This window comes from Frankia sp. AiPa1 (assembly GCF_023243075.1).
In the GTDB taxonomy this organism is placed as follows: domain Bacteria; phylum Actinomycetota; class Actinomycetes; order Frankiales; family Frankiaceae; genus Frankia.
In genome coordinates, this window is record NZ_JALKFZ020000179.1 from 1 (window position 1) to 56,901 (window position 56,901).

Genomic DNA, 56,901 nt, shown 5'->3' on the forward strand with positions numbered 1-56,901 from the left:
CCGAGGTCGAGCTCAAGGAGAAGAAGCACCGCATCGAGGACGCCGTCTCCAACGCCAAGGCCGCCGTCGAGGAAGGCATCGTCGCCGGCGGTGGCGTCGCGCTCCTGCAGGCCGCCACCAGCGCCTTCGAGAAGCTCGACCTCTCCGGCGACGAGGCCACCGGCGCTCTGATCGTGGAGCGGGCTCTTGCTGCCCCACTGCGCCAGATCGCGAGCAACGCCGGATTCGAGGGCGGGGTGGTGGTCGAGAGGGTGCGCGGCCTGCCGGCCGGCCAGGGCCTGAACGCGGCCACCGGCGAGTACGTCGACATGGTCGCCGCCGGGATCATCGACCCCGCGAAGGTCACCCGTTCGGCGCTGCGGAACGCCGCGTCGATCGCCGGCCTCTTCCTCACCATCGACGTCGTCGTCGCGGACAGGCCGACGCCGGGGGCGGCCGGGGGCGGGGGCGACCCGGGCGGCATGGCCGGCATGGGCTTCTGAGCCGGATGACTTCTGAGCCGCACGGACTTCTGAGCCGGCGCAGTCGTCCCGGCCGCCGGACTTCGCGCCAGCTTCACTCCTCCGGTCTGGCGGCGGTGTCGCCGTGTCTCGCGCCGACACCGTCGCGTGGCCAGTCGCCGGAGGACAACACGGGTCCGCTCGCCGGCACGGTGGGTGCCGGCGAACCCCGCGCCGTGCCGGTCGGTCCACTCGCCGGCGCCAACCAGAAGGTGGGTCTCGTGCCCCTGCGCTTTGGCTTCCTCAGTACCTATCCACCGACTCAGTGCGGTCTCGCGACCTTCACGGCCGCTATGTTCGAGGAACTGAACAGTTCGGCACCCGGCGCGTCCAGCGGGGTGGTGCGCCTCGTGGACGCGACTGAGGTGGCCGGCGTAGCGCACGGCGCCGCTGGTGCCGCTGGTGCCGCTGGTGCCGCGCACGATTTCGCCGGTGCCGCGTCCGCGCCGCTGGCCCGGTCGCCCGGCCGACCTGGTCCGCCCGGCCGATCGGTCGTGGTCGGAGATCTCGTTGCCGGGACACCGGGCGGTCCGCGTGAGGCCGCGCGCCTGCTGAACGGTTTCGACGTCGCCGTGGTGCAGCACGAGTACGGCGTGTACGGAGGCCCGGACGGCGACGAGGTGCTCGCGGTGCTCGATGCCCTCGACGTCCCGGTGATCGTCGTCCTGCACACCGTGCCGCAGGAACCAACGCCGCATCAGCGGCACATCCTGGAGTCCATGGCCGCGTCCGCGGATGCGGTGGTCGTGATGACCGAGACCGCACAGGTCCGGCTCGTCGAGGGTTTCCGGGTCCACCCACGCCGGGTGTTCGTCATTCCGCACGGCGCGACGGGTGGCCGCCGGGGGCCCACGGACCGCGGCGGCAGGCCGACCGTCCTGTCCTGGGGGCTGCTCGGACCGGGGAAGGGCATCGAGTGGGGCATCACCGCGATGGCGCGGCTCGCCGACCTCGACCCTGCCCCGCACTACATCGTCGCGGGCCAGACCCATCCGAAGGTCCTCGCCCGGGAGGGCGAGGCCTACCGGGAGCGGCTGGCCGCGCGAGCCCGCGATCTCGGCCTGACCGACTCGGTCAGCTTCGTCGACCGCTACCTCGACCCGGTGTCACTGGCGGAGCTCGTGCGCCGGGCCGATGTCGTGCTGCTTCCCTACGACTCGGTTGACCAGGTGACATCCGGCGTGCTCATCGAGGCGTTCGCCGCGCTGCGGCCGATTGTCGCCACCCGGTTCCCGCACGCGGTCGAGCTACTCGGCGACGGCAGCGGCCTGCTCGTGCCACACCGGGACCCGGACGCGATCGCGGCCGCGGTGCGCCGCATCACGACGGACGAGACGGTGCGCGCCGATCTGGCGGCCGCCGTCGACGCCAAGGCCCCTGACCTGCTGTGGCCGGCGGTCGCCGCCCAGTATCGGCAGATGGCCGCCGGGCTGGTCGCCCGCCGTGGGAGCCGGCCGTCGGCCGCGCCCGTGTCGGCGGCCCGGTGAACGCCGCGCCCGCGGTCTCGTTCGACCACCTGTTCCGGCTCACCGACGACATCGGCCTGTTCGAGCACGCCCTCGGTTCGGTGCCGCGCCGGGAGCACGGCTACTGCGTGGACGACGTCGCGCGCGGGCTGGTCGTCCTCGCCCGCGAGCCGTCACCCGGGCTCGACCTCGTACGGCTGTTCGAGCTCTACCTCGACTTCGTGCTGGCGGCGCAGGCGGCGGACGGCACCGTCCGCAACCGACGCGACAGCGACGGACGGTGGATGGACGATCCCGGTCTCGGTGACTGCTGGGGCCGGGCCCTGTGGGGGCTGGGCACGGCGGCCGCCACCGGGCCGACCCGCCGGTTGCGGGCCCGGGCCCGGGACGGCTTCCTCGCCAGCGCGGGGGGCCGCTCGCCCTGGCCGCGGGCGATGACGTTCGCCGCGCTCGGCGCCGGGGAGGTGCTGCTTGCCCATCCGAACGACGAACCGGCGCGCGCGCTGCTCACCGCGGCCGTCGCGATGATCGGACCGGTCGGCGCCGACCCGGGTTGGCCGTGGCCGGAGCCCACTCTGCGGTACGCCAACGGCGCCGTGCCGGAAGCACTGATCCTCGCCGGCATGTGCCTGCCCGACAAGGCGCTGCTCGCGGACGGACTGCGGCTGTTGGCCTGGCTACTCCAGGTGGAGACCCGTGGCGGGAGCCTGTCGCTGACCCCTGTCGCCGGCCGCCAGCCGGGGGCGGATCGCGGGCCCGCTTTCGACCAGCAGCCCATCGAGGCCGCGGCTATCGCGGACGCCTGCGCCCGCGCCCACGCGGCCACCGGACGCAGAAGATGGCTGGCCGGCCTCGGCCGCGCCCGCGGCTGGTTCCTGGGGGATAACGACGGCGCGACGCCGTTGCTCAACCCGGACACCGGCGGCTGCTACGACGGGCTCGAGCGTGCTGGCCGCAATCTCAACCAGGGCGCCGAATCGGCGCTCGCCCTGCTCTCCACCGCTCAGCACGCCCGCCGCCTCCTGGCCGCGACCCCGTGACCGCCGCGACGCGCCGTGACCGCCGTGACGCCGTGACGCCGTGACTGGGAGCACCCGGAGGCCCACGGGTGCCCGGACGACCGAGAACGAGCTGGTCACGCGGCATCCGCTGCTACTTACGCCGGACAGCGGCCGGGTCATCGCGCGGCTCTTCCTGCCCGGGGAGGAAGGCAGCCAGCCGCACTCCCGCGCCGCTGGCATCGTGGACCGTGTGCTTGCCCTGCCCGAGCCGGAGGTCGACAGCCTGGTCGCCGACCTGCTCGAACGGTTCGAGCCCCGCCACCGGGACTACCGGGGCATTCTGGCGCGGCACGCCGCGGTGGTGGCTTCGCGGGTTCCGGCGCCCGCGGAGCTCTCCCCGGCGCGGGCTCTGCTGCTCGGCGCGTGTTTCACCGCCGAGTACGCGGTGGAGGGGGCGGCGGTCACCAACCCCTCGGCGGTGCCGCACCCCGACCAGTCCGGGCTGCCGTCCGGAGCCCTGCGGCTGGCGTTGAGCCTGCGTGCCGTCGGAGAGGGCCATCTGTCGTCGATCGGCTTCGCCGTCGGTGTGATCGGCCCAGGCCCGACGGTGCGCCTGGAACCGCGGACCGGACCGCTCACCACCGGCGTCACCGCATCCGTCGAGTGGGACGCCACCCGCCTGCGCGCCGTGCTCACCGAACACGGACTCGACGACGAGGTCACCCGGGCCGTCCTGGGGGGACTGGACTCGCCGTCACCCGAGGGCGAGTCCGAGAGCGAACCCGACCCCGATCTCTCCCGCGCCTTCGCCGCGGTTCCCCCCGACCTGCTCCGTCGCCCCCAGGCACCCGGGATCCTCGCCGGCATCCGTTCGATCGCCGGATCGCTGCGGCGGGTCGCCTTCCCTCCGGACAGCACTCTGACGCAGCGGGTGTTGTGGCCCACCGTCGCCAGCGAGAGCAACGGCATGGAGGATGCCCGATTCGTCCGGTTCACCGCACCGGACGGGACGGTCGACTACCGGGCCACCTACACAGCCTTCGACGGCACGGACATCTCCCCGCGCCTGCTCACCAGCCCCGACCTGCGGGTCTTCACCACCGCACCGCTTGCGGGCCGGGCCGCCCGGAACAAGGGCATGGCACTGTTCCCACGACTGATCGATGGTCGCCACCTCGCGCTGTGCCGTTCCGACGGTGAGTCGACCGGTCTGACAGCCTCCGGGGACGGCCAGGTGTGGGAGCCCGCGCGTCCACTCCACGGGCCGCGGGTCGCCTTCGAGCTGCTCCAGGTGGGCAACTGCGGCTCCCCGGTGGAGACGCCGGCGGGCTGGCTCGTGCTCACCCACGGCGTCGGGCCGATGCGGACGTACACCATCGGCGCGATCCTGCTCGCTCTCGACGATCCGGGACGGGTGATCGCGGCGCTGCCCGAACCGCTGCTCGCCCCGGCCGGGCAGGAGAACGCGGGCTACGTCCCCAATGTCGTCTACTCGTGCGGAAACGTGATCCACAGCGGACTGCTGTGGCTGCCGTACGGGATCGGCGACAGCCGGATCGGGATGGCCAGCGTGCCCGTCGACCGTCTCCTCGCGCGCATGGTTCCGCACCCGGTGTGACCCTCGAGCGGGCTCAGGAGACGGGACGACCCAGAACGCCCGCGTAGACGGCGAGGTAGTCGGCGACCATCCGCGCGCTGGAGAACCGCCGTCGCGCCGTCGCCCCGCAGGCGGCGCGGTCCAGTGCCGCGGCGCGATCCACCGCGGCCGCCGCGGCCACCGGTCCATCCACCAGGAAGCCGGTCACCCCCTCGTCGACCACCTCCGGCATGGCTCCGCGCGGGTGGGTGACGACCGGGGTACCGCAGGCCATCGCCTCGACGACCGCCAATCCGAACGGCTCGTCGAACGCGATCGGATGCAGCAGCACGGCCGCTGATCCCAGCACCTCCGCCCGTGCGGCCGGCCCCACAGCGCCCAGATAGCGGACCCGGTCCCCGTCGACGTGCGGAAGCACCTGCTCGGCGAAGTAACGCTCGTCCTGGACGATTCCGCAGATCACCAGGCGCCGACCCGCGCGTCGGGCGATGTCGACGGCGACCGCGGTGCCCTTGTCGGGATGGATCCGGCCGAGCACGACAAGGTCGTCTCCGCCCGCCGCCGAGAACGGGAGCGTGTCCAGGTCGACGCCGTGGTACACGGTCGCGACATAGTCCAACTCCGGACTGCGATCGGCGTCGGAGATCGACACGTACGCGGAGGCCGCCCGCGCATAGGCGGGCACAATCCGCGGATCGGAGAAACCATGCACCGTCGTGACCATCGGAGCCCGGAAACTCGGCGCGAAGGCGAGCGGCAGCCAGTCGAGATGGTTGTGCACGATGTCGAACTCACCCGAGCGGGCCAACACGTGGGCCACGTGCAGGGCCTCCCACACCCGGCCGTCGAGGGACGGGGCCTCGGCGTACCCCCGCGGGCACACGCCGTCCAGCCGGCCGGCCGTCACCGAATCGAGCGTCGCGAACAACGTGACGTCCACCCCGTGCCCGAGCAGGCCCTCCGTGAGAAGGCCGGCGATCTGCTCCCAGGGGCCGTAGTGCCGGGGCGGGGTACGCCAGGCGACCGGCGCGAGCATCGCCACCCTCACAGCACGACCCGTTCCGCGGGGCCCGCTCTGGCGATCACCGAGAAGATGCCGGCCGGGCGACGACGTCGCCCTCCCCCACCCCGCCCGCCGCCTCCGGCGGCAGTGTCTCCGGCCTGCCCACCGGGGCTACGCGAAGCCGGATGGGCGCGCCGCCATCGTCGTCAAAGCGCGCGAAATCGACATCGTCGAGAACAGCAATCATCTGGCCCGCCGTCATGACGGCCGCCTAACCCCGGCGATGAAGACCGCCGGATGACCACGACCGGCGACGACATCGATCGAGTGTCGACATTCGCGAAATACCGGCCTGCTGGCCAGGGTAGCACAGTTCCTGTACGCACCGTGTCGGCATTTATCCGGGCGCGGTGTCGAACCGGAGACCTTCCGCTTTTCAGGTCCAACTGACCGCTATTTCGGCGTCTGTAAAAATAGATCTGATCGGCGCTGTTGCGTTCCGGGGAGGCGGGGCAGGCCAGCGGCCTCGGTGATCGGCGGCCAGACGGCGGCGGCGAGTTCGGTGAATGCGACTGCCAGCCTCAGCTGTGGGTTGGTGTTGACGGCGAGTTCGTAGTGGCCGCAGCGGATGTTCTGGGACGGACACGACGTCGACGCATCACCCGATCATGGCCGATCGGACGCCCCGCGATGGCCGACTTCGTCAATGCAACAGTGCCTGCTCAGCCGTGATCCGGTCGCAGATCCGGTTCCTGCTGTGGCGCTGCCTGCGCGGAGCATCAAGATCCTCCCGGAGGGTTCGGTCGATCTCCGCCGGCTCGGGGGCTGGCTCCCGGACCCCGTCGCCGCGCGTGGCGGCCATGCGGCCTGCCCTGGGGCGGAGGCGGAGGCCACTTGACCGGAGGCATCCTCCGATTTACTCTCGGTTGCGATCGGAGGCATCCTCCGTTTCATCTGTTCAGGGGGCGAGAAGGAGGTAGGCAATGGGGACGGCCTACTACAGCCACGGCGCAGCCAGGCGCGCGGAGGCCGAGCATCGATCCCCCGGGAGAGGTCAGGAAAGACCCGTCACAGAACGGGTGGGCGACTGCCGGATGAACTCTCCTTTGAAGTGGGGGCGATGGCGACCGACGCGGGCCTCACTTCGTATCACGCCATGGTTGCGCGCGGCGGGGCGAAGAAGGGTATGCGGGTCGGGATCATCGGCCTTGGTGGCCTCGGATACATCGGCGCGCGCATCGCCGTATTCAAGGGGGCCGAGGTCTACGCGGCCGAGCTGAACCCGGAAACCCGCGCGCGGGCCGCCGAGATCGGGCTGACCGGCGTGGCCGAGTCCATCACCGAGTTCGCGGACAAGGACCTGCAACTGATCGTGGACTACCGGATCACGCCGGAGGGCATCCCGGAGGGACTGGACCGGCTTCGCAAAGGCGGAGTCACGAGTCGCCTCATCGCCCTGTACGAGGACTGAGGCGGGCACGGCGCGCGTGCTGCTCGCCGCGATGACGCGCAGCGCACGACTGCCACCCTCGGGACGCTTCGCCGCCATGGGCGGCCTGCACGCCGGGCCGGTGGCCGCCCTCGCTGGCGCACCGGTCCTCGTCCGGCCGGGCGATCCGGTTCGGCCGGCCGGCCGGTTCTGGTCTGCCACTGGCCGGGCGCTTCCGGCAGGCGCCTGCACCATCCGCGCTCACGAGCGGGGCAGCCACGCCAAATTTAACCGGAGGGTGCCTCCGATTTACCGTTGAGGTACTTCGGAGATAGCCTCCGTTTTCGATCGGCCACCTTACGGGAAGAGTGCGGGAGAGCGTATGAGCGCCAAGGAGCAGCAGGGCCGCAAGCCCCGCGCCGACGTCCAGCGCAATCGCGCGACCCTCCTGGACGCGGCCCAGCGCCACTTCCTGCGGGACGGGGTCGGCACGTCACTGGAGGCGGTCGCCAAGGAGGCGGGCGTCGGGCCGGGAACGCTGTACCGGCACTTCCCCACCCGTGAGGCCCTGCTGTCGGCCGTACTCCAGTCCCGCACCGAGGAACTGGTGACCCGCCGGGCGGACATCGCCGGCATCGACGACGCCAGCACGGCGCTGACGCAGTGGCTGCGGGCGATGGAGGACTACCTCAGCGCCTACAACGGACTGCCGGAACCCCTCATGGCGGCGACCCGGGCGCAGGACCCGGACAATCCGCTCACCGTCCCCTGTGACGAGCTCATCGCCACGACCGGCGAGTACGTGCGAGCCGCACAGCGCACAGGGTACGTACGCCCATCGGTGACGGGCTACCACCTGTTCCTCGCGGCCTGCTCGGTCGCCTGGATCAAGGGCACCGGCGCCACCGGAGAATCGGTCGACCGGCTGCGGGCGCTCGTCGCCCACGGATACCGCGAGCCGGACGACCGCACCTAGCGGTCGGCAACTCGCCCAGGACCGGGCCGCCGAAGGGCCCCGGCGCCCCACGGGATCCGGCAAGGCCCGGCAATCCCGCCGCACCGTCATCACATCCGTGACACAACCCTCGAAGGGACAAATCATGAAAATAACTGTTATCGGAGCTGGAGCCATCGGTGGAAATCTGCCCGAGCGCTTCGCCGCCCTCCCCGACAACCCCACCCTGGACGACGTCGTCGGGATGAACCGCGCCGCCCACCGCTGACACCCCCATGACCCGCTCACAGATGCTCCTGGCCATGCAGTTCACCAGCGGCTACGGATCCGAGCCCGGGGCATGGCGGCTGCCCGGGGCGAACCTGTCCAGCTACACGGACATGGACCAGTTCGTGCGCTACGCACAGGCCGCCGAGCGCGGCAAGATCCAGCTGCTGTTCATCGCGGACACCCCGGTCCTGGACGTGGACCTGGAGACCGCGCACCCGCACCACCCCATCGACCCGATCATCGTCCTCACCGCCATCGCGCGGGAGACCGAGCGGATCGGCCTGGTCGCCACCGGCTCCACCACCTTCAACGAGCCCTTCAACCTCGCCCGCCAGTACAAGGCCCTCGACGTGATCAGCCGCGGTCGGGCCGGCTGGAACGCGGTCGCCACCTCCCACCCGGCGGCCGCGGCGAACTTCGGCTCGCAGCTTCCACCCCGCGCGGAGAAGTACGAGCGCGCCCACGAGTTCGTCCAGATCGTGCAGGCGCTGTGGGGCAGCTGGGAGAAGGACGCCTGGGTCCTCGACGTCGAGGGCAAGCGGTTCGCCGACATGGGCAAGATCCAGCCGGTCAACCTGCAGGGCCGCCACGTCGCCTCCCGTGGCCCGCTGCCCATCCCGCCGTCCGAGCAGGGGCAGCCGGTCATCTTCCAGGCGGGCGGCGGCAGTTACGGCCTGGAGCTGGCGGGCCGGTACGCCGACGGCGTGTACGCCAACCCGATGACGATCGACGACGCCATCGCCCAGCGGGGCGCCCTGCGGGACACCGCCAAGCGGGCCGGGCGCGACCCGGACGAGGTGAAGATGTTCGCCGGCTTCATGCCGACCATCGCCTCCTCCCGCGACGCCGCCCTGGAGCGGCGCCGCTTCCTGGACGAGTCCGTCGACCTGCGCCAGCGCGTCCGCTACCTCGGCGCGATGATCGGTCTGCCGCTGAGCCACGAGCAGCTCGACAAGCCGCTGACCACGCGCCAGTTGGCCGATGCTGTACCCAGCCCGCACGATGCTCGCTCAGCCCGCGCCCTTGAGGTGGCGCGAGAGGGCTGGACTCTGCGGGATGTCCTGGCGCACGGCGTCATCGACTACCACCCGGTCGTCGCCGGCACCGCCACCGACGTGGCCGACCACATGCAGGAATGGTTCGAGGCCGGGGCCTGCGACGGCTTCTCGCTGGCCATCGACGGTTACCACGACGGCGTCGACGCCTTCGTCGACCAGGTCGTCCCCCTCCTGCAGGAACGCGGCCTCTTCCACCACGACTACGAGGGCCCGACCCTGCGCGACCACCTCGGAGCCCGCGACCAGTACGGACTCGACCCCCGCGTCACAGAAACGGCCCGCTGATGACCAACACCCACCTCCCCAGCACCGTGTCCCTGCAGGCTCCCAACTCCTGGCGATCATCCGCCGCACCAGACGCCTCGGCCTCAACATCCTCGGCCTCCACCAGGCTGGACCTGCCGCCACGTTCGCCCGGCCGGGCCGGGGCAAGTTCGACGACGTCTCGGTTGGTGAGCGTCCGGTAGTCGGCCTGCCAGGTGGCCGGTCAGTCACGGTGGAGGCGGACAGGCCGGCACCCGAGCCGAGGAACTGTTCGAGTGCGGGCACGAAATCGCCCGAGGACAGCCGCCGGGCGCCCTCCCGGACGATCTGTGGTCGGTAGGGGTACAGGTGTCCGATCGGATGATCACCGTGTCGGCGAGGCCGAGGTAGTCGTCGTCGGCCGGTCCGCCTCCGACCTCCTCGCTGATCACGGTCTGCGATCCGAGCGTCGGTGCGGCGGGACCACTCATGGGACGCAGCGTAGAAGCGACTCGACCGACCACGAAGGGGCCTAGTTCCGCTCAGTGGAAGAATCACCCGCGTGGCGGGGAACACGAGCGGCCCGGGCGCGACCGTCGTCGGACGGATCATGGCGATCCTCGGGACGTCGACGCCGCACCACACCCGGCTGCCACTGTCGGAGGTCGCGCGGCGGGCGGAACTGCCGCTCACGACGATCCATCGCCTCGTCGGCGAGTCCAGCGGATTTTCATCGACCATCATGGACCGTCTCTCCACCGTCCACCGCCAGCACCGCTCCGGTGATGAACGATGCTCGGGGCGAGAGGAGGAAGGATATCGGTTCGGCGACCTCGACCGGGGCGCCTAGTCGGCCCCGTGCGGTCAGAGTCGCGATGAAGTCGAGCGCGTCGGCGGAGTCGGAGACGTCGCCGCGGAGCATCGGCGTATCGGTGGGGCCAGGGCAGACGCAGTTCACGCGGATGCCCGAGGACGCGAGCTCGTGGGCGGCGGCCCGCGACCAGTGGATGAGCGCGGCCTTGGAGGCGGCGTACGCGGCGAAGTCGCGATAGGCACGCAGGCCCGTCGCGGAGGCGACCGTGACAACGGACGGGCGGTCTCCCTCCGCGAGCAGGGGAAGGAACTGGGCGATCGCGTCGGCGGGAGCCGCCGCGTTGAGTGTGAGGAGCGCGCGGCGAGTCTCGGGAGAGGTGTCCGCGATGCTCCCGCGGTGGGAGGCTCCAGCCGTGATGACGAGGCCGTCAAGTGCCGACCAGCGCGCCCGGACCCGATCCACGAGGGCCGCCACCGACCTTTCGTCGAGGAGATCGACGTTGTCCCCGTCAGGGGTCGTCTGGAGATCCGCGGAGTGCACGATGGCTCCGTGACCGCGGCAGAGCTCGGCGGTCGCGGCGCCTATGCCCGAGGCCGCTCCGATAACGAGGATCCGACGTCCGGCCAGCTCGCCGCGAGCATTATCGATCATGATGCCCTCCATCGCGGGGTTTCATCAGGCGAAACACTTAGGTCCACATGCGTTACCTTGGGCGCAGGCTTAGGCCCATGAGACGTGGACCACACACGTTCTGACCTCGGAGAGGAGACGAGGTGTCCGACGTTGGCCCGAAAAGCTCGTCACTGTCAGTGAGCCATGTGCGATCTGTCGACCGCGCTCTGGAGATCCTCACGTGCTTCAGCAGTGCCCACCCACGCCTGACGCTGACCGAGTTGGCGCAGGGAGTGGGGCTGTCGAAGGCGACTACTCTTCGTATCGCCGGTTCGCTGCTCGCCTACGGCGTCCTACGGCGTGACGAGGACGGCAGCTACCGGCTCGGCACCCGCCTGCTCGAGCTCGCGCCGGTCGCCGCGAAGGGTTCGCCCGTGGCGTCGGTGACCGAGCGGATCGTGGCGCGGCTGGCCGAGCGCACCGGCGAGACCGTCCTGGCCGCGGAGATCGACTGGCGCGACCGCAGCCTGGTGATCATCCAGCGCCGGGACGCCGAGCACGTGCTGGGCGTCCTGTCGCCGGTCGGCCGCAGGTCCCTGATCGCCAATGGCTGCATCGGGAAGGCCGCCCTGGCGAGTCTGCCGCGTGACCAGGTGGTGGAGCTGATGCCCGCGCTGCGGCTGCCGCGGCGCACCGACCGGAGCATCACCGACACCGACGCCTTCCTGGCCGAGATCGACCGGGCCAGGGAGCGCGGCTATTCCGTGGAGAGCGGTGAGTTCGCCACCGGTGTCGCGGGGGCGAGTGTGGTGGTGCTGGACAAGGGGCGGGCCGCCGGCGCCGTCGCCGTCATCGCCCCGGTGTCGCGGTGCGGGTCGCGGCGGCTCACCGCCATCGGTGAGCTGGTGCGCGAGTGCGTCAGCCACGTCGCCGCCGGCCGATGATGGTGGACACGGCGACCGCGACGATCAGTACGCCGCCGTAGAAGACGTTGGAGATCCAGGCGGCCAGCCCCAGCTCCTGGAGACCGATGACGCCGGTGGCGAGGAAGTACGTGCCGATCCAGGTGCCGATCGGATTGAAGCTGCCCGGGCGGACAACGGCCGTGCCGATGAACACTGCGGCGTAGGTGGGCAGGAGGTAGGTGCCCGAGGAGTTGGGGTCGAACCCGCCTACGCCGGTGACCAGCAGCACCCCTCCCCCGGCGCTGAGCAGCCCCGCGAGGACGAAGGCCCCGAAACGGATGCGGTTGACCTGGACTCCCGCCAGCCGTCCGACTTCGCGGTTGGCGTGAACGAAGCGCATGTGGCGGCCGAGGGGCGTCAACGCGGTGACGTAGGCGACGATGAGGACGAGGGCGATGCCGTAGTAAAACGAGATAGGCAGCCCGAATACGTCGGTGAGCGCGATTGCGGAGACGTGCGGGTCCAAGCCGCTGACGCTGTTGAGGTCGGTGCTCCACAAGGCGAGCCCGAGGAGCAGCGTGGACATGCCGAGGGTGACCACGATGGGGTTCACCCCGAGGTACACGATCAGCGCACCGTTGACGACACCAACGAGAACGCCGGCGGCCAGGGCCGCGAGGCAGGCCACCGCGATGGGCACATGGTGCTGGACGGCCAGTACTGGCAGCAGTGTGGCGGCCAGGCCGAGCACTGAGGCGATGGACAGGTCCACGAACTCGCCGACCATGATCGTACACAGCACGGCCATCGCGAGGAACAGCAACGGCGCCTGCGACCCGAAGATCGTCTTGAAGGTGCCTGACGTGGCGAACTTCGATGGCTCCAGAACCGCGAAGACCAGTGCGAGCAGGATCCAGAGGCCGACCATGGTCCACCGCTCGGTGAACCGGAGCACAGCTGCCGGCGCGCCGAGGCTCAGTTGCTTGGTCTCAGTTGCCATGGCGGGTGGCCCCCTCGAGTGTCGCTTCGGAGTAGATGCCGTCGAGTAAGGCCTCGACGGTGTGGCCGGCGGTCAGCTCGCGTCCACGGCCGCCGTGGACGAGGAGGATCCGGTCGCACAGCTCGATGAGTTCGGCCGGGTCGCTCGCGATGACCAGGACGGGTGTTCCGGTCGCCGCCTGGCGACGGATGGCGGAGTGGATGTCCCGCCGGGCGCCGACGTCGACGGCTTGGGTGGGCTCGTGGAGGACCAGGAGCCGCGGGCTGCCCAGCATGGCCCGTCCGACCAGGACCTTCTGCTGATTACCGCCGCTGAGCGTGCGCACCAGGGCGTCGGGGCGGGGCGGTCGGACGTCCAGTCCCTCGATCACCGCCCGCGTGTCCGCGTGCTGCCCGGCCCCGACCAGCGGCCGGATACCGCCACGGCGCAGCCGGGACAGCGCGATGTTGTCCTCGATCGACAACTCCAGTGCCAGGCCGCGGCGGGCTCGTTCGGCCGGGACGACGTGGATGCCCGCGTCTATGGACTTGCGAGGCGTCAGTCGGCGCAGGTCCAGCACGGTCTCGCCGAGGCGGAGCTCTCCCCGGCTGCCCGGGGTGCCGGTCAGTAAGGCGGGCACCTCCTCGTGACCTGAACCGGCCAGACCGGTGATACCGACGATCTCCCCGGCCGCCAGCGACACCGACAGGTCGGTGAGCAGTCCGCCGCCCACCTCCCGCAGCTGCAGCTCAGCGTGGCCTCCGGCCTTCGCGCTCGGGTGGGCGGCGGCCGTGTCCAGCGCGTGCCCGAGGATGAGCCGGGTCAGGTCAGGGGCGGTGAGCCCGGCCGTCGATGCGCCTGAGGCGACGACGCGGCCGCTGCGAAGCACGGTGACGCGGTCGGCGAGCGTCAGCACCTCGTCGAGGTTGTGGCTGACGAGCAGTACGGCCGTGCCTTGTTCCGTGAGCGCCCGAGTGAGGTTGTGGAAGTGGCCGAGCGAGTCCGGTGGCAGCGCCCGCGTGGACTCGTCGAAAATGGCCAACCCTCCCCCGCTGGGCAGGTTGCGCACGCTGCGGGCGATCGCGACGCTGACCTGGTCGGCGATCGGAAGGTCACCGACCAGGGCGTCGAGCGCGACCTGCTCGCCGACGCGCTCCAGCGCGTCGCGGGCCTGCTGAGTGGCGCGCCGCCGATTGATGAGGCGGGTGACCCTGTGCCGTGGCCATGAACCGACGCAGATGTTGTCGACGACGGAGTCGCCCGGGTTGAGCCCGAGGTCCTGGTGGACGACTGAGACTCCGAGGCTACGGAGATCCGCCGCGCGGGCGGGCAGTGCCAGGTGCCGGCCGTCGACCATCACCTTTCCCCCGGCGTCGGCGCCCTGGTAGCCAGTGAGGATCTTGACGATGGTGGACTTGCCGGAGCCGTTCTGCCCGACGAGCGCGTGGACCTCGCCGGGTGCGACGTCGAAGGCGGCGTCGTGGAGCACCCGGCTGAACCCGTGCGTCTTGGACAGCCCGGTGATGCTGAGGCGGTGCGGGCTCAATTGCCCAGTCCCCACAGCCGGGTGAACATCTGCTTGTAGGCGGTGCTGCCGTACCAGTCACCGGAGGTCTGTGCCTGGTTGGTGAGGTCCAGGCTCCCGATGTTGGCGGCGGTGAACAGCCGCAGCGGCACCTGGTAGGTGATGGGCGCGGCCCCGGTCAGCAGGCGCAGCAGTTGGTCGGACATCGCCCAGCCCTGGTAGGCGAAGTTCGTGCCGACGTCGGCGCGCAGGAACGTCCCCGACTTCAGCGTCTGGAGCTGCGCGAGGAGGCCGCCGGTGGAGGCGCCCTTGACCGCGTTGAGCTTCCCGGTCTGCTGGACGCCCTGCTGGGTCGGTGCGGCAAACGCGTCGAACTCCGAGACGACGTAGTCGGTCGTGGGGTTGGCGATCAGCGCGGCGCTGGTGGAGGAGGGCATCAGCGAGTAGTTGGCGGACTGGATCTTGTTGACCGTGACGGTGCAGGAGGAGCAGGCGCTCTTGAGGGCCGGAATGAAGCCGTTCTGTACGTAGGCGATCGGCGGCGGCGCATCGGTGACCTCGTTGATCAGTACCCCGGCCTTGCCGTGGCTGTCCGCGGCGATCCACTGGGCGAGGACCTGCAGTGCCTGCATCGGGTTGCCCGGGACGTAGGCGAGCGAGGCGTCGCCCGGCGAGTCACCGTCCGGGTTGGGCTCGTCGGCGATCACGACCGGGATGTGCGCCGCCTTGAGCTGCCGGATGCCCTCCGCCACGAACCCGGCAACGATCGAGTCGAAGACGACACCCGCCGCCTGGCCGTTGATGGCGCTGGTGACGCAGCCCGCGATCGTGGAGGGGTTGGCGTCTCCGCTGCAGGCGTGGACGCCGATGTGGGCGGTGCCGAGCGCCTCGGACAGGCTGGTCTGCACGAGTTGCGTGGTGGTGATCTGCGAGCTCAGCGGGATGTACCAGACGGTCTTGCCGGCCAGGCTGGAGACGCCGGTGACGGCGGGGCCCGGCTCCTTGTAGGCGCTGTCCGCTGCCGGGGCCATGGCCTTGGTGAGGGAGGCGGACAGCGTCGGGGCGGAGGTGGGGGACGCTCCTTCGGAGCCCGCGTCGGAGCTACAGCCTGCTAACACGAGCCCGAAGGCGATGAAGGCTCCGGCGAGCCGGATGGCGGACGAACGTAACATGATGATGCCCTTCGGGGGGTTGGTGTCGGGGTGCGATGCGTTGCGGGTGTCGGGGCGATCAGGCGCTGCGGACCAGGTACTCCCAGGCGCGGGAGAGCTGGTCGGGGCCGTAGCACCGGTCGCGCTTGGCCAGGGCCTCGGGCTCGTCGGACCAGGTGAAGTCGGCGCCCAGCAGTCCGAGCTGCATCCGGCACGCCTTCTCCAGGAAGATCGCCGTCATGACCGCGGTCGGGACGTCGGGCCCGACGGTCACCAGCCCGTGCTGCCGGAGCAGAACGGCGTTGCGGTCGCCGAGCACGCCCGCGAGCGACGCGCCGAGGGCGGAGTCACGGACGAGGTCGCCGGTCTCCGTGAAGACAGGCAGGTCAGGGGGCCAGAACAGGGTGCCTTCGTGCCCGATCGGCCGTGGCGTCTGCCCGGTCGCCGCGAGGGCGACCGCGGACTCGGCGTGGCTGTGGACGACGGCTCCGACATCGGGTCGCACGGCCATGATCTCGGTGTGGATCGGGTACTCCAGGTGGACCTTGCCGTCACCGTCGATCCGCCGCCCCGACCGGTCGATGCGGATGACGCGGTCGGCGGTGATCTCCTTCAGGCCGAAGCCTGCCGCCTTCATCCACACTCCGTCACCCACCGGGTCGCGCTGCGACAGGTGCCCCCAGATCATGTCGGCGTTCCCGTTCGCCGCGAGGATGCGGCAGCCGAGCGCGACCTCCACCGCCGGGGCCGTCACGGCCGGTCCTCAGTGAGGAAGTCACCGACGATCCGGTTGAACTGCTCGGGCTGTTCGTACATCGGCCAGTGACCCGCGCCAGTGATCATGTCGAAACGGGCGTTGGGCATGATCTCGCTGGCCCGGCGGCCGACCTCGGGAGGGGTGGTGGGGTTGTTGTCGGTCCACACGATGAGCGCCTGGTTCTCGATCCGCGCGAGCGCCGCCTCGTCGAACATGTGCGCCCGGTTCTCCGTGCTCGGCTGCTCGGCGACCAGCTTGGCCTGCGCCTTCTCGCTGCCGGGGAGGGTGTAGTAGCGGTACCGGCACTCGACCAGCTCGTCGGTCACGGACGCGGGGTCTGCCATGAGCCACTCCAGGCGGGCGCGGACGCTCTCGCGCGTGGGCGTCGCGGTGGCCTTGGCCGTGACGGCCTGGACCCGGGCGTGCACCTGCTCACTCTCGGCGGCCCGGTCGGCCGTGGACAGCAGGACTCCGGCGCCGGTGACCGACACCAGCCGGGCCACGCGGTCGGGGTGGTGCAGGGCGGTGTAGAAGGCGGTCCAGCCGCCGAGCGACTGACCGACCAGATGAGCCCGGTCGGCCCCAATGGCGTCGAGGAAGCCGATGAGGTGCTCGGTGAAGATCGGAGCGTGGTAGGTGACGTCCTCGGGGCGGGCGGTGAGACCGTGGCCGAGAGCATCGATCGCGTAGACGCGCAGGCCCCGGTCGGCGAGCGGGCCGAGGTTGCGCAGGAATGCCTCGGCGTGCCCGGTGAGGCCGCCCATGAGGATCACGGGCTCTCCCGCACCCGCCTCGATCGATCGGGTACGCCAGCCGGCGGCGTCGCGGAAGCGGATCTCGGCGCCGAGTGCGTCGGTCCAGAAGGTCACGGGTGTGCTCCAAGGAAGTCGAGGATGGCGGTGTTGACGGTGTCCGGCCGTTCGAACTGCGGCCATTGCTTCGCGCCTGGCACGGTCACGACCTGGGCGCGGGCCGCCTGTGCGGCGGACCGCACGACGGCCGGCGGGGTGTGCCCGTGCTCACCACGCACGAACAGCGCGGGAACGGTGAGCTCGCCGAGCCGCTGGGGGGTGAGCAGCCAGGGCGAGTGATCGGCCGCCCGCACCGACCGGTGCACCGCGCGTGCCTCGTCCGGCGCGTACAGGCGGGCTCGCACCAGCACCAGTTCCGGATCGAGCGCTTCGGGATCGGCCAGCAGCCCCCGCAGCCGCGTCGCGACGGCCGCCGCGGTGGGCTGCTCGTAGGCCTGCCCTCCGGACCGGTAGGCGGCGCGGACCCTGGTGTCGGACAGGCGTTCGGCCTCGTCCTGGAGCCCGGCGGGCTCGATCAGGACCAGTCCGGCCACCCGATCGGGCGTCGCCAGCGCGAGCAGCGCCGCCGCCCAGCCGCCGAGGGACTGCCCGACCAGGTGGACCCGGTCGAGGTGCAGCCGGTCCAGGACCGCCGTCGCGTGCGCGGTGAGCGTGTCGATGGTGTAGCGGCCGTCCGCCGGACGTTCCGTCAGACCGTGGCCGAGCAGGTCCAGGGCGATCGCCCGGTACCCGCCCGCGGCGACCGCGGCCAGGTTGCGGGCGAAGGTCTCCAGGTGACCGCCCCTGCCGTGCAGGAAGACCACCGGTGGCCCCTCGCCGATGAGCACGGCCCGGGTGCCGACCCCGGCCACTGGGATGACACGCAGCTCGGCGCCCAGCAGATCCGTCCAGAGGCTCACAGGTGAGCCGCGAGGAAGTCGAGCGAGCGCTGCCAGGTGAGCTCGGCCGCCTCCCGGTGGTGGCTGGGGTGGGTGTCGTCGTGGTACGCGTGGCCGGCGCCCTCGTACACGAGGACCTCGGCGTCCTGGCCGCTCTCGCCGAGCGCCTCGGTCAGCCTCTTCACCTGGTCGAGCGGGATGACCTCGTCGCTACCGCCGAAATGCGCCTGCACCGCGCAGCGGACCGTGTGCGCGGTCTCGATGCGCGAGCGGGTGCGGCCGGTCGGGCTGTAGGCGGGCGGGAGCTCGGGCAGGCCGTAGAGCGCGACCACACCCGACAACCGGTCGGTCCGCGTCGCCCAGGACAGCACGAGCCCGCCGCCGAGACAGAAGCCGATGGCGACCGCCCGCGAGGCGTCGACATCGCCGCGCCCGGCCAGGTAGTCCAGGCCCGCCTCCAGGTCGGGGATGGCCTGCTCGTCGGCGGCGGCCAGGAACGCCTTCGCCCGGCGCTCCTCCGGCGTCGTGTAGTCCTGGGGCGGGCGGCCGCCGATCCTGCTGTACAGATCGACGGTCAGGCAGGCGTACCCGGCGGCGGCGATCCGTTCGGTCACGTCCTGCCGGTGCTGGGTGACGCCGAGGTTCTCGTGCGCCATGATCACCACCCGCGGCGGCGGGCCGTCGGACGTCGCCGGAACGGCCAGATACCCGCGGATCTCATCACCGCCGCTGGGGAAGGTCACCCACATGGTCGCCTCCTCGGGCGTCGGGAGTGCGTACATGGCGCTGTGCGGAACCCCGAGGCTGACCATGAGGTTGCGCAGAGCGACCGGATTCATGCCGCCAGCCAGCAGCCAGGCGGCGTCCCTGGCCAGCACGGCCCGCCGCTCCCGATTGGTGAGCGGATAGTCGAGCAGCGCCTCGGCCAGGTCCTCGCGCAGCTCCGCGCGGCGGTGCTCCAGGTCCCAGGCCAGGCGGTTGAGGCCGACGAGGTTCATGGCGCCACCTCGAAGGCGGCGATGCCGATGCCGACGGTCCAGGCAGGCATCGGCCGGTAGGCGTAGGTGCGGGCAGGCCCGCACCCGGCCGCACCTACGGCGATCAGCCAGGTCCGCAGCTCCAGCGCGCCGTTGCCGGCCTCGTGCTCGATCCAGCGGTCGCTCCAGTCGAGCGTCTCCGCCACCCCGCCCCGTTCCAGGAGGGACAGGAACGCCTCGTCGAAGGCCGGATTGATGTCGCCGAAGCGCGGCAGCCCGACCCAGTGCGACAGGCCGCCGGTCGCGATGACCCCGATACGGGCCTCCCCCGGTGTCTCCCGCAGGGCCTGGCCGAGTCGCAGGCAGCGGCGCAGCGTCGGCAGCGGCGGGGTGTTGCAGTTGACGAACAGCGGCACCACCCCGGCGGCGGCGGCGGCCGGCAGCTTGGTGCAGGGCACCGTGAAGCTGTGGTCCAGGCGCATCGTGTGCGACCGGGCGGTCTCGAACCCGGCCTCAGTCAGGCCATGGAGCAGCTCGGCGGCGAGCCCCGGGCGGCCCTTGATCCGGCCACCAGGGTTGCCGAATTCGCCCCAGCCCTCGAAGTCGTCGGCGACGCCGAGACAGAAGGCCGGGTAGTTGTCCAGCCCGAACGTCTCGTAGTGGTCGGTGGCGACCACGACGACGCCGTCGAGTTCGGCGGAGGCGATCTCGGCGTCCAGACGGCGCCAGGCGTCGTGCAGGACGCCGGAGTCGGCCGGGGCGGTGTGCGGGTCCTTGACGATCGCGCCGACGTGCGAGGTCGCCGCGGCGAGGACGACACGAACCATCAGGCGTCCAACAGACGCAGGTCGTCGAGGTCGTCGGCGCCGCGCCGGACCACGTCGGTGGCGTGCAGCGTGCCGCACGAGGGGCAGGCGTAGCGGCGCAGCTCCAGCTCATCGCTCAGCCGGGTCGCGTGGCTCACCTCGTGCACGTCGTGGCTGACCTGGCGTCCGGCGTACTGCCGCCATGGCTCGTTCGCGGGGGCCAGAATGGTCCCGCAGGCGCAGCCGATCCAGTGGCCGCCGCCCGCTCCCAGGACTGAGAGCCGGTCGCCGAGCGGGTGCAGGCGGACGGCGTCGTCCGGGGCCGCCGGCAGGGCTCGTCGCGTGGGCCAGGTCAGCCGGTCCGCTCGGAGTTCGGCCCTGCGCCGCTCGGTCTCCTCGGCGGCCACCCGGCCGTCGACGAGGACCGCGCCGTACAGGCGGGCCGCGGCGTCCGCGGTGATCGCGCCGAGGTCGAGGTCGGTCTGGAGGTCGGTGACCGGCCGGTCGAGCGGGTCGCCCCAGCCACCGCCCGCCTGCGGCACGGTCGCGAGGATGTCGTGCTCACCGAGCCCGTACTGGCCCTGGCGTCCCCGCATGACGGGCCGCTCGCCCGAGAGGGTCTCCAGGTCCGGAAGTTCACCGGCCGCCAGCCGTGCCTTGACATCGCTGCCGTGCAGGACGGTGCGGGTGTTCTGTGCCCCCGGGTAGCCTCCGAAGATCCCGGTGGAGTTCGGCGCCTCCCAGCCGTGCGCGGAGTTGAGCGCCGTGACGTCGCGTCCCCGGTGGATCGCGTAGACCGCCCCCATGCTCATGCCACCGCGGTGTCGCCCGGCCCCACCGGAGTCGGGCACGAGGCCGCGCCACAGGTACAGCAGCGGCGAGTCCATCTCGACGGCCTCCACGTTGGAGATCCGCTGCCGCTCGATGTTGTGCTGCCCCTGGGTCCAGGCGCCGTCGCGGTGGCTGTAGGCCGCGCCGCCGGTTGCCAGGCAGTCCATGATCACGTAGGTCTGGCGGGCCCCGTCCTCGCCGGCGCCGGTGAGGACGAACTTGTCCGGGCCGCCGGCAGGGGTGGCCTGTGCCTCTGGCAGCAGCTCCTCGGAGCAGGCGGCGAGCTTGGACAGGCACTCGACCGCCGTCATCTCGACCATCCACCCGGCCTCCAGCGCGCCACCGCTCACGGCCGCCGGACGGGCCGCGTTGCAGATCAGACCCTCGGGACACTCGACCTCGACGACCTGGAACAATCCCTCGTTCCACGGGGCGTCGAAGGCGAGCGTCGGCAGCAGCGCCGCCGCGATGCCGGCCATCATTCCCGAGCGTGCGCAGTTGATGTAGCCCTTGGCCTGCGGCGACGACGCCGAGAAGTCGAAGTGCAGGGTGTCGCCGCGCTTGGTGAGGACGAGGTCGACCTCGTAGACCTCACCGAGCCCTCCGTCGTTGTCGAGGAAGGCCCGGGAGTGGAGGCGGGCGTCGGGCAGTTTGGCCAACCGGTTGCGCAGCCGACGCTCCGACAACTCGATCAGGTTGGCCATGACCGTGCGGACGGTCTGCGCGCCGTACTTCTCGGCCAGTCCCGTCATGGCCTTGATCGCGGTGTTGTTGGCGCCGACGAGCGCCCGCAGGTCGAGGTTGACCGTCGAGGGCATCCGGGTGTGGGCGAGGACGACGTTCCACACGTCGCCGCGGACCTTCCCGGACTCGATCAGCTTCACGGGCGGCAGCTGGAGCCCCTCCTGGAAGGAGTCGGTGGCGTCGATGCAGAAGCTGCCGGGCGTCATTCCGCCGACATCCACCATGTGGCACATCGCACCAGTCCAGGCCAGCAGCTCACCTTCGAAGAAGATCGGCGCGATGAGCCCGACGTCCTGGGCGTGCACCGTGCCCTTCCAGGGGTCGTTGACGAGGAACATGTCGCCGGGGTGGATGCCGGGATCCTCCGTGCAGTCCTCGATGACCGACTGGGTGATGGCGGCCATCGACGACGCGTGCGAGAGGATTGTGCGGCCCATCGCGGCCACGGAGCCGTCGGGCAGGTAAAGCCCGACGTTGTAGTCGCTGGCCTCCACCACGTGGGTCGAGCCGGAGATCGCCGCGAGCGTCGCACCCTGCTCGTCGGTGATGGCCAGCAGCCGGTGGCGGATGACCTCGAAGGTCACGGGATCGATGGTGGTCACGCGTTCCCCCTGCAGTCGATGATGAGGTTGTTGCCGTCGTCGACCAGCAGCGACTGGGCGGGGCCGAGGACGACGGTGGTACCGGGGAACTCGAGGATCGCCGGGCCGTGCAGCTCCGCTCCGGGTCCGAACTCCTCACCCCTGAACACGCCGGTCGACACCCGGCCGGTCTCGGGGAAGTGCACGAACCGCTCGCCGATGCGTGCCGTCCGCAGGTCGGTCGTTCCGGCCGCTGCGGTCTCGGAGACCTCGGTGACGCTGACGCGGCCCTCCACGCGCAGGGTGTGCAGCTCGACGCCGGCGCCCAGCAGCGCGGTACCCGCGCCGTAGACCCGCTCGTAGACGGCCTTGAACTCGGCGACGACGCCGCGGAGCACCTCGGTGGTGACCTCACCGTCGGGGACCACGACGGGCAGCTCGTGCGACTGGCGGCGGAACTTGAGGTAGGCGATACGCACGAACCGGGCGCGCGGATCATCGTCCAGATCGGCCCCGCACTTGTCGACGAGGTCGTTGAGGGCGGCGTCGATCCGCGCGGCGTCGAGGTGCTCGGCGGGATCGGGCGCGCCTGGAGGCGTGCGCTGCACGTCGGTCATCTGCACGGCGCGGTACCGGTCGGAGATGACCGTGCCGTAGGCAGAGTGGACGGTGGCCGTGGGCGGTACCACCAGCGTGTCGATACCGGCCGCCTCGGTGTAGGCGTAGGCGTGGGTCGGGCCGGCGCCGCCGTAGGCGTACACCACGAAGTCGCGGGGGTCGTGCCCCTGCTCGACGGTGACCTTGCGCAGCAGGTCGGCCATCTGGTTGTCGGCGACCCGCCGGATCCCCGCGGCGGCCTCCTCCACCGACAGCCCGAGGGGTCCGGCGACGTGCTCGCGGATGGCCTTCTCCGCCAGCGCCGGGTCCAGCGGCATCTGGCCGCCGAGGAAGTACGCCGGGTCGATGATCCCGAGGACCACGTCGGCGTCGGTCACGGTCGGGCGGTCGCCCCCTCGCCCGTAGCAGGCGGGCCCGGGGACGGAACCGGCGCTCTCCGGGCCGACCACGAGCACGCCGGACTCGTCGACCGAGGCGATCGACCCGCCGCCCGCCCCGATCGCGGTCACCTTGATGCGGGGCATCGCCAGGTGCAGATCACCGACCTCGCTGACCCGCTCGACCAGCGGCGCCCCCTCGATGATCAGTCCGACGTCGAAGCTCGTACCACCCATGTCCGAGGTGATCACGTTGCGGTGCCCGAGCCGTTCGGCCAACGCGAGCGAGGCCAGCACTCCCCCGGCCGGGCCGGAGGTCAGCATCGACGCCGAACGCTGCGCGGCGTCCTGGGCCCGCATGACACCGCCGCCGGAGTCCATGATCGAGAACTCGCCCTGGAAACCCGACGCGCGCAGCCGGTCCTCCAGCCCCTCGACGTAGTTGCGGATGACCGGGCCGAGGTAGCTGTTCACCACGGTCGTGGCGGTCCGCTCGTACTCGCCGATGACCGGGGCGATCTTGTGGGAGAGCGTCAGGTAAGCCTCGGGCCACTCCTCGGTGATGATCCGGGCGGCCTCGGCCTCGTGCGCGCCATTGACGAACGACCACAGGAACGACACGGCCAGCGCGCGCACGCCGGACGCACGCAACCGGCGTACGGCGGCGCGGATCTCGTCCTCGTTCAGGGCGACGATCTCGGCGCCCGCCGCGTCGGTCCGCTCGGTGATTCCCTCGATCCACTCACGCGGCACGATCTGGTCGGGATTGCGACGCCGACTGTAGTGACCGGTGGCGGCGCCCATTCCCACCCAGGACGTCATCGACCGCTGAATAGCCATGGTGTCGGTGAATCCGCGGGTCGTCAACAGCGCGGTCGGCGCGCCCTTACGTTCGATCAACGCATTCGTGGCCGCCGTCGTGCCGTGCGCGAAATAGCGGACGGACGCGCAGAACTCCACGAGACCCATCCGATACGAGTCGGCGGCCAGTTCAAGCGCGGAGACCACTCCGACAGCACGGTCCTGCGGCGTTGTCGGCGACTTGAACAGGCGGGGAGGACTTCCCTCCTCCAGCACCACCAGGTCAGTAAACGTCCCACCGACATCAGTGCCGACAAAGAACCGTCTGATCATACAGACCCCAAATTCCGGGCGGCCGTACCGTTACGACCACATTGCGGTCCTGGAAATGTGCGCCAGGTCGCACCGGCGCTACAAGCCGTCGTTTCACAGCGCGAAATCGGGTCGACCACCCGTTTTACAGAGCGAAACTCGGCCTTACATCGGGAGACGGACGGTCATACGGCCGCCCACAGCTCCCCGCCCGCTCCTGAGGTGAGCCCGTTTCTCGGACACCTGCCCAGTACTCCAACCCGACTTTTGTGATCAACTGGGCCGCGGTGGGCTGGCGGTGGGTGGCCACGCTGGTGCGGTCGGACGCGGTGCGGGCATGAGAGAGCCACCGGGATCATCGGGAGTCTGTGCGGACAACCGAAGATCAGCCGGTGGCTCGGCGCCCCGCGCGTGGACCCCGCTGGATGGCGCCAGCGATTCGAGGCGTTACGACCCGGATCGGAGGTCACTTCGCGCGCGTGGAGTCCCGCGGGCGGGCCGGCAGGTTCCTGTGGGGCATGATGAGTCAGGGCAGCGAATGGTCAGGGACAGCGGGGATCTCGGCCAGGAGCCCTGCGTCACACCTGGGTCCTGGCGGTCTCGGCGGTGGCGACGAGGTCGAGAGCGACGTCGGTGATCATATCCTCCTGGCCGCCGACCATGCCGCGGCGGCCGACCTCGACGAGGATCGAGCGGGTATCGAGACCGTAGCGCCTCGCGGCCGTCTCGGCGTGCCGCAGGAACGACGAGTAGACACCTGCGTAGCCGAGGGTGAGTGTCTCCCGGTCGACGCGCACGACCCGGTCCTGCAACGGGCGCACGACGTCGTCCGCGCCGTCCATCAGGCCGAACAGCTCGCAGCCGTGCTTCCAGCCCATCACGTCCGCGACGGCGATGAACGCCTCCAGCGGGCAGTTGCCGGCGCCGGCGCCCTGGCCGGCGAGCGACGCGTCGATCCGGACCGCGCCGCACTCGGCGGCGACGACCGAGTTCGCCACACCCAGTCCGAGGTTGTGGTGGGCGTGGATGCCTGTCTCGGTCGCGGGGTCGAGCACGTCGCGGTAGGCCCGGAACCGGGCCCTGACATCGTCCATCGTCAGGCGGCCGCCGGAGTCGGTGACGTAGACGCAGTGCGCGCCATAGGACTCCATGAGCTTCGCCTGCCGGGCGAGCTCGGCCGGCGAGGCCAGGTGGGACATCATCAGGAAGCCGGCGACGTCCATGCCCAGCTCGCGGGCCGCCGCGATGTGCTGCGCGGAGATGTCGGCCTCGGTGCAATGGGTGGCGATCCGGACGGAGCGGACACCCAGCTCATAGGCGCGCCGCAGGTCGTGCAGCGTACCGATGCCGGGCAGCAGCAGGGTGGTCGGGACGGCCCGGGAGATCGAGGAGACGACAGCCTCGATCCACTCCCAGTCGGTGTGCGCGCCGACGCCGTAGTTCACCGACGAGCCGGCGAGGCCGTCGCCGTGGGCGACCTCGATGGCGGCCACGCCGGCCTCGTCGAGCAGCCGGGCGATCGTGGCGGCCTGCTCGATGGTGTAGCGGTGCCGGACGGCGTGCATGCCATCGCGAAGCGTCACGTCCTGGATGTAGAGCGGCGCCGTGACGGGGACGTCCGCGACGCTGGCGCCCGTCGCCGGCCCGCACGACGCCAGCGCGGCGGCTCCCGCCATGGCGCCCGCCGCGATGTCGGCGGTACCGACAGTCTCCGGGCCGCCCATCAGACGTTCACCCCCGTGCGAGTCAGCTCGGCGATCCGCTCGGCGGTGCGCAGCGCGGCCGAGGTCATGATGTCGAGGTTCCCGGCGTAGGCCGGCAGGTAGTGGGCGGCGCCCTCGACCTCAAGGAAGACCGAGACCTTGACGACGTCCTTCGAGCCGGCCGGCGCCAGGGTCCGTAGCGGGTCGCCGGCGGCGACTCGGTCGAACTGGACCTTCTGCTTGAGCCGGTAACCGGGGACGTAGGTCCGCACCCGGTCGACCATCTCCTCCACGGACGTGGTGACGGCGGCGTCGTCGCAGTCACCGACGACGCAGTAAACTGTGTCACGCATGATCAGTGGGGGCTCGGCCGGGTTCAGAATGATGATCGCCTTGCCGTGGGTAGCGCCGCCGACCTTCTCGATCGCCGCCGACGTCGTCTCGGTGAACTCGTCGATGTTGGCGCGGGTGCCCGGGCCGGCAGACCTCGACGCGATTGACGCGACGATCTCGCCGTAGTGCACCGGGGTGATGGCGTCCACGGCGGCCACGATCGGGATCGTCGCCTGGCCGCCGCAGGTCACCATGTTGACGTTGGGCGCGTCCAGGTGCGCGTCCAGGTTCACCGGTGGGACGACGTAGGGGCCGATCGCGGCCGGGGTGAGGTCGACGACCCGCTTGCCATGCGCCCGCAGCACCTCGTCATTGCTCCGGTGCGCGCCCGCCGAGGTCGCGTCGAAGACGATCTCGATGTCGGCGAACTCGTCCATCCGCACGAGCCCGTCGATGCCCTCGGCGGTGGTCGCGACCCTGAGCCGGCCCGCGCGCGCGAGCCCGTCCGAACCCGGGTCGATCCCGACCATCGCGCCCATTTCCAGGTGGTCCGACAGCCGCAGCACCTTGATCATCAAGTCGGTCCCGATGTTGCCCGACCCTATGACGCCAACCTTGGCCCTGCTCATCCTTGCGTCCCTTCCGCGGGTGCGGCGGCGAACCTCGTCCGCGCCGAGCCGAGCCCGCTGATCTCGGTCTCGAAGGCGTCCCCGGGCGCGGCCGCGACCATCGGGCCGAGCGCGCCGGTCAGCACCACGTCGCCTGCGCGCAGCGGGTCGCCGGCGGCGGCGAGCGTGGAAGCAAGCCACACCGCCGCGTTCAGCGGGCCGCCGAGGCAGTCGGCCCCGGTGCCGCGCGAGACGATGTCCGCGCCCTTCCACAGCCGCATCTCGACCGCCCGCAGGTCCACCCGGTCGAGCGGCACCGGGGTCGCGCCGAGGACGAACAGGCCGCAGGAGGCGTTGTCGGCGACCGTGTCGACGATGGTGATGTCCCAGCCGGCGACCCGGCTGTCGACGACCTCGAGGGCCGGCAGCGCGAACTCGGTGGCCCGCAGCACTTCGACGACCGTGGTACCTGGATCGGGCAGGTCGGCGCCGAGTACCAGCGCGACCTCGGCCTCGACCTTGGGTGCCAGAAGCCGGCCGGCGGGGATCTCATCGCCGTCGGCGACGCACATGTCGGCGAACAGCGCGCCGAAGTCTGGCTGGCCGACGCCGAGCTGCCGCTGCACCGCCGCCGACGTCAGACCGATCTTGCGCCCGACGATCCGGCGACCGGCGGCCAGACCGCGCTCGACGTTCACTCGCTGCGCCGCATAGGCGGCGGCGATGTCGTGCGGCGTGAGCACGTCCCGCACCGGAGGACAGGCGACGCCGGTGCGCTCGGCGGCGACGAGCCGGTCGGCGGCGGCGATCGTCGACGCGTCGACGGCGGGAGCGGTGGTCATCGCGCCTCCCTGCGGTGGTGCTGTGGGCACGGAACCTCCAGACCAGCGGGCCAGGTGTTGGAGTGAACAGCCTGACGTCACCGTTATAGGCGTGGCTTGGCCAGGGACCAAGATTTGTTCCACATGACGGAACGCAGGGGCGTCGCCGGCCCGGCGGGGTATCAGGTGCCTGGTACGCGTTCGCGGTCGACGTCGACCGACGTGACCCATTCCGGCTCGGCTACCAGCAGGCTCAGCTCGGCGCCGGGGATCTCGACGTCCACGGCGTGGCGGAAGCCCGCAGCCGCGGCCGCCGCCACGCCGGCGAGGTCATCCGCGGCGGGCGCGAAGACCACCCTGCCGCGTTGAGAGTCCTTCGAGGACCTCTCGCGCGGCCGCGGCGAGCACGGCGGTGCCATCGCCCGCGGGCAGACCGCAGGCGATTCGCACCTCGACGTCGTGATCTAAAGGTGCCCTGCCGGCGCGTAGGCTGGGCGGGCTCCGCCCGGCGGCTCGCCTCGGGGTCGCGATCGCGTCCGACGACCTCTGGTAAATGTACAAGTAGCCAGTGCCGACGGCGCGTGACGGACGAGTAGACGGGACAGCAGCGATGGATCTTTCCGGCATCGGCGTGTGGAGTTTCCACCTGCGGTGGGGGGATCCGGCGGAAGCGGCCGACGCCGCCGCGGAGCTGGACGAGCTGGGCTTCGAGGCGCTGTGGATTCCCGACGTCGGGGGCCCTGTCCTGGACGCGGTCGGCGCGCTGCTGGCCGCGACGAAGCGGACCACCGTCGCCACCGGCATCCTCAACCTGTGGATGCACGACCCCGCGGACATCGCCGCCGGCTACGCCGCCCTCACCGCCCAGCACGGTGAGCGCTTCCTGATGGGCATCGGGGTCAGCCACGCGGCCGCGATCGACGCGACCGAGGCCGGCCGCTACCGGCGGCCGTTGGCGGCGATGACCGCCTTCCTCGACGAGCTGGACAAGGCCGACACCCCCGTCCCGCGCGATGCCCGGGTACTGGCCGCGCTCGGGCCGAAGATGCTGGACCTGGCCGGCAGCCGGGCCCGCGGGGCGCACCCCTACCTCGTGACCCCCGAGCACACCGCGCTGGCCCGCGAGCGCCTGGGCCCCGGGCCGCTGGTGCTGCCCGAGCAGACAGTCATCCTGACCACCGACGCCGACGAGGCCCGTGGCATCGGCCGCGGCTGGCTGGCCGGCTACCTGAAGATGCCGAACTACGCGAACAACCTGCGCCGGCTCGGCTTCACCGACGAGGAGATGTCGGGCGTGATGAGTGACCGGCTGCTCGACGCGGTGATCGCCTGGGGCGATGAGGATGCGGTCCGGCGGCGCGTCGAGGAGCACCAGGCCGCCGGCGCCGACCACGTGTGCCTGCAGGTACTGCTCGCCGACCAGCAGGACGTCCCGCGTGAGCAGTGGCGCCGCCTCGCCGCCGCGCTCCTGTAGACGCGGGCCGGGGCTCAGTCGCCCACCTCGGGTCTGGTCGAACTCGACTGACTCCTTGGGGCGGGCGCACGGACAGGGTCGGCCGACGATCCGCGCTTGTCGCAGGTCGGTGGCGGCTGGCCTACCGCGTCACGTTTCACCGCCGCTACCTGCAAGACGGAGCCCGCATCCCAGCCGGCTCGCTCTCCTGCCGGCGTGCCTGTCAGGAGGTCTCAGCGGGTGGCGTCGGGCTGGTCGCTGGTTGGCGTGGTTGCTGGTTGAGCCGCTGGGCCTCGGCGAGTTGGTCCTCGAGGATGACGATGCGGCAGGCGGCGTCGATCGCGGTGCCCTGGTCGACGAGCTCGCGCACGCGTGAGGCGATCCGAAGCTGGTAGCGGGAGTAGCGGCGGTGGCCGCCCTCGGAGCGCAGCGGCGTGATCAGGCGGGCTTCGCCGAGAGTCCGCAGGAAGGCGGGTGTGGCGCCGAGCATCTCGGCCGCGCGGCCCATGGTGTACGCGGGGTAGTCATCATCGTCGAGACTGTCAGCCGGTTTGCGTGTGCTTTCAGGGGTCATCGCACCTCTCACGACACGTCGAGGGGCCCTGGTGCCATATGGCACCAGGGCCCCGAGGAATTCAACACCACCTACCGGCGGCCGATACACGCCGGATTCTGGAACCCGCGCGCCTGCCCGAGAGAGCGGGGGTGCGGGGATCGCGTATACGTGACCGGGGACCACCTTCCAATCCGGGGCCTGCGCGGTAACCGAGCGAGCTGGACCATCGCTCGGGCGATCCTGATGGCGTCTACTCCCCCTCTCCTCGTAGGTCAACTACCGGGTACCGCCTACCTTTTACCCTTCGCGGTGATGCCTGGCGGCCTGCTCTGGCCGCCTCCCTGCTCGCGCCAGTTCATGTCTGGCGCGACCCTGGACTCTCCTAGCTACAACAGAAACTCTACCCACCGCAGTAGCTAGTTGTCTACTCCTGTGAGGACAGATTTTTCGGCTCCCAGGAGACACCTGCCCTGCACGCCCGACGCGTCCCTCGGGGGCGCCGCCTCAGGACGACGGGGCGGGGCGTCAGCTCCGGTGGAGGAACGCCCTCGGCCTACCCGACCAGGAGGCAGCCCCGATCTGCCGCAGCCAGATCGCTGCCAGGTCGCGGGGTGGATGCGACTGCGACGGCGGGCACGCAGGGATGTCCGGCCGATCCAGCAGGCGGACGCGAGACCAATCCCGGGCGTAGAGCCCGGATAGCGCACAGGAACAGGCACCCTGGCCAGCGAACCCCAGGTAGCGACCCGTGGAACCGATCAAACGGCGATCTTGGGAGAAGTCAGGTCGGATGCCGCGACCCCGCTCACGGCGACACCGCACCTGCCGGGTGGGACCACTCCACCAGGCAGAGACAGCCGATCCATGGATAAATCCTCCTCTGCCGCCCCTGCGTGGGCGCCCCTACGGTCGAGGCTGTGGGCGCCAACCAGCCCGCCGCGACGAAGGAGCGGGACCCCTATGAAGATGACCGGCAACACGATCCTGATCACCGGCGGCACCTCGGGCATCGGGCTCGGCCTGGCCCTACGCCTTTTCGAGGCCGGCAACAAGGTGATCGTCGCCGGCCGGCGCAAGGATCTCCTCGACGAGATCATGGCCGAGCACCCGGGCATCGACGCGCTCAACCTCGATGTCGCGGACCCCGACTCGATTGCCCGGGCCCGTGAGACCGTGGCGGCGAGCCACCCGGGGCTCAACGTCCTGGTCAACAACGCCGGCATCATGCTGCGGGAAAACCTCCTCGACCCGGCCGGACTCCCGGTCGCCGAGGATCACGTCATGACCAACCTGCTCGGAACGATCAGGATGACGTACGCCTTCCTGCCGCTGCTGGTGGGCAAGGGCGACGCGGTCGTCATGAACGTCACCTCTTCGCTGGCGTTCGTACCGTTCCCGGTCACCCCGACCTACAACGCCACCAAGGCCGCGCTGCACTCCTTCTCCGAGAGCCTGCGCATCCAACTCGCCAGCGCTGAGGCCGGCGTCCAGGTGATCGAGGTAGTCCCGCCGGGCGTGCGCACGACCCTGCTGGGCCAGCAGGACGACGACCACGCCATGCCGCTGGACGACTTCCTCACCGAGACCCTCGACCTGCTGCGCGAGAAGCCTGACGCGAAGGAGCTTGTCGTCGAGCGCGCCAGGTTCATCCGCGACGCGGCGGCCAACGGCTCCTACGACGACGTCCTGGCCATGCTGAGCAGCATCTGACCGAACTGTCGTGCGTCGACGGGGCACCGTCGCCGCAGGCCGGCTTCCATGCCGACGGCCTGCGGCGCACCGCCGACGGTCGGCGAATTTCCCAGCGGGTCATGCAGGTCAGTGACCATCGGGTCGTCTCGCTGCGAGCGCCCTCGGCGTCGGTCGTTTGAGCGGCTTCGCGCGGGTGGGAGAGGACACATCCATGGATCGGCGGTCTCTGGATAGTAGGGCGCGACGCAGCGACGATGGGGGTATGGACAACAAGGAACTGGCGGAGTTCCTGCGCCACCGGCGTGAGATGCTGCACCCCCGCGACGTCGGGCTGGTTGAGGGGCCACGCAGGCGTACGCAGGGGCTACGCCGCGAGGAGGTGGCGCAGCTCGCCGGCATGTCCACCGACTACTACGCCCGGCTGGAACAGCAGCGTGCTCCGAAGCCCTCGGTGCAGATCACCACAGCTCTCGCCCGGGCACTGCGGCTGACCCTGGACGAACGCGACCATCTCTTCGTCCTCGTCGGCCACAACGCGCCGGCCCGCTTCCACCGCTCTGATCATGTCAGTCCGACGCTGATGCGGGTCCTGGACCGCCTGGACGACTCCCCGGCCCTGGTGCAGACCGACCTGGTCGACACCCTCGCGATGAACCCGTTGGCCGTCGCACTGCTCGGCGACCAGACCCGCCACACCGGTTTGGCCCGCAGCGGCTACTACCGCTGGTTCATGGACCCCGCCGAGCGCCTGATGTATCCCGAGGAGACCCACGAACGCCACGGCCGTGCCCAGGCAGCGCGCCTGCGGGCCGTGCTGAGAGCCGGCAGCGACACCCCCAGAGCCGCCTGGATCCTCGCCGAACTCCAGGAACACAGCCCCGAGTTCGTCCGCATGTGGGAACTACAGGAGGTCGCCCGACGCTACGACGACTGCAAGACCATCCTCCATCCCGAACTCGGCCGCATCGATGTCGACGGCCAGGTCCTGTTCACCGAGAACCACGCCCAGACTCTGGTGGTGCTGACCACTCGCCCCGGCACGGAGAGCCACAGCAAGCTCGAACTTCTCTCCGTCATTGGTCACCAGCAGCTCACCCCGGGGACTGTTCCGCACTGACAGAACGGACAGGACTCGGGTCCCGGCGCGGCCGGCCGGTTCCCGCCCTGGGCCGCAGGGGTACGAGCGCCGCTCAGTGCTGACCGGCGAAAGCGTCGAGGCCCGCGTCACGCGCGGAAGCCTCGTCGACGACCTCATCCCAGTGGCCGACTATTTCCTCCGCGGTCGCGAGGTCGATGCCGGCCGTCCAGCCGGCGTTGCGGGTGATGCCGAACCGGCCGTACATGCCACCCCACGAGTACAGGACCTCACCGGTGACCGGGCAGGTCGGGTGGGTGAGGACGGGGATGAGGGGGCTCACCCGTTCCGGCTTCAGGGCCGCGGCCGCCTGCTCGTTGCGCACGAGATCAGCGCTCGAGTTCGCATGGAAGGTGGCCGCCTCCACCATGGCGAGGTGCATCCGCGTGCCGAGCGCACCGGGCGCGACAATGTTCGCCTTGATGTTGTGGGCCGCGCCTTCAAGGGCGATCGTGCGGGTTAATCCGAGGAGTCCGGACTTCGCGGCCGCATAGTTGGCCTGGGCATGCGACCCCAGCAGACCCGCACTCGAGGTGATCGCGACGATCCGGCCGCCGCCGCCTGCCTTCATCACCTTGTATGCCGGGTGAACGACCCGCATGACGCCACGCAGGTTCACATCGATCACATCGTCGAAGTCCGCAAGCGTCATCTCGTCAAACGGCTTGTCGCGCAGAATCGCGTGGTTGGCCACCACCCCGTCCAGTCGACCCCATTCGTCCAGGGCCTGCTCGGTGAGGCTGGCAGCGCCGTCAACTGTCGCGACCGACGCGGTGTTCGCGACTGCCTCGCCGCCCGCCGCCTGGATCTCGGCGACAACGGCCTGCGCGAGACCGGGGTCGCTGCCGCCGCCGAACGGGTGACCACCGAGGTCGTTGACCACCACTCTGGCCCCTCGTCGGGCGAGTTCCAGCGCATGGCAACGTCCCATACCGCCACCGGCCCCTGTCACCACGATGACGTCGCCGTCGAAGCTCAGCGTGCTCATTCGTTCCCCTCCTCGCGTCCCACGGTGCCCGAGCTCCGTCAGGGCCGGGCTGCCGCATTTTCGGTACGCCGCGGAGACTAGACGCATCCTGGCACCGGGTGCCAGGGAACTGGCCACTGAAGACTGGTTCCGCTGCCGGGACTATGGCACCAGGTGCCATCCCTGGCTAGAGTGGCTGACGTGTCAGAGTCCGGAACGCTCAGCGGCCCGCCGTTACTGGAGGCGGCCGACGTCGGTGCGCTCACTCTTGGCCAAGTGCTCACCGATCGGGCCGCGGCATTTCCCGATCATGAGGCGCTGGTCTTCGACGACCCGTTGTTCGGTGGCACGGTGCGCTGGACCTATCGCGATCTCACCGATCAGGCTCGGCGGGTCGCGAAGGCGCTTATCGTGTCCGGAACCAGCAAGGGCACGCACGTCGGGATCCTGATGGGAAACCGCCCTGAAGCCGTGGCCTCGCTGTTCGGGGTGGCGCTCGCCGGGGCGGTCGCTGTGCCCCTCTCGACCTTCTCGCCTGGGCCCGAGCTGTCCTACCTGATGGCTCACTCCGATGTGGCTGTGCTGCTCGTGCAGACATCGATGGGGCGCCGCCGGTTCGCCGCTGACCTCGTCGAACTCTGCCCGGCCGCGTCCGGCACGGAGCCGATCCGGGATCCCTCCTACCCGTTCCTCCGCCACGCCGCGGTATTCGGGCCCCCGGCGGATTCCGCGGGCCTCCAGAGCTGGGACGCCTTCCTCGACCGCGGTGGCGCGGTGAGCGACGCGTTACTCAAGGCGGTCGAGGACCAGGTCGACCCGTCCGACCCTGCGACCATCATCTACAGCTCGGGGACGACCGACCGTCCCAAAGGGGTTCTCCATTCACATCAGGCGGTCGCACTGCAGTGGTGGATGCAGGCCAGGCTCTTTGGGCGAAACTCGGCCACACGGGTCTGGAGCCCGCTCCCGCTGTTCTGGACGGCGGGTCTCAACGCCGCGATGGGAGCGACGATAGCGGCGGGCGGAACGTGGGTCATGCAGGAGCGGTTCGAACCGGGACAGGCATTGCGGCTCCTGGAACGAGAACGGGTGACCGAGCCGCACGCCTTCGCCCACCAGGCGCGGGCACTCGAGGAGGACCCCCGCTGGCCGGACACGGATCTGTCGTCCTGTACCAAGGTCTTCGGAAAGTCGGTGTTCACCCGCCATCCCACGGTCAGTGGTGACGTGACCTGGAACATGCCTGTCGGCTACGGAATGTCGGAGACCTCGTCGTTCTTCACCGGATTCTCGAGCGACACACCGCGGGAAGTGCTGCGGGGCGGTTCCTACGGGCGCGTGCTTCCGGGAAGCCAGCTGCGGGTGATCGACCCCGAGACAGGCGAGGTTCTCGGGGTCAGGGAACAGGGCGAGCTCATCGTGCGTGGGCCGACTCTCATGGAACGGTATGTGAAGCGAACCCGCTCGCAGTGCTTCGATCTCGAAGGCTTCTTCCATACCGGAGATCTGGGCTTCTATGATGAGGACGGCAACGTTTATTTCTCTGGTCGCCGCACGGAGATGATCAAAACGGGCGGCGCGAACGTGTCCCCGGCGGAAATAGAGCTCCAACTCCACGCCTTCGAACCCGTCAAACTCGCCCGAGTTATCGGCGTCCAGGACGATCGCCTAGATCAGATCGTGGTTCTCTGTATCGAGTTGAAAGACGGATCGGAGACCACCGAGCTGGAGATCACTTCGTTCCTGCGGGAGCGGCTGGCAAGCTACAAGGTGCCCAAGAAGGTGATTTTTTTCGCCGCCGGCGAGATTCCCCTCAACCATAGCGGTACCAAGGTGCAGGATGCTCGACTCTCCTTGATGGCAAAGGATCGGCTGAACCTGTGAGAACTACCGTGCCCGGCATTTTGCGGTCCGAGGATCTTTTTCACACCGGCATCGTCGTCGATGATCTTGAAGCCGCCCGCGAAGAACTCGGCTCTGTGCTCGGCGTGACCTGGTATGAGGGCGGTGCCACTGTTCGGCTGCGCACCCGCGACGGGACGCGCGCAGTCTCGACCGCCTATGTCCTGTCTCGAGAAGGCACTCACCACGTCGAACTTGTCCAGTCCATCGAGGGAACGCTGTGGACGGCCGTGACTCCGGGCCACGCTCATCACCTTGGCTACTGGGTCGACGATCTGGCCGGCGCGACCGAGGCCCTGGAGGCGCTCGGGTGGAGCTTCACGGCGTCGATCGCACTCAGAGACGACCGGCCGCCGATGTGCACGTATCTGCGTGCACGCGGCGGGCTGCATGTGGAGATCGTCGACCGAAACCTGCTGCCGATGCTGCTTCCGGCGGACTGACGACCCGGTTTCCTGAACGGGTGAAGGAGGAGCGAACGTGACCACATCAGATGCCCCATCCCAGGAGCGCGTGCCCGACGGGATCGCCCGAGGCCAGCACTTCTACCAGCGATTGCTGGACGACGAGACGCGTCCGGTGCCTGAGAGCCTGCGCGCGGTCTCGGCTGGCTACACGGAGCCGGGCGGCATCGCGCCGACGCGCTACTTCGACCCGGAGTTCCATCGGCGCGAGGTCGAGAAGGTCTGGGGGCACACCTGGCAGATGGCCTGCCGGGAAGAGCAGATTCCCGAGGTCGGGGACTCGATCGTCTACGACATCGCCGACTGGTCGCTCATCGTCCTGCGCACCGCACCGGATGACATCAGGGCGTATCACAACTCCTGCCTGCACCGGGGTACTCAGCTGCGCACGAAGGGCGGGCCGCTGAGCAACATCCGATGCCCCTTCCACGGGTTCACCTGGAACCTCGACGGGACGCTCAACGAGATTCCCTCGGCGTGGGACTTCCCCCATATCGACCGAGCCGGCTTCTGTCTTCCCCAGGCCCAGGTCGCGACGTGGGGTGGGTTCGTGTTCGTGAACATCGACCGCGACGCTGCCCCTCTCGATGAATATCTCGAGACCCTTCCATGGCACTTCGCGCAGTGGCCGCTGGAGGACCGCTTCCTCAAAGCTCACATCGTGCGTGTCATGCCCTGTAACTGGAAGGTGGCGCTGGAGGCGTTCATCGAGGCCTACCACACCATGGCGACGCACCCACAGTTGCTGCCGACCGCGGCTGACTCGCTGAGCGAGTATGACGTCTACGGGCACCACGTGAGCCGAATGATTACTGCTGTCGGTGTGAGCAGCGACCATCTCGAGGATCCGCCAGACGACCTCGCCATCGTGCGCAGGATGCTGGGATCGCGCGACGCCGAGGTCACCATCGAGCCGGGAGAGAATGCGAGGAGCTCCCTCGCCGCGCGGGTGCGAAAGTCGCTGTCCGCACGCACCGGGCGCGACTATTCCAGCGTAAGTGACGCGGAGCTGCTCGATGGGATCGAATACCTTCTCTTTCCGAACTTCATGCCCTGGGCGGGTCTTCTGACCTCGTTTGCCTACCGGTTCCGGCCCAATGGCAACGACCCCGAGTCCTGCGTGATCGACATCATGGTGCTGGAGCCACTTCCCGAGGACGGCGTCCGACCACCTGCCGCGCCGACGCGCGTTCTGCGCGACGACGAGAGCTGGACCAGTGTGCCCGAGCTCGGAGTGTTCGGTCGCGTCTTCAACCAGGATGGCGCGGCGTTCGGGCGCATTCAGCGTGGGCTGCGGGCCTCGATCGCGAAGAGTACGACGCTGGCGCTCTACCAGGAAAGCCGGATCCGGCACTTCCATGCCGCCCTCGAAACGTATATGGCCTGAGCGTGCAGGGTGACCTCGGTGGGCCCTGTGGTTCCATCCTTGGAGAGTACTGATGGACGTTCGGTTCACTCCTGAACAGCGGATTCTTCGCCAGTCCGTCAAACAGGTGATCAATCGGCTCGGCCTGAGCGCGGTCGCCGATCTCGCTGACGAGCAGCGGGCGGCCCGGCTCGACGAGGCCGTCGAGGAGTCGGACTGGCGGCGCCTTCGGGCACCGGACGAGGCCGGGAACCCCTGGGCCTCGGGCGTCGAGGCCGCGATCGTCGCCGAGGCGCTGGGGCACGGGCTCGCGGACGTGCCGTTCCTCGGGCCGACGCTCGCCATGGAACTGCGCCGTCTCGCGAAAGCGTCAGCGGCAACTGGCAGGGAGACGGTCGGGCTTCGCCGGAACCTGTCGGCTCTGGCGTCGCCTGGTGAGCCGGCTGTCGCGATCGATGCGGCTTGCGCCGAGTCGGTCCTGCTGCTCGCGGCAGACGGCACCCTCGCCTCCGTCAAGCTGCGCGGACAACCCGCCGCGACCGATCTCACCCGGCCCAGCGTGCCGATCCCGACCGCCGAGGCGGTCACAGTTGGCTCACTGACTGAAGCTGATCGGCAGCGCTGGATCGCTCTCGCCTTGACGCTCACCACGGCCGATCTCGTCGGCTCGATGCAGGGTGCGCTCGATCTCGCTGTGACCTACGCCGGGCAACGCGCGCAGTACGGGAAGCGGATCGGTTCGTTCCAGGCGGTGGCCCACCTGCTCGCCGACGCCGTCGTCCACATCGAGGGGGCCCGCGCCGCCCTGCTGTACGCGGCGTGGGGCGTCGACGCGCTCGATCCGTGGGACGCCGTCGCGGCGGCGGCCTCGGCCAAGGCCTACGCCGCGCGGGCGGCCCGGTCGGTCTGCGAGACGTGCATTCAGGTGCACGGCGGCATCGGGAACAGCTGGGAATGCCTCGCGCACGTGTACCTCCGACGCACCCTGCTCGCGACCGACGTGCTCGGAGGCGTCGGTCCCAACCTGGCACGCGTGCTCGAACACGTCGGCCTGAAAGGTCGTCTCTGATGGACTTCAACGATTCCGCCGAGGAGGCCGACTTCCGCGGGCAGCTGCGAGCCTGGCTCGTTGAGAACAACCCGCACCTGCCAGCGTCGTCCACCTCGGACACGTACTGGGCGAGGCAGCCCGACTGGCACCGATCCCTGTACCGAGCCGGATTCTTCGGTCTTTCGTGGCCGGTGCGTTACGGCGGTCACGAAAGACCCACGGTCTACGAGGTGATCGTCGACGAGGAACTCGCGGCCGCTGGCGCGCCGCCGCGACCCAACCTGGGCTACCTCGTGCATGCCCTGCTCGAACATGCGAATGACGACATCAGGGACAGGTTCCTGCCGGATCTCATCAGCGGAGACGCGCGCTGGTGTCAGGGGTTCAGCGAGCCTGACGCCGGCTCCGACCTCGCCGCGCTGCGCACCCGCGCCACGCGCGCGGGCGACGACTATGTCGTGACGGGCCACAAGGTCTGGACGAGCTACTCGGACGTGGCCGACTGGTGCCTGCTACTCGCCCGCACCGATCCGCAGGCGCGCAACCACAAGGGCCTGTCGGCCTTCGCGATACCCATGGACCAGCCGGCCATCACCCAGCGACCCCTGAAGATGATCAACGGTGTGGCCCGCGAGTTCGGGGAGGTCACGTTCGACGCCGCGGTCGTCCCGTCGAGCAACATGATTGGCTCACCCGGCGATGGATGGGCCGTCGCGATGACCGTTCTCGCCCACGAACGCGAACCCCAGGAGCTGGGCAACGCCAGCCGCTACCGCAAGACCGTCAAGCAGTTGCAGAAACTCGTGCGCGACGATCCCGAGGGCTACGACGCGGAGCAGTTCCGGCAGCTCGCCTGGGCGACCGTCGAGTCCGACATGCTTGCGCACCTCGTCAGCCGGCGGCTGTCCGAGCGCCTCGACGGCGTGGCGCATGGCGTGGAGGGCTCCGTCGACAAGCTTCTCATGACCTGGGTCGAGCAGGCCGTGGGCCATGCGGCCGTCGACCTCGCCGGGGCCGCCCAGGACGAGATCGACGCCAGCATGCTTGCCACCTATCTGTACAGCAGGGCTCAGAGCGTCATGGGCGGCACGGCCCAGATTCAGAGGAACCTCATCGCCCACCGCGTTCTGGGCCTGCCGAGATCCTGATCGACCGTCGAGCCCGCTCGCGGGCGGGCTCGACGGCGACGACGATCAAGCCAGACTGGCCTCATCCGGGACGGATGTTCCCTTGCCCGTGGGTGCCGGCCGGGTCGGGTCGTGGGGCATGCCCGAGTCCGCCCCGCCGTGACGACGGAGGAATGTCATCTTCCGGGTCACGAGGCGCCAGCCGGCCTCAGTTCGACGGTAGGTATCGCTGTACCAACCCATGCGCATCCGGTGGTTGGTCTGGTCGATGAAGAGAAGGGGAACCTCGCCCGTTCCGGAGTCACCGTCGAGATCGAGCACAGGTGCTCCGGTGAGGAACAGGCCCTTCGGTGCGGCCTCGACCAGCCGTGGCCAGTCCGCGAGGCTGTACGTGTCACCGAACGCGGAGTAGCTGCCGTCCGGAGTGACGAGATGCTCGATGATGTGGTGCACATCGCCCTGGGACATTTTGAGCGCGTACACGGCACACAGGTGGATGATCTCCGCGGCGTCGTCCATCGGCGGTATCACCAGATCAACCAACGACCTTGGCGCGGCGTTCGAATGCGTCGCGGTCGGCCTGCGGCCGCAGCTTGTTCAGCGCGAACACCACACAGAACTCCATGCCGGCCGGGTCCCGCATGATCACCCAGCGCCCGGGATGGTCCGCCCACGACGCGTCGACGACGGTGGCGCCGCAGTCGACGAGGCGCCTGACCTCGCCCTCGAGATCGTCCGTGTGAATGTCGAAATGGACGCCGGCCGAGCCAGGGCCGACATCCTGAACAACAATGCGGTTGGGATTATCCGCATCCTCGAGAATATGGTAGGCCGGGAGTTTGGTGGCATGTGCCTTCGCGCCCAACGCCGCCGACCAGAATGCCACCGTCTGGTCACGGAACTCAGCCGGGGCGTCAATGACGAAGGTACTCAACAGAATACGATGCATCGCAGTCCTTTCAAGCTCACTCGCGGGCGTCGGCCCTCCGGTGGCGACGCCCATGCATAATCCAGCTCACCTGGTGGTGCTTGGCCCCGCTGATCGTGCCCTCTGGCTACCCGACGGTGGTCAGGCACCGGCTCCTCCGTCAACAGCGATGGCCTGACCAGTGAGGTATGCCGGCGCGTCGGTGCACAGCCAGACCGCCGTTTCGGCGATCTCGCCCGCTTCGGCGACGCGACCGGACGGATTGGCGCGAACGAGAGACTCGACTGTCTCCTCCGACATGGCTGCCCGGAACATCGGCGTATCGACGGTCCCCGGACACAGGGCATTCACTCGCACTCCGCGGGAGGCGTACTCGCGAGCCGCCACCCGCGTGAGCCCGACAACTCCATGTTTCGCGGCGGTGTAGGCGGAGACCGTCGCAGCCGCCCGGATTCCCGCGACCGAGGCGCAGTTCACGATCGCGCCGCCTCCCGATACCAACAGCGCAGGCAGTTCGTAACGCATGCAGGACCAGGTTCCCGTGAGATCGATTGCGATGACGCGGTTCCAGTTCTCCAGACTCGACTCGGCAATGAGCTTGCCCTGCTCGCCGTCGATGCCCGCGGCGTTGAAGGCCGCGTCCAACCGTCCGTAGGCGGCCACGGTGGCGTCAACGGCGGCCCGCACTGTGTCGTCGTCCGCCACATCGCAGCGCACATAGATGCATTCTCCCAGCGCGCCGAGTTCGCCCTGGGCCTCCTGCCCTGCCTGCTCGTTCACGTCGGCGAGCACAGTGGCATACCCGCGGCGCACAAACGCCTCCGCCGCCGCCCGACCGATACCCGAACCGGCACCAGTGACAAAAGCGACTCTCCTCGACGCGGCCTCGCCCGTCACCGTCGGACCTCCGGTCCCAGCACTGTCGAGCGCTCCGTCGGAGCCTTCGACGTCGGCAGATAGTCGATGACCAGGACTCCGTCCCGGAACACAGCCTTCAGGGCCTCGTCGGGCCGCGAGAGCACGGTCGGATCAGCGAGTGGATCACCGTCGACGACGATCAGGTCCGCGAGCGCACCAGGCGCGATCACACCGACCGTCGCCGGGGCGTCGACGAGAAGCTGCCCGGCGTTACTCGTCCCCCAGGTGAGCACCTCCGCCGATGACAGGCCGTCAATCTCGGAGTAGAACGCGAACTCCCGGCCGTAGTTGCCGACCTGGTGGTCAAGTGGATCATCCTTGATCATCGTGCGGAACACGCCGCTGTAGTCGTCCCCTATCAGGATCCGCACACCCGCCTGCTGGGCTATCGGAAGCATCTCGCGCACGTGATCGTAGAGCGCAGGATTAACACCGAACCTCGTCGCATAACCAATCTCGAGCAGGCTCCACAGGTAGACAAGACTGGGCACCCAGAAGGTGCCGGCCGCGACCATCAGATCGAGGCACTCCTGATCGATCTCGTCACCGTGGTCGATGATGTCGACGCCGAGATCGAGGCATTCGAGGATCATTTCCTTGTCGGCCACGTGGGCACGGACCCTGGCTCCGCGTTCATGGGCTGTGCGCACCAGAGAGGAAAGCTCATCTCGCGCGATGTTCCGCGAGGTCGCACTGGGAATTCCGTGCCCGGCGCCAGCGAAAACCTTGATGATCTCCACGCCGCGGCTGATCTCCCGCCGGACCATCGTGCGGATTGCGTCGGGACCGTCGCCGCACAGGTCGATGCCGGGCGTCTCGTAGCCTTTCCACCACCGGCTGCGGTTGTTCATGTCTCCGGTGGTACCGATATGGTGCCCGCAGGCTCGGATGCGGGGTCCCGGGATGATGTCCTGGGCGATGGCCATCTTCAGCTGCGCGTCGATGTCATGGGCGCACCCGGCACCCGCGTAACCTGTGAAGCCGCTTTCCAGCAGCACTCGGCAGGTGCGGACGCCGATCGCCATCATGACCCCGGGCGGCAGCTCCTTGCCGGGCTTCTCACCGGAGAAGATGTCGAACTTGTAGAAGTCCGGGTGCAGGTGAGAGGTGATCAGACCGGGCATGACAGTCATGCCACCCACGTCGATGACATCGTTGCCATCGTGGCCAGCGGTCTCACCGACAGCAGTGATGATGTTTCCATCCACCACGACCGAGCCTGTGCCCGGGCGCATCGCGTGACCGTCGAAGATACGAGCGTTCGCGAGGACGACCATCTCACACCTGCGGGGCGTCGTCGCCGCGGCCGCGCCGGCTGAGGCGCCACTCGGGCGGGAAGCGCTCGTCATTGTCACGGACCGCGCCCGTCAGCCCGCGGTCGAGCGTCTCCCGGTTGATCTCAAGCCCTTCACCGTCGGGTCGCAGCAGGCGTCCGGTCGACTCCAGAAGCCCGGAAAGGATGCTGCCCATGTACTCACCCTGGTGCTGTTTGAAGATCTCGAAGAACGTCTTCTGCACGAACACCGTGTCGGTCGGCCGTGAGCGGGCGCACGCGAGCGCGTACTTCGCCGTCATCGCCTCGAGCTCATCGAACGGCACGACGGCGTTGACGAAGTCGCAGTCGTACATCTCCCTGGCCGTGAACGGCCGGCCGGTGAATACCATCTCCATGAACTTGCGAATACCCATCATCGAGCACCACTGCCACTGCCGGGCCGCGAATCCGGCGTAGCGGAACGCGGCATGGCCGAACAGGGCGTCCTCGGCGGAGATGACGATATCGGCATCGGCCGCCTGGTAGAAATGCCAGCCGTAACAGTAGCCTCGAACCTCGAGAATGCTGATCTTCTTGAAGTCCTGAAGACTTCGCATCCCGGCACTCGGATCCGTGTAGAACTGCACGTTCGACGCCCCGTAGCGATACGTGCCCGTCCGCGGATACTCGACATCGGCGTCCTCGGGGATCCGAACAATGTGCTTCATCGTGACGTCGCCGCGGCGAGCCATGATCTCCATCAGCTCCGGCAGGTCAGCGCCACTGCCCAGGTTGGGTCCATTCGCCCGGATCACGAGAACCTTGACCTCGTCGTCGATGCCGGCCTGCCGGATCAGGTCCGCATAGCGGTGCTGGGCGTCGACCGTCATGGCATTGAGCTCGTCGGCGCGGTCCAGGGTGATCGTGGCGATACGTGTGTTCGGGTCTTTCTCGTACAGCACGATCTCCTCGGCGGAAGGGCGCCCCGTTGCCTCAGCCATGTTGCTGCTCCTGTGGCTCGTGAAACTCAGGTAGGTGACGATCAGTGAATCTTTGTGGTGCCTCGGTCCACTTTCTGTGGCTCGGCGATCCAGGATGCGATGATCTCCCTGAGTTCGGGCAGCCGGACCTTTCCTGTCTCCGTGCGGGGGACGTCATCGTGCGTGATGAACGCGACGCGCCGTGGGATCTTGAAGCTGGACAACCGTTCACGCAGCATCGCACGTATACCTTCGGCTGTCGGGCTCGTACCCGGCGCCGGGACGACCGCCGCGACGACGATCTCGCCGAACTCCGGATCCGGGAGGCCCGCGACCAACGCCAGGTCCACCTCAGGCAGCGCGCGCAGCGCCGCCTCCACCTCAAGGCGAGACACATTGGCCGAACTCGTCTTGATCATGTCTCCGGTACGGCCGACGAGGTAGGCGTAGCCGTCCGAGTCGATACGCACCAGGTCCTTGGTGGGGTAGAACCCGTCGGCCGTGAACACCGTGCGCCGGTCGATCTTGTAGAAGCCGGTCATCAACGCACCCCCGCGCAGCTGAAGCTCGCCCACCTCGCCGGGGGGAACTTCAGCGCCGGTGTCCGGGTTGACAACCCGCCGTTCTATCCCGTTCACGCCACGCCCGCAGGCGCCGGCCTTGTCATCTGGCATGCGCTGGTTGATGGATTCGGCGCTATGCATCGAGAAGCTTTCGGACATCCCCAGCAGGTTGGCACGCAGGGTTGGGGGAATGAGTTCACCGTTTTCCCGGCGCGGTGGCGCACCCATGCCGCGGATCGCGTCGACGTCGATGCCCCGGGCGATCGCGGCCGCTCTCAGCTTTGGCAGGACGTGCCAGACGACGACGTACGTGACGTTGTGCCGCTCGATCATCTCGACGGCGTCCGCGATGTCGGGCGAGCGCGGGTAGATCAGCGTTCCGCCGGTACTCAGGACCTGTAGCGCCGCCGCGATACCGCCCATCCAGAAGGCAGGAAGCAGGCACAGGGTGCGGTCCGCGTCGGTCAGCAGGAAGTACCGGGCGAGAGCCCGCGGCTGACGCGCCACCGCCCACTGCCCGTGAACCACCGCCTTGGGGGCCGCGGTGCTCCCCGAGGTATAGACGACGAACGCGTCGTCGGCGGGCGAGACCTCACGCTCCACAGCCGCGAGCAGGTCGCCGTCAGGAGCGTCGGGCAGCGTGGCGCGTGCGAGCAGATCGCTGACCGGTGCGGCCCAGGAGAGCCCACCACCGTCCTGGAGCCACACGGAGCGCAGGTGCGGGGCGCACTGCAGACGGAGCGCACCGGCGGTGCCTCCCCCCAGCCCTGGAAGTGCCGCGGTCAGGATCTCGGCGAAGTCACGGCGCAGGAATCGGCGCACGCCGATCAGGATCTGCGCGTCGCTGGTCCGGAGGATGTGGGCCAGCTCGGGCGGCGTCGTCAGAGTGCTGATCGGAGTGACCAGGGCCCCGATCCGCAGTGCCGCGTAGAAGGTGGTCAGCCACAGGGCGCCATCGGGTGCGAGCAGAGCGATCCGAGTGCCCTTGCCGACGCCACTGGCGAGCAGTGCCCGCGCCATCTCGCCTGATCGGCGCTCCAGTTGGCGATAGGTCAGCACCTCCTCGGCGTGGATCAGGGCCGGGTGTTCGCCGCGCGACGCGACCGTCTCGGCGAGGAGAACTGGAAAAGTCGCGGGGTGATCGGTCGGATGCATCAGTGTCGGGCGATTTCGGTAGTCCCCGCACCGGGAACGACAATGGAGTCGGACCCGTCCCAGGTACGCGCGGCCGCGCGCATCTTCGAGAACCAGGCCTCTCGCGTCTTGCTCGGTTCCAGAAGTTCGATCATGAACCCCAGGGTTGGGCTGGTGTCAATCCAGCACGTTCGGCTCGTGCCGGTGACCCCTTCGAAGGCCAGGGCGGCTCCGGCCGCGAGGTAGGCGTCGCGCTCGGCTTCGTAGTCGGTGGGGGTGATGGCCAGGTGGTGCAGGCCGCCCTCACCCGCGCGGAACACGTCGCGAAACACTCCAGGATCGTCATTGTCCTGGGACACAAGCTCGACCTGGACATCGCCGGCGTAGGCGATCGCGGCGCTGACCGCGGGGAAGGTCGCCGGCTGGCCTCGGTGGTGGCCGTCCGTGAACGGTACCTCGTCGAACCAGAAGAACGGACCGACGCCGGCGGACCTGACCCACGCGTCAATGGCTGCACGAAGGTCGGGCACGACCCAGCACACCTGCATGAAACTGCTGTTGGTTAAAAGAGCAGGAATCACCGGTTTCCCTTTCAGCTGATGACCGGGAAACGTTCGCCACCGAACGGCTGCCATGGCGTCATATCGCTTGAGTCGAAGTTGGGGCAGGGTGAGCCGTTCCAGCAGGCGTCGGCCGGCTGGGTGACGAGGAGGTAGGTCCACCGGGGGTGGTCGGTCACATTGGGCCCGCTGCCGTGGATGGTCAGGTGGGTGTGGACGGTGATGTCGCCGAGCTCATAGGTCATGTGCTCGGACATCTCAAGCCGGCGGAGTTCGGGGAAGACGTCCAGGGCGTCTCCGTCGCCGTAGCAGGTGTAGTCGCCCAGCACGCCCTCGCGGTGGGAGCCGCTGACGAATGACATCGTTCCGGCGGGCGGCCCGCAGGGCTCCAGCGGGATCCAGAAGGTCATGCCGCCGGACCGGTCGACGGCGAAGGTGATGAAGTCCTGGTGGTAGGCGGTCGGCCCGTTACCGCCGTGTCGTGCCGTCTTCTCCGCGGGTAGCTTGGGTACGAAGAAGTCGGAGTAGTAGCGGACGTCGACGCCGGACCCGTCCGTGCTGCGCCGTCGCTGCAGCAGCTTCGCGCTCCTGCCGATTTCGAAGATCAGGGGACGCAGTATGGGGTGGGCCAGACCGAAGCTGCGCTGGGCGTTGAAGTACGAGAGACCGGGCTTACCCTCGGTGACGGCAGCTTCCAGGACGGGGGAGAGGGGGTTGCTGTCGGCGTCCTCTCCCATCACCTCGCGGGCGAGATCGAGCATGGAGCGCAGGTACTGCGGATCCACGAAGCGCTTCAGCTTGACCCAGCCGAATTCGCGGAGATGCTCGATCTCCTCTTCTGTCACCGACCGGCATGGCGTTGACGGTAAGGTCGCCGGGTTTGCAGTCATCTCGATCTCCTCAGCGTGCGCGCGTCTGGGCGACTAGGCGAAGATTCCCGGGCCATTGCGGAATGCGTAGAGGCCGACGGCCTCGTCCTCAGCGGGAGTAAACGGGTTGGCGATCTCGTCGGGTGTGGGGCCGATGCGGTCCGCGACTGCCCGCAGCTTGGCGTGGTCGAGCCCGTAGACCTCGATCGCCGTTTCGCCGAGATATCGGCGGGTGTGCTGTGGGGCGATGTCCCAGAACGTAGACCGTATCGCCTCCCGGGTGTGAGGCCAGGTGCCTTCGGCATGTGGGTAGTCGTCTCCCCACATCGTGTTCGCCACGAGGTCGTGTTCGACGCCGAACTTCGCTTCCCAGTTGGCCATGAAGCTTGCGCCGATGAAGCAGTTGCGGTGGAAGTACGTGGAGGGCTTCTCGGGCAATGTCGCACGCAGCGCCGATCCACCGGGCCCGGAGTAGAGGCCGTCCATATCGGCCATGACCTGCGGCGCCCAGTCCATCCACTGTTCGGTCATCACGAGTCTCAGGGCGGGATGCCGGTTGAAGACGCCGGCGAGGATCATCACCCAGACCCCCCGGCGGGTACGCCACGTGGTTTCCATCATGTACATGGACTGGGCACCGGGCCCCTTGTAGGGGTAATGCTCCCCACCGCCACCATGCGTGTTGAGCGAGAGCCCCGTCTCCTCACACACCGCCCAGAGCGGTTCCCAGACGGGGTCATTGAGCATCGGCAGGTCACTGCGAGGAGCCGGCAGGTTGATCCCTTTCAGGCCTGCTTCGGCCGCCCACTCGACTTCACGCACACAGGCTTCCGGGTCGGAAATCGGTATGTGCGCGATGCCGGCATGGCGTTCTGGGGCCTCGGAGACGAAACCAGCGAGCCACCGGTTGTAGATCCGGACACCGGCTGGCTCGAGATGGTTGTAGCTGGAGTTCCCCCAGGAGATCAGGCCGGTGGTTGAGAACGGGATGGACTGGCCGTTGAGGCCTCCGTGGTAGATAACGGAGGCTGCGGTGCCCGCCCTGTCCATGTCGGCGATGCGTGCCGCATGATCCTGCAGGCCGGGAACCAGGCTCGCCTCGTAGCTGCGCTGGAGAAAGCCCTGGTCGACCTGGTCGGCGTTACGGATCCCCGCGACCTTGCCGAACGCGGCGGCCTGCTCCTTACCCAGCTCCGCGCGGGACCGGCCGAGCGACCAGCTCTCCTCCTCACCGGGCTTCGTCGCCTCCGACGACCGCCACGAGAGCAGGCCATGACCATCCATCTCCGCGACGAACCGATCGAAGTCATCGAGGTGCTTGGCCTCGCAGTAGTCCCGCAACTGGCCCGCGACCGACGGGCCGACGTGGCTGTCAGTCGATACCACGATGTAGCGCTCGCTCTGTTCGGATGCGACCTGCGGCATGACGCCCCTTCCGCCCGGTTGAGAGCAGTGTAGTCTGAGCTGGCACTCAGTGCCACCACTGCGGCACCGACACGCTCGGCAGTGGGTAAGCTCGACGTTGAGCATCATAGGTTGACATGGCACTCAGTGCCAAGCGTCTCAGACAAATCTGCTTTTGACATGTCGGAGTCGACACAGGGTGAGGACGCACAGCTGGGGACCACCGGTGTCGAGGGATGATAGGAAGACCCTGCTCACGGACCGGCCTCGCTCGTGCGGTGAGGATCCGGGCTGTGGCGCGAGACGGAAGTGCTCTGTGACCCACACACCCCAACAGGCATCGGTCGCGGCCATCGAGAAGGCCGCGCTGGAGATGATCGCCGCGCGCGGCTTCCAGGACGTCACGGTCGAGGAGATCGCTAACGCTGCCGGCGTCTCCCGGCGAACCTTCTTCCGATACTTCGCGTCGAAAAACGACATACTGTTCGGAAATTTCGCCGAGCTCCTGCAGGAGCTCGATGACTGGTTCACGTCGGTGCCAGATGATCGACCCATGTTCGATGCGATTGCCGAGGGGGTGATGCGTTTCAACCGCGCGAACACTGACGGCCCGGTCGTCCATCGACAGCGCATGGAGCTGATCATGTTCACTCCCGCATTGAAGGCGAACGCCTCGCTCCGAAACGCCGAGTGGCTGGCGGTGATCGCACGGTACACGGCACGCCGGCTCGACGAACCAGAGGATGCGCTAGGACCGCAGCTCATCGGCCATGTCTCACTGGGCGCTGCGAACGCCGCCTACGAGCGTTGGCTGCGTGCCCCCGGCGCTGACCTCAACGAGCTCGTGCGTCGTGCTTTCCGCATGGCGCGCACGCTAGCGGAACTGGATATTACGACAACCCAGTCCAGTTGGCGACTGGACCGGGAGCCGTTCAAAGGCAGCTAAGAAGCATCGTTGCTCATGTCCGCAGGCAGGAGGTAAAGGCAGAACTCGTTGCCTTCCGGGTCAGCCATGCATCGCCAGGAGAACGTCTCCAGCTCGTGTGTCTTCCCATGTTCGATCCACGTCCCGCCCAGCGCGAGGACTCGCTGCGTCTCGGCCTCGAGGTCGTCGACGACGAGGTCGAAATGTGCTCGGTTCTTGCCCGTCTTGGCCTCGGGGACCCGCTGCAGGACGATCATCAGACCTTCGCGGTTCGGCGCCATCGCGTGATAGCGCCCCTCGTCGTAGGTCAGCAGCGTCTCGACTCCTTGGAGTGCGCCGTAGAAGTCGGCGAGACGTACTGGATCTTGACTATCGAGAACGATGTATGCAGGCATCAGGACCTCTCTCTCTGATCTCTGGACAACGATGGCACTGCGTGCCATCGTTGTCCAGAGATCGCGAACCCCCCGTACCCTTGATAGGGGCCGCCTAGCATGCCACCCGCCGGACCGGCCGCTCCGAGAGTGGCATGCAGTGCCGTTCCGCCGCTGCCATCACCACCTCAACCGCCGGCCGTGGCGTCCGCCTCCAGGACTGGAGCGGCCTTCGTGCGCTGCACGGCGCACGTCACGTGCGGTAGGATCCGCAACCGCATTGTGGAGTAGTGCGTAGCGACTTTCGACTGCGGCCGGCTCGTCTCGTCCCGTCCGTCCTGCACAGTGCCACCGGAGGCATTCGCCATGACAGCTGCCCCGTTAGACGGCGCGCTCGTGTCGCCTGCGATCGAGGGCCAATGGCCCCGTCCCGAACCGGCGCGCACCCTTGAGCAGGAGCGGCTGCACCGCAAGCAGCGGCTCGCCGGTGCGTACCGGATCTTTGGTCAGCTCGGATACGGCGAAGGCCTCGCAGGGCACATCACCGCCCGCGACCCGGAGTTGACCGACCACTTCTGGGTGAACCGCTTCGGGGTGGATTTCCGCCGGATCAGCGTTTCGAGCCTACTTCTGGTGAACGCCGAGGGCGAGATCGTGGAGGGGCAGCCGCCGTTGAACACCGCGGCGTTCGCGATCCACTCGGAAGTCCACGCGGCCCGGCCGGAGGTGGTCGCCGCCGCACACGCTCATTCCCTTTACGGCAAGGCACTATCCGCGCTCGGCGAGCCACTCTATCCGATCACGCAGGACGCGTGCGCGTTCCACCAGGAACACGCGATCTTCGACGACTTCACCGGGGTGGTCCTCAGCACCAACGAGGGCGAGCGCATCGCCAGCGCTCTCGGCTCGGGCAAGCTGGCTATCCTCGCCAATCACGGACTGTTGACTGTCGGCACCACCGTGGAGTCGGCGGCCTACTGGTTCATCGCTGCCGAGCGAGCCGCCCAGGTCCAGCTTCTCGCACAGGCAGCAGGAAAGCTGCGGCTACTCGACGACGTGACGGCCAAGCGCACAGCCAGGCAGGTAGGTGGCGACACCTTGGCGCGCTGGGGGTTCGAAGCGTACTACCAACTCATCGTCAAGGAGCAGCCCGATCTACTTGACTAGGCCTTGTTCGGCCGAAGAACTCCAAGCCGCGCACCGCCATCCGCGGCTCGCGCCAGAGAAATCAATTCAGATTGTCCGCTGCTGGGGCCTCCGAAGCCGGCGATGACGCTAGCCGACAACACCATTTCTGGACGACCAGTGGCATCTCGTGCCATGTTGGCCAAGTTGATAAGATATCCTGCCGAGGAGGCGAAGCTGTGACAACCACGCAACAACCTGAGATCTACTATGATCCGTATGAGCCGGCACTCCAGGTCGACCCCTTCCCGATCTTCCGTCGTATGCGGAACGAGCAGCCGCTGTACTACAACGAAAAGCATGATTTCTATGCCCTCAGCAGGTTCGACGACGTGGACAAGGCCTTCGCGGACGTCGCCACCTTCAGTTCCGCCCGCGGAAACATTCTTGAGTTGATCAAGGCGAACATGGACCTCCCGTCAGGGGTGTTCATTTTCGAAGACCCGCCGGTGCACCTCGTGCATCGCGGCGTCCTTACCGGAATCTTTACCCCAAGGAAGATGGCCGCTCTTGAGGGTCGGATCCGCGACTTCTGCGCCCAGGTGCTCGACCCGCTGGTGGGCGCCCAACAGCTTGATTTTGTTGCCGACCTCGGCGCCAAGATGCCTATGCGGGTGATCGGGATGCTGCTGGGCATCCCCGAGCAGGATCAGGAGGATATCAGGGTCCACCAAGACGAGAAGTTGCGGCGAGAGGAAGGGCAGCCCGGCGAGTTCAATGACGACCAGTTCGCCGACGGCACTTTCTTCACCCAGTACATCGACTGGCGGGTGAAGAACCCGTCCGACGACCTGATGACGGCACTGATAAACGCCGAGTTCGAGGACGAGAAGGGCACGATCCGCCGCCTGACTCGCGACGAGCTGCTCATTTTTATCAACGTACTGGCCACAGCCGGCAACGAAACTACAAATCGGACCATCGGCTGGTCCGGCAAGATCCTCGGCGACGCCCCCGACCAACGACGAGAGCTCGTCGCGAATCCCGAGCTCATTCCAAACGCGGTGGAAGAGATCCTGCGCCTGCACCCGGCTGCTCTGCAGGCTAGCCGGTATGTCACCCGGGACGTCGAGATCCACGGCCAGACTGTGCCCGAGGGCAGCGTTTTGATGCTAATCATGGGATCGGCGAACCGCGACCAACGGGCTTTTCCGCCAGATGGAGACAGTTTTGATATCCATCGCAAGATCGGTCGCCACCTGACATTTGGCCGAGGCAACCATTTCTGCCTCGGAGCTCCCCTCGCTCGCCTCGAGGCCCGTATTGCCGTCGAAGAGATCCTCAAGCGCTTCCCGGACTGGGAGCCCGACATGGAGAAAGCAAAGCTCGATTCCTCCCAGGTGCGCGGCTGGGCAACGCTGCCGGTCCACCTCCCGTCAACGTAAAGACACTGCTTCCGTGGTAGCCCTTCCGCACTGCAACCTGGACCCAGTGCTGCGGAAAGTTTTCTGGTAGCGGCTCGGGACTGGCCCAAGGGTTGGACTGAAATATGCGGGTGGGCCGCGTTCGGGTCTCTGAAGGCGATCCTGACATGGCGCTTGAAGGACCGCCTGGCCCTGGTTCAGGATGCCAAGGTCACTCGAGTTTGCCGTCGGGCTTGGCACTCCTGTTCAGTTCTTGGTTGCAGTCTGAGTTCTCGATTGCAGTCTGAGATCACTGTTTATCTCAGAAGTAGATGCGCTCGGAGACAGAGTTCTCGGGCGCCCGATCCGAAGGATCACCAGATTCTCATGAAGCGATTACCTACCGGTGCTCGCCGGTTAACGGTACTCCTGGTCGCGTTGGCGCTCGCGATGGCGGCCTGTTCGAACGCGGGCGGGGGAGATTCGACCGAGAAGGGTGGAACCGCGGGACCGGCTCCAGCCAACGGGGCGCCGGGTGTCACCGCCAAAACGATCAACTTCTCGATGCTCGCGACGAAAACGAACAACCCGACCGGAGCCTGCATCTACGACTGCTTCGCCCAGGGGATCGAGGCCTACTTCGCCTTCCGTAACAGCGAAGGCGGCGTGCACGGCCGACAGCTGAAACTGAGCAAGAAGATCGACGACCAGCTGGGCCAGAACCAGCAGAGCGCTCTGCAGATCATCGCCGCGAACGACACGTTCGGCACGTTCAGCGCCGCCCAACTTCCCACCGGGTGGGGCGACCTGGCGAAGGCGGGCGTTCCCCAGTACGTGTGGGCCATCCAACCGGCCGCGATGGCCGGCCACGACAACATCTGGGGTAACTCCGGCATCACGTGCCTTAGTTGCACCGCCCGCAACTACTCCTACGGGGCCAAGCTCGTCGGCGCCAAGCACATTGCGGCCCTGGGCTACGGCATCTCCGACTCCTCGAGGCAGTGCGCCCAGTCCGTCCGGGACTCGATCGGGCTGTACGCCCCCGAGACCGGCCAGCAGGTGTCGTACTTCAACGACACCCTCGCCTTCGGCCTGCCCAACGGCGTCGGCCCCGAGGTGTCGGCGATGAAGCGCGCGGGCGTCGACATGATTGTGAGCTGCTTCGATCTGAACGGCCAGAAGACCCTCGCGCAGGAGCTGAAGCGCCAGGGCCTGGCGGACGTGAAGATTCTCCATCCGAACACCTACGACCAGAAGTTCGTACAGGAGGCCGGCGACCTGTTCGAAGGCGACATCGTGCTGGTCTCCTTCCGCCCCTTCGAGGCCGACCCGGGCGACAGCGCCCTCGCCGACTTCCGGAAGTGGATGGACCGGACCGGTGCCAAGATCAGCGAAGTCGCCATGATTGGCTGGATCGATGCGGACATCGCCTACCAGGGCATCCTCGCAGCCGGACCCTCGTTCACCCGGCAGAGCGTGACCGACGCGACGAACAAGATCAGGAACTTCACCGCGGGCGGCCTGGTACCGCCCATCGACTGGACCCGCATGCACGAAAGCGCGACCCAGGACGACCCGACGTCGCACGGTGCCGCCCAGGAATGCTTCAGCTTCGTGCAGGTCAAACAGGGCAAGTTCCACATGGTAGGCGGAACGGCGGCCAAGCCGTTCGTCTGCTGGTCGAACAAGAACCGCGACTGGAGCGACCCGACCCTGAGCTCCTTCAAGTAGACCGTAGACAGTTGAGGTGGACGCACTGGCCGGCGGCCACGCGGCATCCGGCAGGGGTAAGGGTTGGTCAGGAGCCGTAGCGGTGGCGGAGCCGGCGCTCCTGGCCCGGCGGAAGAATCCCGTGCGGAGGCCAGATAGAGGTCAATGCCGAGCTTCTCGGCATTGACGCGCAGCGCGAACGCCGCGCCGACTACGCAGCCGTGAACCCGCTGCGTAGTTGAGGCATGACACCACGCAGGCCCATGACGACTGCGTCCCCGCCGCGGATTGGCCTCAGGTCGAGAGTCCGGAGGACCGCCGTGCCGACATCCTCGGCGCAGGCCGCCAGGCGTTCGCGACGATCGGATTCGCAGGCCACGGTTCGGGCCGCTCCAGCTCCTACACCGCGCCCTCGGATACCCCGACCGCACACCCACCACCGCCCACGAACCGGCCGCCACCCAGATGAGGCCACCCGGATCGCCGACGGCGGCGGAATCCTGACCGATCTCTGCTACGAAGGGCTACAGGATCGGGTCCAGGTGCCCTACAAACGGGCCCAAGGCGTCGGCCTGCCTCTCGACCAGCAAAAGCCCGCCAGATACGCGCCCCCTGGCGGGGTTCGAGGCCCAGGTTGCTGTCGCCGAACGTGGTTTTGGAGTTTTCAGCGAAACTTCGTCCTGGGCACGCGTCACGACGCTCCTGTCCCCGCCACACCTGGTGCGACAGGGGTACGGGTAGCACGGCGCATCTCCTGGGCGCGCGCAAATGCCATGAAACTGATCAGGAGCACAAGCAGGACCGTCGACGACCCGAGGGTGCCGAGAGCGAGCCCGCCCTTGGAGGTAGATTTCGTCAGAAAATCGCCGACGGTGGCGCCGAGCGGCCGAGTGAGGACGAAGGCGAGCCAGAAAAGAAGCACGTTGGACACCGTAGGGACGTACCGGAAGGCGAACAGTAGGCCGAGAAGTCCGAGTATGAGCAGTGCGCTTCCGGCGTAGCCGAGGCTCGAGCTGTCCGACAGGAAATCTCCCATGGAGGTTCCAAGGGTGTTCGACACGAGGATCGCCGACCAGAAGAAGCTTTCGCCGCGCAGCGTGTCGATATCGCGAATCGCGAACGTCAGCCCGGCGCGCTTCCATGCTACGAAGATGACGATCAGCAGGGAGGTCAGGATTGCCGCGCCGACCGGGTAGCCCAGGCCGAGTCCCTGCGGCCCCCAGCCCAACGACCTGGTCCCCTTGGCCAGGTACTTCCCGCTCGCGTCGCGGTTCATGAAGTCGGATATGGTGGTACCGGCCGTGCTGGTGGACAGGATGACCGTCCAGTAGAAGAACGGGTTGTAGATCCGCGAACGCAGCTGGATGGCGAGAGTGGCCACGAACACGACGACAAGTATTATCGTCGTCAGAAAATACCCGAGACGGAGTGTCTGGGCAAGCAGGTCGCCGCCGGTCTCGCCGAGCGTCGTCGCTGCGATCTTCATCACCCAAAAGGCGAGGGTGACCTCGGGAAGCTTTTTCGCCAGGTGTCCGCTTCTGTCGATTTTGTTATATTCTTCAGCCACTTCAGTTCTTGTCATTCTGCCTCCGGTTGGCGTACCGAAAGTGCTCTCACGCCTGGCGCGTGATGCGTTCAGTGAACGTGGATTCCAGGGATCCACCGCGAGCATCTGCGCACAGTAATCGCTGCAATATGTGAAAAGGATGTGAGCGAACATCCACGGAATGCGCCTTGTCGCCGCTGACGCGACGTTTGGGCGGCGCGCCGTCTATTGCCAGGTGTCGGAAACAGAGCAGGGCGATTGGCCAGCCTTGCGGTCGCGGACAGCGCGGGGCTCCGACCGAAGCCCATCATGATCGTCGGCCCGGTCCTGGCGGATTGCGCCCGGACCGCGCCTGATCGCCACCGTTTTTTCGACCCAAGAATGGCTCGCCCACGAGGTGAGGACCGTGTAGGCGGATCGGGCTGACCCGCGGCATGGACGCGGTCAACGGATATGCCGCCGATGCCCCGCTCTGCGTCAGCCGATGCGCCACCGACGGTTGCTACGTGAAGAGACTCTGGCCCCAGTGCTGGCCGGGCCGGACGCCTGGTGGGCAGCCGAACAGGCCGCTGCCAACGTGTTGGATGTATTCGTTGAGGGCGTCGTGGGCCTTTCCGGCGAGCGAGGTCTGCCGCCGGCCATCCAGTCCGGCCCGTCGCCGGGCTGGACCCAGACGTGGGAGCTCATGGCGGCAGTGTCCTCGATCTTGAGGTTGGCGGTGCCGTCCTTGAACCCTTGTCGCCTGGCTTGGCCAGGTGGGTGTCGAGCAGGCTGACCAGCGCGGGAAACCGCTGGTCGAGCGCGGTCACCAGCTCGGGCTTCTTCGCCAGCAGCGCCGGGCGCAGCGCCGAGTAGACGTACCTGGCGCCGTCGACGTTGCCGGGCGTGGAACCCGACGAACGGGGTGCCGTCGGTGGCGTCGTCGGCGCGCAGCCGTCGGCCGGCGGGCGCTCACACCGTCCTCAAATCAGGGGTCACTAGCGTTCGGTTCGCCAGGCTATGACGGTGATCAGCGGACGGTGGTCATCGTCGTGATCACACCCATTCTTGAAGGGCAACTGCATGTCGGAAACGCTAGCCGTCAACGTCCTCGATCCAGCGTCACTCGCCTCCACCTTCGGCCTGACCGGACTCATCCTGATCATCTTCGCCGAAACCGGGTTGCTCCTCGGATTCCTCCTGCCCGGAGACTCGCTGCTCTTCCTCGCCGGTGCCTACAGCGCCAGCACTGCCGACGGCGACCATCCACACTTCCAGATCGGCAGCGTGCTCCTCGGCGTCGCCGCAGCGGCGCTTCTCGGCGCACAGACCGGCTACCACATCGGCCGGCGTACCGGCCCGCGAATGTTCAGCCGCCCGGACTCGCGCCTGTTCAAACAAGAGAACGTCGCCCGAGCCCAGGAGTTCCTCCAGCGATACGGCTACGGGAAGTCGATCATCCTTGCCCGGTTCGTGCCGATCGTCCGCACCTTCATGAACCCCGTGGCCGGCGTCATCGGCATCCCGGTCCGCACCTTCCTGTTTTACAACGTCGTTGGTGGCCTGGCGTGGTCGCTCGGCGTCACGCTACTCGGATACGGGCTCGGCCGGTCGATCCCCATCGACCGATACATCATCCCCATCACCCTGGTCATCGTCCTTCTCTCGGCGATCCCGGTGCTGCGCGAGGTGGCCGGCCGTCGGTCAGACAAAGCCAAGCACCGCTCCGCGCGATCCGCCGAGACCGCCGAGACCGCCGACCACCAGCCGATCGACCGTAAGCCGATGCTGTGAGCGCTCGAATGAACGGAGGTCGCACACCTGGAGACCGTGCGGAGAGCCGGATACCGGTTGAGGATGACCACGCAGCGCGACAGGACTTTCTGTCGTGGCTGGACACGCGGAGATCCCACGTCACGGCGGGCGCGTGGCGGGCTTTTCGATGCATATCGAGTTTCGCCTGTCCGACATCGTCCAGGGGGTACGCACGTTCTGCCAGTCAGGTTTTCGTCAGGTTGTCGGCGGCATTCTTGGTGCCGTGAACACGT

Annotated in this window: 54 protein-coding genes and 2 pseudogenes (1 of these 56 only partly in view); 24 read left to right on the forward strand and 32 right to left on the reverse strand. The window is 68.5% G+C overall.

Annotated features, from left to right (window positions below):
- From MXD95_RS23145 to MXD95_RS23160, 4 genes are all read left to right on the forward strand, one after another.
- The coding region (locus MXD95_RS23145; protein ID WP_285223738.1) for a TCP-1/cpn60 chaperonin family protein at positions 1-482 on the forward strand (482 nt) is incomplete at its 5' end.
- A 239-nt stretch (positions 483-721) separates the two neighbouring features.
- Positions 722-1,987, forward strand: coding sequence for a glycosyltransferase (locus tag MXD95_RS23150; RefSeq protein ID WP_250642812.1), 1,266 nt, complete (start codon positions 722-724; stop codon positions 1,985-1,987).
- Positions 1,984-3,006 (forward strand): glycosyltransferase, encoded by a 1,023-nt coding sequence (locus MXD95_RS23155; RefSeq protein ID WP_250642813.1) that lies wholly within the window; start codon positions 1,984-1,986, stop codon positions 3,004-3,006. Before MXD95_RS23150 ends, MXD95_RS23155 begins: the two co-directional genes overlap by 4 nt.
- Positions 3,007-3,046: 40 nt before the next feature.
- A complete protein-coding gene (locus tag MXD95_RS23160; RefSeq protein WP_250642814.1) occupies positions 3,047-4,585 on the forward strand; it encodes a glycoside hydrolase family 130 protein in 1,539 nt (512 codons plus the stop codon).
- 13 nt (positions 4,586-4,598) lie between these two features.
- On the opposite strand, the gene MXD95_RS23165 is transcribed toward MXD95_RS23160, so the two are convergent.
- From MXD95_RS23165 to MXD95_RS23175, 3 genes and pseudogenes are all read right to left on the reverse strand, one after another.
- Positions 4,599-5,600, reverse strand: a complete 1,002-nt coding sequence (locus MXD95_RS23165; protein WP_250642815.1) for a glycosyltransferase family 4 protein — start codon at positions 5,598-5,600, stop codon at positions 4,599-4,601.
- A 46-nt stretch (positions 5,601-5,646) separates the two neighbouring features.
- Positions 5,647-5,829: a hypothetical protein gene (locus MXD95_RS23170; protein ID WP_250642816.1), complete on the reverse strand. Its 183-nt coding sequence runs from the start codon at positions 5,827-5,829 to the stop codon at positions 5,647-5,649.
- A 281-nt stretch (positions 5,830-6,110) separates the two neighbouring features.
- Positions 6,111-6,203, reverse strand: a pseudogene (locus MXD95_RS23175) (IS6 family transposase); the annotation flags it as partial.
- Positions 6,204-6,687: 484 nt separating this feature from the next.
- Between MXD95_RS23175 and MXD95_RS23180 the strand changes: the two are divergent.
- The 5 genes and pseudogenes from MXD95_RS23180 to MXD95_RS28690 form a co-directional block, all read left to right on the forward strand.
- Positions 6,688-7,038: an MDR/zinc-dependent alcohol dehydrogenase-like family protein gene (locus MXD95_RS23180; RefSeq protein WP_250642817.1), complete on the forward strand. Its 351-nt coding sequence runs from the start codon at positions 6,688-6,690 to the stop codon at positions 7,036-7,038.
- Between the two features lie 340 nt (positions 7,039-7,378).
- Positions 7,379-7,972: a TetR/AcrR family transcriptional regulator gene (locus MXD95_RS23185; protein ID WP_250642818.1), complete on the forward strand. Its 594-nt coding sequence runs from the start codon at positions 7,379-7,381 to the stop codon at positions 7,970-7,972.
- 124 nt (positions 7,973-8,096) lie between these two features.
- Positions 8,097-8,219 (forward strand): hypothetical protein, encoded by a 123-nt coding sequence (locus tag MXD95_RS28685; protein ID WP_285223739.1) that lies wholly within the window; start codon positions 8,097-8,099, stop codon positions 8,217-8,219.
- 7 nt (positions 8,220-8,226) lie between these two features.
- Positions 8,227-9,564 (forward strand): NtaA/DmoA family FMN-dependent monooxygenase, encoded by a 1,338-nt coding sequence (locus tag MXD95_RS23190; RefSeq protein WP_250642819.1) that lies wholly within the window; start codon positions 8,227-8,229, stop codon positions 9,562-9,564.
- 568 nt (positions 9,565-10,132) lie between these two features.
- Positions 10,133-10,222: pseudogene (locus MXD95_RS28690) on the forward strand (IclR family transcriptional regulator); the annotation flags it as partial.
- A gap of 30 nt (positions 10,223-10,252) precedes the next feature.
- On the opposite strand, the gene MXD95_RS23200 reads toward MXD95_RS28690, so the two are convergent.
- Positions 10,253-10,999: an SDR family NAD(P)-dependent oxidoreductase gene (locus tag MXD95_RS23200; RefSeq protein WP_250642820.1), complete on the reverse strand. Its 747-nt coding sequence runs from the start codon at positions 10,997-10,999 to the stop codon at positions 10,253-10,255.
- 110 nt (positions 11,000-11,109) lie between these two features.
- Between MXD95_RS23200 and MXD95_RS23205 the strand changes: the two genes are divergently transcribed.
- On the forward strand, positions 11,110-11,892 hold the full coding sequence (locus tag MXD95_RS23205) for an IclR family transcriptional regulator (protein ID WP_250642821.1): 783 nt from the start codon (positions 11,110-11,112) through the stop codon (positions 11,890-11,892).
- Here the strand turns inward: MXD95_RS23205 and MXD95_RS23210 are convergent.
- The 14 genes from MXD95_RS23210 to MXD95_RS23275 all read right to left on the reverse strand — a co-directional run bounded on the left by MXD95_RS23210 (position 11,867) and on the right by MXD95_RS23275 (position 27,823).
- Entirely contained in the window at positions 11,867-12,853 is a 987-nt protein-coding gene (locus tag MXD95_RS23210; RefSeq protein ID WP_250642822.1) for an ABC transporter permease, read from the reverse strand. The genes MXD95_RS23205 and MXD95_RS23210 overlap by 26 nt on opposite strands.
- Positions 12,843-14,378 carry a sugar ABC transporter ATP-binding protein gene (locus tag MXD95_RS23215; protein WP_250642823.1) on the reverse strand — a complete coding sequence of 512 codons (1,536 nt, stop codon included), beginning with the start codon at positions 14,376-14,378 and terminating at the stop codon, positions 12,843-12,845. The genes MXD95_RS23210 and MXD95_RS23215 overlap by 11 nt, the downstream gene beginning before the upstream one ends.
- Entirely contained in the window at positions 14,375-15,529 is a 1,155-nt protein-coding gene (locus MXD95_RS23220) for a sugar ABC transporter substrate-binding protein (protein WP_250642824.1), read from the reverse strand. Before MXD95_RS23220 ends, MXD95_RS23215 begins: the two co-directional genes overlap by 4 nt.
- A 58-nt stretch (positions 15,530-15,587) precedes the next feature.
- Entirely contained in the window at positions 15,588-16,262 is a 675-nt protein-coding gene (locus tag MXD95_RS23225; RefSeq protein ID WP_250642825.1) for a class II aldolase/adducin family protein, read from the reverse strand.
- Positions 16,259-17,134: an alpha/beta fold hydrolase gene (locus MXD95_RS23230; RefSeq protein ID WP_250642826.1), complete on the reverse strand. Its 876-nt coding sequence runs from the start codon at positions 17,132-17,134 to the stop codon at positions 16,259-16,261. The genes MXD95_RS23225 and MXD95_RS23230 overlap by 4 nt, the downstream gene beginning before the upstream one ends.
- Positions 17,131-17,976: an alpha/beta fold hydrolase gene (locus MXD95_RS23235; RefSeq protein ID WP_250642827.1), complete on the reverse strand. Its 846-nt coding sequence runs from the start codon at positions 17,974-17,976 to the stop codon at positions 17,131-17,133. The genes MXD95_RS23230 and MXD95_RS23235 overlap by 4 nt, the downstream gene beginning before the upstream one ends.
- Positions 17,973-18,953 carry a dienelactone hydrolase family protein gene (locus MXD95_RS23240; RefSeq protein WP_250642828.1) on the reverse strand — a complete coding sequence of 327 codons (981 nt, stop codon included), beginning with the start codon at positions 18,951-18,953 and terminating at the stop codon, positions 17,973-17,975. Before MXD95_RS23240 ends, MXD95_RS23235 begins: the two co-directional genes overlap by 4 nt.
- Positions 18,950-19,759 (reverse strand): DODA-type extradiol aromatic ring-opening family dioxygenase, encoded by an 810-nt coding sequence (locus MXD95_RS23245; protein ID WP_250642829.1) that lies wholly within the window; start codon positions 19,757-19,759, stop codon positions 18,950-18,952. The genes MXD95_RS23240 and MXD95_RS23245 overlap by 4 nt, the downstream gene beginning before the upstream one ends.
- Entirely contained in the window at positions 19,759-21,915 is a 2,157-nt protein-coding gene (locus MXD95_RS23250) for a hydantoinase B/oxoprolinase family protein (RefSeq protein WP_250642830.1), read from the reverse strand. Before MXD95_RS23250 ends, MXD95_RS23245 begins: the two co-directional genes overlap by 1 nt.
- Positions 21,912-24,023, reverse strand: a complete 2,112-nt coding sequence (locus MXD95_RS23255) for a hydantoinase/oxoprolinase family protein (RefSeq protein WP_250642831.1) — start codon at positions 24,021-24,023, stop codon at positions 21,912-21,914. The genes MXD95_RS23250 and MXD95_RS23255 overlap by 4 nt, the downstream gene beginning before the upstream one ends.
- A 557-nt stretch (positions 24,024-24,580) precedes the next feature.
- Positions 24,581-25,726 carry a 4-hydroxy-2-oxovalerate aldolase gene (gene dmpG / locus MXD95_RS23260; RefSeq protein ID WP_285223740.1) on the reverse strand — a complete coding sequence of 382 codons (1,146 nt, stop codon included), beginning with the start codon at positions 25,724-25,726 and terminating at the stop codon, positions 24,581-24,583.
- Entirely contained in the window at positions 25,726-26,667 is a 942-nt protein-coding gene (locus tag MXD95_RS23265) for an acetaldehyde dehydrogenase (acetylating) (RefSeq protein ID WP_250642832.1), read from the reverse strand. Before MXD95_RS23265 ends, dmpG begins: the two co-directional genes overlap by 1 nt.
- The gene (locus MXD95_RS23270; protein WP_250642833.1) at positions 26,664-27,488 is read right to left on the reverse strand and encodes a 2-keto-4-pentenoate hydratase; all 825 of its coding nucleotides are present in this window, start codon (positions 27,486-27,488) and stop codon (positions 26,664-26,666) included. The genes MXD95_RS23265 and MXD95_RS23270 overlap by 4 nt, the downstream gene beginning before the upstream one ends.
- Positions 27,489-27,649: 161 nt before the next feature.
- Entirely contained in the window at positions 27,650-27,823 is a 174-nt protein-coding gene (locus tag MXD95_RS23275) for a hypothetical protein (RefSeq protein ID WP_250642834.1), read from the reverse strand.
- A 254-nt stretch (positions 27,824-28,077) separates the two neighbouring features.
- On the opposite strand from MXD95_RS23275, the gene MXD95_RS23280 reads away from it, so the two are divergent.
- A complete protein-coding gene (locus MXD95_RS23280; protein WP_250642835.1) occupies positions 28,078-28,941 on the forward strand; it encodes an LLM class F420-dependent oxidoreductase in 864 nt (287 codons plus the stop codon).
- A 202-nt stretch (positions 28,942-29,143) separates the two neighbouring features.
- Here MXD95_RS23280 and MXD95_RS23285 read toward each other — a convergent pair whose 3' ends face one another.
- Positions 29,144-29,494: a MerR family transcriptional regulator gene (locus MXD95_RS23285; protein ID WP_250642836.1), complete on the reverse strand. Its 351-nt coding sequence runs from the start codon at positions 29,492-29,494 to the stop codon at positions 29,144-29,146.
- A gap of 942 nt (positions 29,495-30,436) precedes the next feature.
- On the opposite strand from MXD95_RS23285, the gene MXD95_RS23290 reads away from it, so the two are divergent.
- Both MXD95_RS23290 and MXD95_RS23295 read left to right on the forward strand, forming a co-directional pair.
- Positions 30,437-31,186, forward strand: a complete 750-nt coding sequence (locus tag MXD95_RS23290) for an SDR family oxidoreductase (protein WP_250642837.1) — start codon at positions 30,437-30,439, stop codon at positions 31,184-31,186.
- A gap of 244 nt (positions 31,187-31,430) precedes the next feature.
- Entirely contained in the window at positions 31,431-32,285 is an 855-nt protein-coding gene (locus MXD95_RS23295; protein ID WP_250642838.1) for a helix-turn-helix transcriptional regulator, read from the forward strand.
- A gap of 73 nt (positions 32,286-32,358) precedes the next feature.
- Here MXD95_RS23295 and MXD95_RS23300 read toward each other — a convergent pair whose 3' ends face one another.
- Positions 32,359-33,291: an SDR family NAD(P)-dependent oxidoreductase gene (locus MXD95_RS23300; protein ID WP_250642839.1), complete on the reverse strand. Its 933-nt coding sequence runs from the start codon at positions 33,289-33,291 to the stop codon at positions 32,359-32,361.
- A gap of 180 nt (positions 33,292-33,471) precedes the next feature.
- Between MXD95_RS23300 and MXD95_RS23305 the strand changes: the two genes are divergently transcribed.
- From MXD95_RS23305 to MXD95_RS23325, 5 genes are read left to right on the forward strand one after another with little or no spacing between them, the layout of a single operon-like run.
- A complete protein-coding gene (locus MXD95_RS23305) occupies positions 33,472-35,154 on the forward strand; it encodes a class I adenylate-forming enzyme family protein (RefSeq protein ID WP_250642840.1) in 1,683 nt (560 codons plus the stop codon).
- Complete coding sequence (locus MXD95_RS23310) at positions 35,151-35,615, forward strand: VOC family protein (RefSeq protein ID WP_250642841.1); 465 nt, start codon at positions 35,151-35,153, stop codon at positions 35,613-35,615. Before MXD95_RS23305 ends, MXD95_RS23310 begins: the two co-directional genes overlap by 4 nt.
- Positions 35,616-35,652: 37 nt before the next feature.
- Positions 35,653-37,023, forward strand: coding sequence for an aromatic ring-hydroxylating oxygenase subunit alpha (locus MXD95_RS23315; protein ID WP_250642842.1), 1,371 nt, complete (start codon positions 35,653-35,655; stop codon positions 37,021-37,023).
- A gap of 52 nt (positions 37,024-37,075) precedes the next feature.
- Positions 37,076-38,071 (forward strand): acyl-CoA dehydrogenase family protein, encoded by a 996-nt coding sequence (locus MXD95_RS23320; protein WP_250642843.1) that lies wholly within the window; start codon positions 37,076-37,078, stop codon positions 38,069-38,071.
- A complete protein-coding gene (locus tag MXD95_RS23325; RefSeq protein ID WP_250642844.1) occupies positions 38,071-39,201 on the forward strand; it encodes an acyl-CoA dehydrogenase family protein in 1,131 nt (376 codons plus the stop codon). The genes MXD95_RS23320 and MXD95_RS23325 overlap by 1 nt, the downstream gene beginning before the upstream one ends.
- A 45-nt stretch (positions 39,202-39,246) precedes the next feature.
- On the opposite strand, the gene MXD95_RS23330 is transcribed toward MXD95_RS23325, so the two are convergent.
- The 9 genes from MXD95_RS23330 to MXD95_RS23370 form a co-directional block, all read right to left on the reverse strand.
- Positions 39,247-39,699, reverse strand: a complete 453-nt coding sequence (locus MXD95_RS23330; RefSeq protein WP_250642845.1) for a nuclear transport factor 2 family protein — start codon at positions 39,697-39,699, stop codon at positions 39,247-39,249.
- A gap of 16 nt (positions 39,700-39,715) precedes the next feature.
- The gene (locus MXD95_RS23335; protein WP_250642846.1) at positions 39,716-40,129 is read right to left on the reverse strand and encodes a VOC family protein; all 414 of its coding nucleotides are present in this window, start codon (positions 40,127-40,129) and stop codon (positions 39,716-39,718) included.
- Positions 40,130-40,249: 120 nt separating this feature from the next.
- On the reverse strand, positions 40,250-41,005 hold the full coding sequence (locus tag MXD95_RS23340) for an SDR family oxidoreductase (RefSeq protein WP_250642847.1): 756 nt from the start codon (positions 41,003-41,005) through the stop codon (positions 40,250-40,252).
- Complete coding sequence (locus tag MXD95_RS23345) at positions 41,002-42,261, reverse strand: amidohydrolase family protein (RefSeq protein WP_250642848.1); 1,260 nt, start codon at positions 42,259-42,261, stop codon at positions 41,002-41,004. Before MXD95_RS23345 ends, MXD95_RS23340 begins: the two co-directional genes overlap by 4 nt.
- 43 nt (positions 42,262-42,304) lie before the next feature.
- Positions 42,305-43,282 carry an enoyl-CoA hydratase/isomerase family protein gene (locus MXD95_RS23350; protein WP_250642849.1) on the reverse strand — a complete coding sequence of 326 codons (978 nt, stop codon included), beginning with the start codon at positions 43,280-43,282 and terminating at the stop codon, positions 42,305-42,307.
- 41 nt (positions 43,283-43,323) lie between these two features.
- A complete protein-coding gene (locus tag MXD95_RS23355; RefSeq protein ID WP_250642850.1) occupies positions 43,324-44,979 on the reverse strand; it encodes a class I adenylate-forming enzyme family protein in 1,656 nt (551 codons plus the stop codon).
- Positions 44,979-45,593: a VOC family protein gene (locus tag MXD95_RS23360; RefSeq protein WP_250642851.1), complete on the reverse strand. Its 615-nt coding sequence runs from the start codon at positions 45,591-45,593 to the stop codon at positions 44,979-44,981. The genes MXD95_RS23355 and MXD95_RS23360 overlap by 1 nt, the downstream gene beginning before the upstream one ends.
- On the reverse strand, positions 45,551-46,408 hold the full coding sequence (locus tag MXD95_RS23365; RefSeq protein ID WP_250642852.1) for a phytanoyl-CoA dioxygenase family protein: 858 nt from the start codon (positions 46,406-46,408) through the stop codon (positions 45,551-45,553). Before MXD95_RS23365 ends, MXD95_RS23360 begins: the two co-directional genes overlap by 43 nt.
- Before the next feature lie 33 nt (positions 46,409-46,441).
- A complete protein-coding gene (locus tag MXD95_RS23370) occupies positions 46,442-47,812 on the reverse strand; it encodes an amidohydrolase family protein (protein WP_250642853.1) in 1,371 nt (456 codons plus the stop codon).
- 295 nt (positions 47,813-48,107) lie between these two features.
- Here MXD95_RS23370 and MXD95_RS23375 point away from each other — a divergent pair, with 295 nt between their 5' ends.
- Positions 48,108-48,737, forward strand: a complete 630-nt coding sequence (locus tag MXD95_RS23375; protein ID WP_250642854.1) for an acyl-CoA-like ligand-binding transcription factor — start codon at positions 48,108-48,110, stop codon at positions 48,735-48,737.
- On the opposite strand, the gene MXD95_RS23380 is transcribed toward MXD95_RS23375, so the two are convergent.
- Positions 48,734-49,111, reverse strand: a complete 378-nt coding sequence (locus MXD95_RS23380) for a VOC family protein (RefSeq protein WP_250642855.1) — start codon at positions 49,109-49,111, stop codon at positions 48,734-48,736. The two genes, MXD95_RS23375 and MXD95_RS23380, sit on opposite strands and share 4 nt — an antisense overlap.
- Positions 49,112-49,456: 345 nt before the next feature.
- Between MXD95_RS23380 and MXD95_RS23385 the strand changes: the two genes are divergently transcribed.
- The 3 genes from MXD95_RS23385 (at position 49,457) to MXD95_RS23395 (ending at position 53,349) form a co-directional block, all read left to right on the forward strand.
- On the forward strand, positions 49,457-50,257 hold the full coding sequence (locus tag MXD95_RS23385) for a class II aldolase/adducin family protein (RefSeq protein ID WP_250642856.1): 801 nt from the start codon (positions 49,457-49,459) through the stop codon (positions 50,255-50,257).
- A gap of 197 nt (positions 50,258-50,454) precedes the next feature.
- A complete protein-coding gene (locus MXD95_RS23390; protein ID WP_250642857.1) occupies positions 50,455-51,660 on the forward strand; it encodes a cytochrome P450 in 1,206 nt (401 codons plus the stop codon).
- A 345-nt stretch (positions 51,661-52,005) separates the two neighbouring features.
- On the forward strand, positions 52,006-53,349 hold the full coding sequence (locus MXD95_RS23395) for an ABC transporter substrate-binding protein (RefSeq protein WP_250642871.1): 1,344 nt from the start codon (positions 52,006-52,008) through the stop codon (positions 53,347-53,349).
- 670 nt (positions 53,350-54,019) lie between these two features.
- Here MXD95_RS23395 and MXD95_RS23400 read toward each other — a convergent pair.
- The gene (locus tag MXD95_RS23400; RefSeq protein ID WP_250642858.1) at positions 54,020-54,895 is read right to left on the reverse strand and encodes a COG4705 family protein; all 876 of its coding nucleotides are present in this window, start codon (positions 54,893-54,895) and stop codon (positions 54,020-54,022) included.
- A 662-nt stretch (positions 54,896-55,557) separates the two neighbouring features.
- A complete protein-coding gene (locus MXD95_RS28695) occupies positions 55,558-55,683 on the reverse strand; it encodes a hypothetical protein (RefSeq protein ID WP_285223742.1) in 126 nt (41 codons plus the stop codon).
- A 253-nt stretch (positions 55,684-55,936) separates the two neighbouring features.
- Between MXD95_RS28695 and MXD95_RS23405 the strand changes: the two genes are divergently transcribed.
- Positions 55,937-56,647, forward strand: a complete 711-nt coding sequence (locus MXD95_RS23405) for a DedA family protein (RefSeq protein ID WP_250642859.1) — start codon at positions 55,937-55,939, stop codon at positions 56,645-56,647.
- Between the two features lie 148 nt (positions 56,648-56,795).
- Positions 56,796-56,901, forward strand: the 5' end (the start) of a protein-coding gene (locus MXD95_RS23410; protein ID WP_250642860.1) for a COG4705 family protein. Its footprint extends 854 nt past the window's final position; the window shows 106 of its 960 coding nt (coding positions 1-106); it begins with the start codon at positions 56,796-56,798; its stop codon lies off the right edge, out of view.

Bases quoted from the DNA above. Each gene is read 5' to 3' on its own strand.
- MXD95_RS23185 (WP_250642818.1), top strand. From the start codon at position 7,379: ATGAGCGCCAAGGAGCAGCAGGGCCGCAAGCCCCGCGCCGACGTCCAG.
- MXD95_RS23180 (WP_250642817.1), top strand. From the start codon at position 6,688: ATGGCGACCGACGCGGGCCTCACTTCGTATCACGCCATGGTTGCGCGC.
- MXD95_RS23165 (WP_250642815.1), bottom strand. From the start codon at position 5,600: ATGCTCGCGCCGGTCGCCTGGCGTACCCCGCCCCGGCACTACGGCCCC.
- MXD95_RS23355 (WP_250642850.1), bottom strand. From the start codon at position 44,979: ATGCATCCGACCGATCACCCCGCGACTTTTCCAGTTCTCCTCGCCGAG.
- MXD95_RS23395 (WP_250642871.1), top strand. From the start codon at position 52,006: ATGAAGCGATTACCTACCGGTGCTCGCCGGTTAACGGTACTCCTGGTC.
- MXD95_RS23295 (WP_250642838.1), top strand. From the start codon at position 31,431: ATGGACAACAAGGAACTGGCGGAGTTCCTGCGCCACCGGCGTGAGATG.
- MXD95_RS23280 (WP_250642835.1), top strand. From the start codon at position 28,078: ATGGATCTTTCCGGCATCGGCGTGTGGAGTTTCCACCTGCGGTGGGGG.
- MXD95_RS23330 (WP_250642845.1), bottom strand. From the start codon at position 39,699: ATGGACGACGCCGCGGAGATCATCCACCTGTGTGCCGTGTACGCGCTC.
- MXD95_RS23325 (WP_250642844.1), top strand. From the start codon at position 38,071: ATGGACTTCAACGATTCCGCCGAGGAGGCCGACTTCCGCGGGCAGCTG.
- MXD95_RS23345 (WP_250642848.1), bottom strand. From the start codon at position 42,261: ATGCGCCCGGGCACAGGCTCGGTCGTGGTGGATGGAAACATCATCACT.
- MXD95_RS23365 (WP_250642852.1), bottom strand. From the start codon at position 46,408: ATGACTGCAAACCCGGCGACCTTACCGTCAACGCCATGCCGGTCGGTG.
- MXD95_RS23405 (WP_250642859.1), top strand. From the start codon at position 55,937: ATGTCGGAAACGCTAGCCGTCAACGTCCTCGATCCAGCGTCACTCGCC.
- MXD95_RS23200 (WP_250642820.1), bottom strand. From the start codon at position 10,999: ATGGAGGGCATCATGATCGATAATGCTCGCGGCGAGCTGGCCGGACGT.
- MXD95_RS23320 (WP_250642843.1), top strand. From the start codon at position 37,076: ATGGACGTTCGGTTCACTCCTGAACAGCGGATTCTTCGCCAGTCCGTC.
- MXD95_RS23270 (WP_250642833.1), bottom strand. From the start codon at position 27,488: ATGACCACCGCTCCCGCCGTCGACGCGTCGACGATCGCCGCCGCCGAC.
- MXD95_RS23190 (WP_250642819.1), top strand. From the start codon at position 8,227: ATGACCCGCTCACAGATGCTCCTGGCCATGCAGTTCACCAGCGGCTAC.
- MXD95_RS23245 (WP_250642829.1), bottom strand. From the start codon at position 19,759: ATGGTTCGTGTCGTCCTCGCCGCGGCGACCTCGCACGTCGGCGCGATC.
- MXD95_RS23265 (WP_250642832.1), bottom strand. From the start codon at position 26,667: ATGAGCAGGGCCAAGGTTGGCGTCATAGGGTCGGGCAACATCGGGACC.
- MXD95_RS23335 (WP_250642846.1), bottom strand. From the start codon at position 40,129: ATGCATCGTATTCTGTTGAGTACCTTCGTCATTGACGCCCCGGCTGAG.
- MXD95_RS23255 (WP_250642831.1), bottom strand. From the start codon at position 24,023: ATGATCAGACGGTTCTTTGTCGGCACTGATGTCGGTGGGACGTTTACT.
- MXD95_RS23210 (WP_250642822.1), bottom strand. From the start codon at position 12,853: ATGGCAACTGAGACCAAGCAACTGAGCCTCGGCGCGCCGGCAGCTGTG.
- MXD95_RS23385 (WP_250642856.1), top strand. From the start codon at position 49,457: ATGACAGCTGCCCCGTTAGACGGCGCGCTCGTGTCGCCTGCGATCGAG.
- MXD95_RS23370 (WP_250642853.1), bottom strand. From the start codon at position 47,812: ATGCCGCAGGTCGCATCCGAACAGAGCGAGCGCTACATCGTGGTATCG.
- dmpG (WP_285223740.1), bottom strand. From the start codon at position 25,726: ATGGGCGGCCCGGAGACTGTCGGTACCGCCGACATCGCGGCGGGCGCC.
- MXD95_RS23290 (WP_250642837.1), top strand. From the start codon at position 30,437: ATGAAGATGACCGGCAACACGATCCTGATCACCGGCGGCACCTCGGGC.
- MXD95_RS23170 (WP_250642816.1), bottom strand. From the start codon at position 5,829: ATGACGGCGGGCCAGATGATTGCTGTTCTCGACGATGTCGATTTCGCG.
- MXD95_RS23300 (WP_250642839.1), bottom strand. From the start codon at position 33,291: ATGAGCACGCTGAGCTTCGACGGCGACGTCATCGTGGTGACAGGGGCC.
- MXD95_RS28685 (WP_285223739.1), top strand. From the start codon at position 8,097: ATGAAAATAACTGTTATCGGAGCTGGAGCCATCGGTGGAAATCTGCCC.
- MXD95_RS23220 (WP_250642824.1), bottom strand. From the start codon at position 15,529: ATGTTACGTTCGTCCGCCATCCGGCTCGCCGGAGCCTTCATCGCCTTC.
- MXD95_RS23240 (WP_250642828.1), bottom strand. From the start codon at position 18,953: ATGAACCTCGTCGGCCTCAACCGCCTGGCCTGGGACCTGGAGCACCGC.
- MXD95_RS23380 (WP_250642855.1), bottom strand. From the start codon at position 49,111: ATGCCTGCATACATCGTTCTCGATAGTCAAGATCCAGTACGTCTCGCC.
- MXD95_RS23360 (WP_250642851.1), bottom strand. From the start codon at position 45,593: ATGGCAGCCGTTCGGTGGCGAACGTTTCCCGGTCATCAGCTGAAAGGG.
- MXD95_RS23350 (WP_250642849.1), bottom strand. From the start codon at position 43,282: ATGGCTGAGGCAACGGGGCGCCCTTCCGCCGAGGAGATCGTGCTGTAC.
- MXD95_RS23285 (WP_250642836.1), bottom strand. From the start codon at position 29,494: ATGACCCCTGAAAGCACACGCAAACCGGCTGACAGTCTCGACGATGAT.